Genomic DNA, 57,671 nt, shown 5'->3' on the forward strand with positions numbered 1-57,671 from the left:
TAACAGAGGCAGTTATTATACTCCCTCTATTATTATACAATAACCTTATTTTACTATTGTTTTTCAATGGTTTACAACCAAAATCAAAGGAAAAACCCTAATATGATACATTACCCAGTTATGGTAAACTTTCGGTGCTAATAACTCCATATTCTTGTTCACAATTAAAATCTTTTCTCAATTTAGGATTCTTATTAATTGTATAAAAAATTCTAATCATTCGAGAAATATAGTCTTGAGTTATAGTATAACAATAGTTTTGTTTTTCGCAAAAAATCATCAGATTAGAAATTGAACTTTCAAGTCCCTCTTTATTTGTTAAATCTAAAATTATAAATTTATTATCATCTACTATAACAAAATTACTTCTTGCTATTGTTCTCGGTATAAAAAAAGAATAGACTCCATTTATAAGTTTTCCTTTATTTACATTGTTGTAAACACCAATAACTTTAATTTTTTCTAAATCATTTTTAAATTCTTTAATTTCATTTTCTCTTATATCACCTTTTTCAATCAAGAAATCAACAAGATGTTCTTTAAGTGATTGAAAAGTCAAATCTGGATTTTGAGCAAAGGTTAAATTTGAAATCAAAATTAAAATAATAAACATTTTACTTTTCATAGTCATTGAGATTTATTGTGCTAAATCATTTAATATATCATTTTCAATTTGCAAAGGAGCAACTTCTGAATTAACACTTGGATGTAAATTTTCACCTTTTGACTCCATAACTTGGATTTTAATATTAGCAGTATCGGTTGCATGTTCTATTTCATGACCAAATATAGCAGTAGTAACATCATCAGAACTCAAATTATTATCTTTGATTGTATTAATATTATTGTTTTCAGTTTTATCAACTATAGAGTGTTCTTTACCCCTATCAGAAGTATTTAATTTTCCACTTTCAATATCACCCACAAATTCCTCTATCGCACCTTTAGAGACGTTTATGGTAGCTTTCTCGATTTGTACATTTCCATCGCTATCCACTTCATAATCTAATTCAGTTTGCCCTAAGTGATAATCTGTTAGTCCTCCATTATAATTATCATCAGTAAAATTAACTTCTACAGGGTGTGCTGAATTAACTATTTTATTAAATTGTCTTTGCCCTGTAGCCCCTGAATTTCTTAATTTGTCACCATACTTTTTATCGTCTGCCGTAGCATGTTTAGTGTAAGCTCCTTTACCTCCATTTGCTTTTGGATTATATACTAACTGCCCTTTTGCATTTCTCCAGTCATCAGCCTGCATCCCATCAGGGTCAATAAACCTAATCGGATTATCAAGAGCATAAGTATATGGCGAGAACCTCCTGCTTGTTTCTGCTAAAGGGTCAATATTAAACCATCTACCCAATGCAGGGTCATAGTTACGTGCTCCATAGTCGTACATGTTAAGCCCCAGCTCGTCTTGGAGCTCCTTGCCGTTATATTTAAAATCTTGAGCAACATCGTTACCAATAGGCTGTATAATAGCTGCCTCTATTATTATATAATAATCTTTTGCAGTATTGTTTTTCAATGATTTACAGTAAAAATAAGAACGAAGCCCTAATCTGATACATTACCCCTAATTCTCGAATTTAAAGAATATAGAATCTTGCTCAATTTGTTTTTGTATAAAACCCAATTCATGATCATATTCTATAATAGCAGTTTTTTGAGAAATTAATCTTTGCAGAATTAAACCCAATGAATCTTCTATATATAGATTGGAAGTCTCTAAATAATTTGAGTAATGAAATTTATTGATATTAAAAGTAGTTCCACTAAAATGTATTTTCTTTGATGATTTTTTCTCTATAGTCGCACTATTAAATTTGATGGAATCTTTGTATATCTCAAGTGTATCTATACCTCCATTGAAATAATTATATATAAATACTGTAGCAGTATTATAATTTCTTTTTTCAATTCTTAATGAATCTTTTCGTCCTTCTTTTACGTAATATGCTCCAGAGATATTAGTCTTATCTTCTTGATAATATAATATTGAAAATTTATTTATATAAGTTTTAGATAAAGGCTTTTCTTTAAATATTTTTGAAAGTTTTTCTTTTTTATTTATTAATTGCTTGTAATCAATAGATTCAGTTTTTTTTTCATTTTTATGACATGAGGAAAAAATGGCAATGAATATAATAAACAAAATAAATATTCTATTTTTCATAGATATTAAAATTTTAGGGATTAAAACTTTTTTGATAATTAGTCATAATTTCATACCACAGATATGTAAAATTTTCCATTACTTGATCTATATTATGTCTATAGTGTGCGCTTATAGATGGATTCATTCCACCAAGTTGATATGCATAATTAAAAGCATATACCTCATCAATATTAACAGCGTAGCCCCATCCAAAACTCTCAAAATTTCTATATCTAAAACCACTTAAGTAACTATCAACATGCCCAAATTCATGTAAAGTTAAATGTGCTAAATTTCGAAAACTTTCAAAACCATTTCGGTAAAATAATATATATGGTATACCATCACGAGTAATTTCACCGGTAAAATTATCAGTACCTTTTCCTCTTTCCCTATTATCAGTAATTGCTTCTATTGAGGTGCTATAGCTAGGAGAAAATTTGTCAAGCACTTCCATATAAAAATTACCTTTAGTTTTTAATTTCTTGTATGCTTTGCTTAAAATAGATAAATTATCTATCAGCCCATATATAATATCAATACTAATTTCTGTTGGAAAAATTTTCTCATCTGCTTTCTCGCCATATACATTATCAATTTCTTTATCTAATTTAGATTCTTGCATTTCGACATCTCTATTAGCTTTTCTATAAAATTTTGTGGCGATTTCACTATTATTACTATTCATTGATGGTCTAGAAGTTGATATCCATTGTTCTCCAGTTAGCCCGTCTGCCCCTACTGCAGCCATCCCGTCAGGGTCAATAAAAAACACAGGATTATCATAAGCATAATTATATGGAGACCATCGCCTGGATATCTCTGCCAGCGGGTCAATATTCATCCATCTACCCAATGCAGGGTCATAGTTACGTGCTCCATAGTCGTACATGTTAAGCCCCAGCTCGTCCTGCAGCTCTTTTCCGTTGTACTTATACTTCTGCGCAACATCATTACCTATGGGTTGTATAATTGATCCTTCTATTTTATGCTTCAACCCAAAAGGATAATAATGGTCTTCTTCAATAACTTCCAGCTTCTTTTTCTTATAACTGAAATGTTGCAGGCTAAAAGTGTTTTTAGAGCCCTAATATTTACAACCAAAATCAAAGTAAAACCCTAATCTGATACATTATCATTGTTTTTATACATAAAGTAATTTTCATCTCCTTGACATATATAATACTGGTCTTTAAAAAAAGAATAAAGTATAGAAACTCTTAAGTTCTCTTCTAAATTATTTTTAAGAATTAATGTATTTCCTTTGCTTTTGAAATATTTAACTCTTAAATCTTGTAAATTTGTTAGCGAATTTAAATTTACCTCATAGGATTTAAACCTATTTTCATACCTTTTTAAAAAGGATTTGTCTATTGTAATGTTGTTGTTATAAATTAAACACAAAAACTCTTCCAAACTAAACTCTTCTCTATAAAAAGTGTTGTAAAAATCGTGTAGTGCGATATTATTTAATTCTAACACTTGATTATTCTCAATTTCAATAAAGAAAATAAGAAAAGGATTTAATGGTGGGGAGTTATTATCTGTTCCTTTAGAAAATTCAGTAAGGTATTTTTTGCTGACAACGCACTCTTTTGTTTTAGATTGATTACAGCTAAAAATCATGATAATAAACAAATAAATTATTATTTTTTTCATTATTTATTCTCTTTTAACGTCTTTATCCTTTTTTTTATCTCTATTGATATTACCGTCATGTTGGTTAGTATCATATTTCTCATCAAATACATTCTCGTTATTTGGAGGGTTGTTTAGTATATGAGGGTCTATTTCTTCTGTTCCATACTTGGTCTGTAGTGGTAAATTCAACATTTTTCTTACCCTATTTTCAGTCCAAACAGCTCTTATCTCCGATGGATCTTTAGCACTATTTCCTACATGATCATCTCCCATATTCCCTGTGTCCCAGTCAAATTGATGGCGCATTTCGTGAACTACAGTCTCAAAGTCCTCATCAGGTGTACCATTGCGAAGATTCCAATTTGCTATTGTACCAACTGAGTCATCTTTGCCTATTGCAAAAGGGTATGCATCAACATTAGATGTACAATAACTACAACCAGCTCCTTCCTGCATATAATGAACTTTATCACTTTTTTCTAGGTGATTTAACATTCTTTTTAAAACTTTGTCATTAGAGGATTCTATTCTTCTATATACGCTTAACACTCTGTACATTGTTTTATTAAGAGACTCTTTACCAGGATTATACCTTTTTCCATTTGCATGCCAAAAGTTTCCATTTCGATAAGTTAAGTACTCTTTTGCATTTCCTTTTTTATCACGAATAACAAATACTAATCTCTTTCCATCTGGATCAATTGCAATTGTAGGCATATTACCTACATAAGTATAAGTTGATAATTGATAATATCTTTCCGCCAGTGGGTCAATATTAAACCACCTACCTATTGCAGGGTCATAATTTCGTGCATGATAGTCGTACCAATCCAATCCTAATTCATCCTGCAGTTCCTTGCCGTTGTATTTATAACTTTGTGCTACAACATTACCAATAGGCTGTATGATTGATCCTTCTATTTTATGCTTTAACCCAAAAGGGTAATAATGGTCTTCTTCAATAACCTCCAGCTTCTTTTTCTTATAACTGAGATGCTGTAGGCTAAAAGTGTTTTTAGAACCCTAATATTTAAAATCAAATCGAAACCCTAATCTGATACATTATCCTTTATTAATCCCAATTAATCTTTTCCCATACTTCTCCATTAAAGGTTATATATTTAATAATTCCATATTGTTTATCCCAATATAATGTTTCAGGGTCATCATCTTTACCGCCATGGAATTTTGGTCTTTTATAAACTAATTCATAAACATTATTGAAATTCTTCTGTGATAGTGTCAAAGTCACCAAATCTATAGTTTCTGTATAGCTGTTGAAATAGAAGCTTGACCTAAGGTAGGAACAAGCATATTTATACTCCTTATTACTATTTGGGTAGTGATTACTAAACATATTGCTCGAATTCTCATAATAAGTAGGGTTTTTAAAAATATTATTTGTATATCTCAAATCCATAATTTCTTGATTAACACTTCTAAACCAGTCTCTATCAGTATAAATTCTTTTTGAAATTATAATGCTTGTATCTTTTTTTTGAGTTGATAAACTTTGAAATACCAAACTGTCTTTTACTTTGTATACATTATACCATTCCAATTCTTCTTTAGTATATTTTATTTTTTTTATAAATAATGAACAAGAATTTAAAGTAAACATAGTTAATAAAATTATAAAGGAAATTATATAGTTTCTCATGATGTTAATTGTTAAGGAAGTCGTTGATTTGTTTTAAAATGTTATTCCAAGATTCTGCGTCATGACCGCCTTTATTGCCTTTATGCTCTGGTCTAATCATAAGAAAGTCAGAACCTTTTATTTCTTTTAATTCTGAGGAACCATTAAATAATTCCATTAAATGCCCTAGTACGCCAGCTCTTGAAGAAACCCTATCTGTCTTAGTTGAAAATTGTGCTCCAAAAACTCCATCAGGATGAGAAAATCCACCAGGTTGGTGTGGAGATAAATAAATACCTGCTTCTAATCTATCTGCATATTGGCTATCCAATAATTGTGTTAACATACCCGCAGCATGAGCTGCCCCTTGACTGTGACCAACAATTTTTATTGTCTCTTCATTTGTCAATTCTATCGTTCCATTTTGCAATTGTGCAATTAACTCGTTACCTGCTTTCCTTCCCATTTCAAAACGTTCAGAAGCCTGTGATCTGAAGTGATGACTGCCATTTACATATACATTATTGTAGTCATTAAACATATCGTTGATTTCGCCTCTCGTTGTGTATCCGTTTTCATTTGGAACATCCCAATAATTTATTGGTTTCCCATTAAATCGTAATCCATCTTGTTGTATTTGAGTCCCCCAACTTTCAGGTCTATAACTTTTAAAAGGATTAAGTTTCATTCCTAATGCTTGAGAAAACAACAAACCATTAACATAAACAATTAATCTACCATCAGGGTCAATGGCATTTACAGGATTGTTAGAAACGTAATTATACGGACTTAGTGTTTCGTATTTCTCTGCTAATGGGTCAGTACAGACCCATCTACCAATAGCGGGGTCATAATCCCTAAAACCATATGTGTACATATTGATTCCTAAAGACTCTGTAAGCTCCTTTCCGTTATATTTATAGTTTTGAGCTAAATCGTTACCAATAGGCTATATAATAGCGACCTCTATTTTTATATAACAATCTTATTTTATTATTGGCTTTCAATGATTTACAACTAAAATAAAAGCAAAACCCTAATCTGATACATTACCACCACCATTGCCTATTCGTTCAAAAGTCAGTATTTCATCTTTACCCCCTATAGTTTCAAGTTTAATACATTTAAAAATGGCATCTTGTCTATTTAAGCTAACATAGTCAAAATCATTGAAATCTTCAAAATATAAAAAATGGGAATGCCAAAACTCAATTGGAGGAGAAATTAATCTCCCATCTTTGACTAAGTAAAAGAGCAAACAACCTTGAATTCTATTTATATAATCTATTTCGGGTAGAAAAACTCCTTCTTTTAAAAAAATAATAGTCCTATTTGCTTTTGGACCTCCTACTATTATCATTTTATCCCAACTTTTACAATTAAATATTTGAGAGAAATCATATGTTTTATTTAAAACTAAGCTATTTTCTTTTTCAAAAACATCTTCAAAATCATATGTTAAACAATTCTGTTCAATATGTTTAACACTATTAAATTGAATAAACAGATACAGTATTACTATTAAAAGTAAACTAATAGTACCTAATAAAATTCTTTTTCTTGTCATAATAAATAATTAATTACCATTTAATAGAAGGCATCATTCGATGTCCATTAGCTCTCAGCCGCTCCTTTGTTTTTTCAAGGCTTTTAAACCTTTCCTTAAGAGTACTTTTAGGCACTGTCTTTGTGTCAATTATTTTTATTGTTCCATTTTGACTTTGAACAGCTCTATAGAACAACTCTTCAAATTCCACATCAGTTAAATTAGGATTCTCTCTGGCCATATTTATTCCCCACGCATTGTTAATCATATCCATTTTAGAATCCTCTGAATATATATTATTCATACCTTTATATTTTCCGCGGGTAATAATAAAATCTTCATGTAACAAACCAATCGTTTCAGCTCTTTCAGGACCTAAACTAATTGCTATTAAGTACATCCAGTAAGCATGTCTAATTGCCCCACTATAACCATCATTATCTCCTCCTATGTCACCTCCACCAACTGTGGTAGCTAACATACCTGCTTCATAGGCAGCTTCATTAACAACATTCTTTGTTCCTTTATTTGCTCTATAATAATCTGTTTCTTTTGGACTTTCTTTATGTCTATAGCTAGCTATAGACCCTCCACAACAATCCTCTTCTTCATTATCCTTTTCAGAATTAGAAGACATTGTTTTTTGTAATTGAGAAAACATGCTTTGCGCATCATTTCCTACATATACAGTACCCCAAGAAAAATCCAGGACTTCCATTCCATCTGGATCTATAAAGAAAATAGGATTGTTATATGCATAGTTATATGGAGACCATCGTCTGGATATCTCTGCTAATGGATCAATATTAAACCACCTTCCCAAAGAAGCGTCATAATTCCTCGCTCCGTAATCATAAAAGTTAAGTCCTAGTTCTTCTTGTAATTCCTTTCCGTTATATTTATAGTTTTGAGCTAGATCGTTACCGATGGGTTGAACAACTGCCCCTTGTATTTTGTGTTTTAAACCAAAAGGGTAATAATGGTCTTCTTCAATAACTTCCAGCTTCTTCTTTTTATAACTGAAATGTTGCAGGCTAAAAGTGTTTTTAGAGCCCTAATATTTACAACCAAAATCAAAGGAAAAACCCTAATCTGATACATTACCTTCATTTTCATCCCATATACTACTGGTCCAGAATCTTCTATCATTAAGATTATATTTTCCATCAATATAATGCATTTCTCTCAAATAAATTATTCTAAGCTTTTCAGAAGTATCATCATAATTTCTTGATGTTACTGTATACTTTAATTTTTTAAGAATATTAAAATTGTTAATTTCATTTTTATATCCTATGAAGCACTCACCTACAAATTGAATATTGTCTTTTCCACTTTTCATCTGTTCTAAGTAAGAATTACTATTTTTCTTGATAGCTAAAAAAGAAATTTTTCTATTTGAACTATAAAATATAGTGTCTATAGTGACTTCTATAATTTTACTCTGAGATTTAGGAACTCTTTTTTTGTTTAAAGAATCTGAATAAAATAAGACTAGTCTATTCAAAAATTCAACATCTTGTAAATATTGCTCCTTTGGAATGCTAATATCATTTAAATGCTCTTTCGGTGTACTGGTTTTATTAAAACAAGATGTAAGCATTAATAATATATATAAGAATGCTAATTTTAAATATTTCATATCAATCATTTTTACAAGTTGTACAGATCCATTGCTGTTCATCATCATTCCATTCATATTTACCTTCTTGCAGGTCATCAATATTTCCGAGAAAAGTTTCTATGAAATGAGACGTTTTATTTTCGTTATAATATACATCATCAGCTTCTTCTTCTTCTTCTTGATTAGCCAACCATCCTGCGTTAAAGATATCTGACCACCCTGCGTTTATAAATTGTTGAGTATAAATGTTTTTATCTGCTTTCCCTAGATTGCCACCAGCTTGGAAAGGATCAAAATCTGCAACTAAAGATATTAGTACCTTTCTAACTTGGGGGTCTTTACTAGTTCTTATGTAGTATTTTAATGCCGCAACAAAACCTTTTCCATAAACACCTCCCATACTATGGGTAATTATCTTGATTGACTCAGTTATGTTTCCTTGAGTATCTCTTGCTAAACTTCCAATAATTTCGGCAGCTTGTTCCTTCCCTTTTTGATATCCTTGCTCGAATCTTTGCCCAGAGGTGAAATTATTAAGTAAAGAACCTGGAGAACCATCAATATATCTAGCATTATAATCTCCAAAATGAGTCATTACACTACTATCAAAAGCTATCTTTTTCTTATAAGTTCCATATGTTTGCCATTTAAAACCAACAAAACTTTCCGTTCCCGTCATATATCGAATTGTTTCAGAACTTCTCCAATATGAAGCACCTCCACCACCTAAACCATTAATAAATATAACAAGATTTCCATCAGGGTCAACTGCTTGAAGTGGAGTATTTAGAGCATAAACATAAGGAGATGTAGCAAAATATAACTCAGCTTTGTTATCTATCCTTGACCACCTACCAATAGCAGGGTTATAATTCCTTGCTCCATAATCATACCAGTCAAGTCCCAGAGCTTCTGTAAATTCCTTTCCATTATATTTATAGTTTTGGGCTACAGCATTACCTATAGGCTGAACAATTGCTCCTTCTATTTTATGCTTCAATCCAAAAGGGTAATAATGGTCTTCTTCAATAACTTCCAGCTTCTTTTTATTATAACTGAAATGTTGCAGGCTAAAAGTGTTTTTAGAGCCCTAATATTTACAATCAAAGTAAAACCCTAATCTGATACATTACCAATTTCATATTCCTTTAATTCTTCTAGCTCACTTTTAATTTTTTTTCTCCATAAAGCCTGTCTTTCTTCATTAAAATATACTTCATTATCATATTTTTCATTATAATCTTCAACCTCATTTAGGTAAGTATCAAAAACTTTTTGGTATTTCGCAACGTCTATAATCCCTTGGGCATTTAATTTATCAAATTCCTTTCTAATTTTTCTTGTATAGATTTCTCCTATATCAAAATGAAGCTGTTCATGATCTAAAGTATAATCATCATCTACTTTAGTCCAAGATTTGTTTTTCACAAAAAAGCAACATACCTTAAATACAGGAATTCCATTTTTATGTGAGCTGTCTGTTATTTCAATTGAGGTTTGAGTACTTGCTACTAAAATACAGGAATCATCCATATTTGGTATTCCTTGAAAATCAGTCCATTTTAACTTTCTATTTTTATCCCATAAAAGTTTATCTTGTGTATTTCCTACATATGAATAAAAACCTGAAAGAATATAAAGGAAAGAAGGAAATAATATTATATATATCTTTTTGAAATTCATTTTTTATAATTTAATTTTTAACAGTAAATGTTGCTGAAGGTAAAGATCCATTAGTAGATATTTTACCTCTAGTAACCCTTATTCTAGAAGGATTAATCCCTTTTCTAATAAGATAAGCTTCTATAGCTCTCGCTCTCCCTAGTTGTAATTGGCCTATAGTTCCACGTTGTCCATCAACTTTTGCTCCTGTATTTGAATCGATTGATTCTGAAGTTATGAATGAAGCATTACCATGAATCAATATAGTTAATTGAGGATAATCCACTAATGTTTTAATCAAGTTTTTAAGTGTTTTATGTGCAGATGAATTATCTAATGAAGTAGAACTATTTGCAAATTTTATATCTGCGTCAAAGGTAGTTCTACCATCGGATTTAATTTCTCTGCCATTAACTATAGGATTAGGCATTCCTTTAATTGGTGGTGGATTATGGATTACTCCAACTATTGGGATTTTCATACTAAACGGATCTATTGGCAAAACTTGTAATGCTCTAACTGGTTTTCTATCATCATTCTCACCGTCATCTTCTGATTTAGATTTTGTACTACTCCTTTTTCTATCAAATAAATTCCTTAATTTTTCATTTATTTTTGGAAAATCCATTCTACTCCAAGAATCAGCATAAGATTCAGGGTGTTGATAACAACCACAATTATTTCCTGAAAATAATCTAGCTATACCATTACCTATACGACTAAAAAAATTACCAATAACATTAAGAATCCCTAAACCATATTCATCTCTGTAAAGAACAGGGTTGTTGTCACTGGCAACATACGGAGATTGATAATTAACGAAATCAGCCATCGGGTCAACCACTCCAAATCTTCCTATATCAGGCATATACATTCTAGCTCCTAAATCATACATATTAAGTCCTAATGCTTCTGTAAATTCCTTTCCATTATATTTATAGTTTTGGGCTACAGCATTACCTATAGGCTGAACAATTGCTCCTTCTATTTTATGCTTTAATCCAAAAGGGTAATAATGGTCTTCTTCAATAACTTCCAGTTTCTTTTTCTTATAGTTAAAATGTAATACACTAAAAGTAGTAGTAACCTGTGTAACTCCCGTTTTACGTATGTATAAAGATAAACCGAGGTTATCAGCCGATACTGTATGCTCAAAATGTAGTGTTTGCTGTCCCGGTGATAAATAGCCTACCGAAAATTCTTCCCATACCCCCTCACTTGGGTCACTCTCCCTTATAACCACACTCACTGAATTTGTTGTTCCTTTGTCTATAGTCAGTGTAAACTCATAACGTTCCCCTTTAGATACTGAAGTTGAAATTCCCTTCCGAACTCCGGCATAAGGTTCTGTCACATTTACAACGAGAGCCCCATTTTGCAACTGTGCCGCAGCATTTTCTTGTTCAGTAAAGCCTCCCAAATCTGTATCAAAAGGGATATCAACTTCCTCCTGAACAGCATCGGTATAGCTCAACCGTACATTACCCAAATGGTCTTTATACTGGTAAACATACGAAAAATTTTCATTATTTTCATTATAACTTGCATACCCTTCCGGGTGTGGTAAAAATTGTAGCACATCATTTTTATATACAAAACCATTGGTATATGTTGTTTTTGTAACAGTACTGTTTTCGGTTACTTTCTTTTCCAGCTTTGTTCCAGCAGCATCATATACATACTCTATTGCATTGTTATTCCCAAAATCAATATGTACAGGCAGGTTAAGGTGGTTGTAAGTAATTCCTTCTGTAACTATACCTTTATTCAAGTCCATGTTCATATTTCCATTGTCATCATACCTGTAGTCGTCTTCTCCCTGGTTTTCAGGACTGCCGGTATCTCCATCATTAAACCCTTCGGTATCGGCATAATCATCTACGCGTATCAATCGGTTACTATGCGGTTTATAGGTATAGCTTAAAACGTCTATCTTATCAAAATTGCCTGTACTGGTTATACCATACCTTTCAAGGTTTAATATATTCCCGTTCTTGTCATATACTATTCCTCCCTCTCTGTAATCACTAATTCCTGTAACGCCCGGCGCTCCAAAAAGGTTGGCTTCTGTAAGCCTGTTTAGTACATCATATTTATAGGCATAAACTTTTAAATCATCATCACTTTTACTTCTATAAAGGGTTTCAGCAATATTACCGTTATACAAAGGCTCTGCCTGCAAGCCTATGCTGGGGCTTGCTGTTACATTGGTATAATTGACACCAAAAGCAAACAGGTCGGATGTTGCAGATAAACCTTGTTCCACATTGTTTATACCTTTGAGCCAGCCCCTTATATTATAATTGTAGTTAACCGTTTGTAGCGGGGTTGTTGCAGTAGCTTTTCCGCCCACACCTTTACGGATTAATTGTCCTAAGTCATCATATATATTACTTGATATTAACTCTGTAGGATTATCGTTTATTTTTTGTTTATGTTCTAATAATCTTTCTGCATAATCATAAGTATAATAATCCTCAATATCTACAGAAACAGCGCCGTTTACAGTAAAATGGCTAAATTTATCTTTACTCTCTAATACCTGACCTGTAAAACTAAGATTATAATTAGTATCCCTTCCCGAATAGTTATATCCATCCTCTGTATGCGACCATACTACTCTTCCTTTATCATCATAAGCATTAAGCGCATTACTCCACCAGTCTGTTCCCAGTACTCTTATTTTACTGCCTGTTTGTAAACCTTTTGTTCGAGAACTTATACTTTTATTATACCAATTTGTTGAGGGGATATTGACACCCGTGTTGAAAGTATAATTGTCATAATAGTTTATAGTAAACAGGTTAAGGGCTGTTCCTCCGGTTTCCGGATTAGCTACCAAGTTTTGTGTAGGAAAAACAATGTTTGAGTAATAAACAGGGCTACCCCCACTGGTAAATGAGGATGTTGTTGTTTTAGCTTCATTAAAAACAGTATTATCGTTTACATCATTTTGTATTGTTTTTCTCTCTCTGTTATCGTAGTATTCTCCTGTATATGCCACTCTGTCAAAAGTGTCATATTTCGTAAACAGCCACCCGTTTTTTATTCGAAGGTTTTCATCCTGGATTAGGATGGGTCTGTCACGTTTATCATATACAATATGTGTCCAGCCATTATCAGGAATGTGTTTTGCTATTATACGATTACCGATATCATAATAATAGATATAACATAATCCTTGTAAAACTGCGTAATCTATAGAATAGTTAACTGTAGCAAAAAAATTAGTGTAGAATGGTAAATTATATAAATTACCATCACCTAAAATGTAAAGATTATTGCTTATAATACTGATATTATAATTATATCCCGGTCCGGATATGAAACCTATATTTTCCATATCAGGCAGTCTTCTCTGTATATCCAGCGGGATAACAGATCCTGTTTTCAACTTACAGGCAATATCCGAAGTAATATTAAATGTTAAAGTTACCTGATCGTCTTTATCTACCCTTATAGAAACCCCTCCCATAGCATTATATGCGTTAGGAATATAGGTAGTTAATATCTCATCGTTATCTAACCCCGACAGCGCAGTTTCATAATCTTTAACTGTCTGCGGATCTGCTTCGTAAATTTGTGTCCATGGATAATTTCTTTCATATTCCAGTTTCTTGTCTCCGGTAAAGCTTGTCATAATTGAGCCAACATTTCCCGAGCCATCTACATGAATAAAATTACTTTTTATCGAAAAATAATAAGTGTAACCTACTCCTTTTATTTCTCCTAATTCTTTATCCTGAAAAGTTCCGATATCTTTCAAATCGATTATATAACCTGTATTTAATGGCATGGCATTAGCAGTTGTAATATTCAAGTTCAGTGCTAAACTACCATCTTCTTCTGTCGTCAGAGAAAAGCCTCCCTGTCCGCCATATTTATCCATCAGGTCGATGTTTAAAATATCCTCGTTATTATACTCCATTAATTCTTTATCGTAATCATCTGCAAGTTTTTGATCTACTTTTACTAAAGAAGTCCATGGATAATTTTTGACTGTTGCCCGAACATATCTGATAGATACTTTTACAATATTATCAGCAGCAAGAGGGGGAATAACATAAGCCAAGTTACCATATTTGTCATATACATACTGTGTATCATGAGGCTGACTTTCATTATATGCCCGTTTTAAGACTACCCTGCCGTTTTTATCTTTAAATTCCTCAACTGTATTGTTCTTCCCGTCCGAAGAAACCCAATTTTCATCTTTTACAACTGTTTTGTATAAACTTCCAGGAGGATAGTATTGAGGATTATTACCATTAATGGTATTAGTACCATGAAAATATAAGGATGATACCTCTGTATCATTCGGATCAGGATATCTTACCTCAAAAAATCGTACTTCTTCTGATATATTTGTACTATATATATATTTAATAGTGTGATTATTGTTCTTTTTCCATGCTTCTCCCGGAGCCGCTTGTTCCATAACCCGGTTTAAAGGAGAAGTCTCATAAATAGTTTCTGAATAAGGATTAGGATTTGTAATCGAGAGATCTTCCGGGTATTTGTTTGAATAATAAGAAGTAAGAGTAGGTATCAAAGTGTTATTATTCCTATAATTTGGAGAAGAATTATTTCCAATAGTGGAAGGAACTGGAAGATATTGCTTTACTTGTCTTCCAAAATCATCATATGTTACAGGAGTTACGATATCCTGCCCCTGACCTCCTGCCTTCACATTCACTATTTGTTTGACACGTCCCAACCCATCAAAATAATTAATGCTTACAATAGTATCATTAGTAGAGACACCATTGGTGGAGGGATTTTTATAGTGAATTTTTTTAATATAATTCTCAGAGGGATTTTGACTGTATGCTACCGTAGTAAATGCAAGCAGTACAACTAATATAGTGGTTATTTGTATCGGTTTCATGTAAGGATTTCTTAGTTGTCGGATTTAAAGTTATATTCATTTTCCTCAAGGATATTTCCATCTTCATCTTTTATGTATTTCAGCCTGTTTTGGCTGTCATATCCATAATAAGAGGTATAGCCCTTAGGGTCTGTCATACTGGTTATACCAATTAAAGGATCGTAGGTATAAGTGGTAACCATTGCCTGCGGAAAAGCTGACCTCAAATTATTTAGTGCTGTTCTTAGTGCTTGTTCAGTACAACTAACTTGCCTGCAATTATCAATATCAGAATTAGATAAAGTTTGTAGGTTATTCACATAAGATGATACGACAGAACCATAGGCAACATTCTCTATCGTTGCTATAGGGAGGGTTTTGTTGTATCCCCAAATTACACAGGTAGAATTTCCATCTTCTACGTGATATTCTATTATATTCCCTTTATCGTCATACTGATCATAATATATTTCTCTCTCATAATTCGGATTTTGAGTACCTCTTGGTCGTACTTTAACTCTACTAACAAGGTTGGAAGGGTCGTTATAGAAATAATAGCGTTCTTCTTTCAATTCTTGGTTGCCATATAAATTACCTTGATAAGTACGAGTCCTTTGAGGTAACATTAATTGGTTTTTATATGAGGTTTGGTATGACGTATAGTAATCTATAGTTTGTTTTTCAATTCCTCGATTAGGGTCTGCCACTGTTATTGATTTTTTTCTGTAAAAATTGTCGTATTCATAACTTGTAGTTGCAATAACATTTCCTGCATCAAAGTATTCTGTAACAGTTTGATTTTTAAGAAGATTTTTAGTTTTTCTTAACGGATAATAAAAGAAGAGATACTCATGAAAAACTTCTTGTATTGGAGGTACAGCATAGGTATGATTACCAGAACCTGTTCTGGGATATCCATAATTTCCGGGTACCTTAACAACTTTAACGTTATAAGAAGCAGTTGTACTGGTATATATTGTAGGTAGAATTGATTGATATGTATATTCCTTTTTAAATTTCGGAGTATTATAGATATCGTAAACTATTTCTTGCGTCAATAAACCATTATCTAAATCCGTGGGACGAATCGAAAAACCAAACATGTCGAATAAAGACTTTGGCACTCCAAAACCAAACTTATCTCTGGCACTTACATCAGGAACGTTTGTATAAAAATGTTCAGTTTTACCATTTGTTGTTACCGTATTTGATGATACCTTTTCAACTGTTACTGTATCATAACCAACCCCATCGCCATTACCCAAAATATTAGTTTGATATAATGAGTTATTATAACTCATTATTTTATTACCTGATGTTACTGTGTAGTAAGTACATTGAGTGCCACCACATACTTGGTTATCATTATAGGTTGTATAATGACTTTCGCTGTCATTGTAAGCTACATATGGAGGTATATGTTTACCTCCAGAATACGTATATTTAGTTTTATAAGATGTACCATCTCCCGGCCTGTCAATAGTTTCTTTTATCCTAAGACCGAAACCTCTACTTATAGTCTGAGGATAATCATTTACAAAATTATCATTGGCATCTAGTACTGTTTTATTGTTATAATCTGGAAAAAAGTAATTATCAAACTCGTTGAGTTCATAAATGAATTCTGTAGTTCCTCCTGTAGGATATTCTATTTCCTCTAATATTCCTATTTTGCAATACTCAGAGTGTGCTGATCGGTTAGCTATACCTTCTATTGAAGGCATTAAATCATGAGCCCACTGGGGTATTAAGGAAGAATCTTCATATAATCTAAACGGATTACTTGAAGCAGTTGTATTAGGAGCCCCATTATAAAAGCCCCAATAATCAAAAGAGTTTGAGTTTTTATTAGGAAAAGGAGTGTTGTTATATTTAAATTTATAGCTATTGTCACCATCTTGAACACTCAATAATTTTAATCGTTTCTGCGTGTTATTACTGGAATAAGCGGAATTAAAATAATCATACTCTAAATTGATATTTTTGACTATATTATTTTTATAAAGAACTGATATACCAGATAATTTCTTATCATAAGGAATATCAATGCGATCTGTATTATTAAATATAAGTTCTGAATCACCAAACTCAATACTACTTAAACATGATTTGTCCTGACGAAGTGTTGCATTAGTATTTCTATAGTAATGGATATGTTTCCCAGTCGGTGGTTGATATGAACCAAATTCAGGCCCTATTAGTGGCCACCACTGATCTATCAAACCCAAACCTAGAGACTGTTCAGTATGTCTGTATGTTACATTTAAAAACTCAGTTCTACTGGATTTTGAAGTTGTAGATGTTATTTTGGGTAAATCTGTATAATTGAATGTTGCTATATTGCCTTTAGTATCCTCAATTTTAGTAATTTTCCAAATTCTGGAATATGATGTATATATATCAAGTCCCTCATCTTGAGGAGTTACAACACTAGTAAACGTTTGATAACCTGTTCCTGACGTATCATTTAAGTTAGTAGTATATCCTGAACTAGTTAGAGAGGGTGTGTTATAATTAACTAATTCTTCTTCAAAAAAATAAGATGTACCATCCGGGGCAGTAATTTTAAAACTGTATGTATTCGAACCATTGTTAATAAGTTTAACTGCATATTTATCACCGCTTAAAACAGAAACAGAACCAAGAGTGCCAGAAGTATTGTTGATAGGACTGTAATAAAATATAATTTCATGACCAAAAAAATTAGCCTTAAATAAGTCTATTTCCATGTCATCTCCAAAATAGGGGTTATTATACCAATCTAAAACTGGTTTATAGTCGTAAAGTTGTCCATTCCTAGGATAAGGAACGAAATTACTGAAACTTCCATCTGTTCTCACTCTTCCCATAAAATATTTATCCCGGCTGATAGGATCTGCTGGGTCTAAAAGTAACCTGTCAGGAGTCATGGGATCTATATTACCAATTGGGTATGCGTCAAAATACCTTCTTGGATAGTTATCTAAAACATACTGGGGATAGGGTTGATAAAAAAAATCCGGTAGTAGCACATCTATATTATCTCTTAAATCATCTTTACCATTAACTATTTGAGAAATCATTCCTGTACCGAAATACCATCCAAGTCCCACTTGTGAAGCTTCTTCATCTACTCTTATACCGTTTGAAGTATAGGACAATGATAAAGGAATATTTATATCACCATAATTAATTGTATATAACGGAATATTAACATTAGGTTTACCCGAATAATTTGCAATTGGCATACTGCCATATTTTTCAAACAAATAGGCTTCGGGAGATTTGGGTTGTTGAAATTGGATATTTAACTGGCTAAAAATTTTTTGAGAAAGAATAGAAAGCAAAAGTAGAAATAGCAATTTCTTAGTGGTTGCACTTTTCATAAATTTTATAATTATATATAATTATATTTTTTTAACAGCTAAAATAGATTTTAGTATTTATTTAACAAGTAAAAAAATGTAAAATAACAATTTTATAATATAAAAACGTAAGAACTTTATTTAAAATATTACTTGATAGAATACAAAATATATAATTAAAATACTGATACTCTAAAAAATTTACACAATATTATCTATACAAAGTATAATATTATGTAATTATGTCAATTTTTAGGCTTGAAAACCGTTGTAAGCAAATAATCGATGGCATCTTGTTTTGTAAATTTACTTTTCTGTCTTCTAAGTTTAAAGGAAGTTTTTATTTCTTGTTCTTTTACTAATACAATGAATTTTTCCCTTTCCTCCGGAGGGAGGGCAAGAAAAACATCATATACTGTATTAGCATTCATTTTTAAAGATTAATTTCCTCTATCAAAATAGCCACTCCAATAGTATCTATCTTTTTCAACAAATCAATTTGTTGATTGTATTCCAAATACGGAATTTGAATCAGGAGTTAATTAGTTCCTAAGTTCTTGTTTGAAATGATAGGGATGGTCATTCACACTACTCGGATTTTTCCATAAATCTATTGTAGTATGCATTGAAGCGTTAATCTTATTGTTTGAAAGTGATTAAATTACAGTACTTTACAAAAGTTTAAAATGATATAATTCCTGTGTTTTTATAACTGTAAAAAATTTTAGACATAAAAAAACGGTTTAGCGTACACTAAACCGTTGATTTCCTGTTTTTTCAATTTTGTAGCGAAGACGGGAGTTGAACCCGTGACCTCAGGGTTATGAATCCTGCGCTCTAACCGACTGAGCTACCTCGCCATTTTTCGGTTTGCATTATTATTCCTTCAATGCGGGTGCAAATATATAATTTTATTTAATGCATCCAAACATATTTTTTTGAAAAAAATATTTTATCAAAATGTTTTTTTTTAACTGTTTATTATTCTATATTTCGCGAAAATTTTACAGACCGATGGACGAAAAAACAAAATATGAACTCGAATTCCCGATAACCTCATCACCACAGCTTTTATATCAATATATATCAACGCCATCAGGATTGTCAGAATGGTTTGCAGATAATGTTAACTCCAGAGGAGAGTTTTTTACCTTTATTTGGGATGACTCTGAAGAAAAAGCCAGGATGTCTTCTAAGAAAAGCGGAGAGAGAATTAAATTCAGATGGGTAGATGACGAAAATAAAGATGGAGAGTACTATTTTGAGTTAAGAATCTTAGTTGATGAGATAACTAAAGACGTATCACTTATGGTGGTAGATTTTGCCTATGAAGATGATGTGGAAGAAGCAAAACAGTTATGGGAAAACCAAATATCCGACCTAAAACATGTTTTAGGCTCTGTTTAGGATATCATTGCTATTAAAGTTATATTTGCCCTATCCAAAATAGGGCATTTTTTATGATAAGTTATAACGGCAACTTAACACCACAATCAGATATATCCATACACCAAAACCGGGCATTTTTATATGGAGATGCTATTTTTGAAACGCTGAAAGTACTCGACGGCAAAGTTTTGTTTATAGAAGACCACTATTTTAGATTAATGGCTTCTATGCGTATAATAAGAATGGAAATTCCTATGTATTTTACCATGGAGTATATGGAGGAAAAAGTACTGGAACTGGTAAATAATTTACAACTAAGCGCATCTGCCAGAGCACGACTTACATTTTTCAGAAAGCCCGGAGGTTATTACCTTCCTACCGATAATAATACTGAATTTATTATAACTGCTGATAAAATGGAGAATTCAATATATCAATTTTCAGATGCAGTATATGAGGTAGATCTTTTTAAAGATTTTTATGTAACCAAGCAATTACTGTCTTCATTAAAGACTGTTAACAAAATGGTACACATTACAGGTAGTGTTTATGCATATGAAAACGGGCTTAATAATTGCCTGCTGCTGAATGACGATAAAAACGTGGTAGAAGCGCTGCAAGGCAATTTATTTATGCTTATGGGCAATAAATTAATTACTCCGCCTGTGGCAGATGGCTGCCTTAATGGCATCATGAGAAAACAAGTTTTAGCAGCTGCAAAAAAGCATAAAGATATTATCGTTGAAGAAGCATCAATATCCCCGTTTGACCTTCAAAAAGCGGATGAATTATTTATTACTAATGTGATTGCAGGGATACAACCCATCACTAAATACAGAAAAAAAGAGTACGGGAATGATTTGGCATCTGATTTATTGAAAAAACTGAATGCTCAAATAAGACTGGGATTAGTTTAAGGCAGGATTTTCGGGAGCGTTAGACCATATTAAATATTCACCACCTAATTCCATTATTTTTTCTTTCCAGAAAGAGGCACTGGATTTTCCTATAATTTTATTTTGATAGCTGTTTTCAGATACTATCCAAGAATCTTCTTCAAGTTCATCTTCAAGCTGGTGGGCATCCCAGCCGGTATAGCCTAAAAAGAAGCGAATATTGTTCTTTTTAATCTTTCCTGTATTGATAAGATCTTTAGTAGATTCGAAGTCGCCTCCCCAATAAATACCATTAGATATTTCGATACTATTAGGAATGAGTTCGGGAATATTGTGTATAAAATATAGATTATCCTGCTCTACCGGTCCCCCATTATAAATTTTAAATTCCCCTTTTATTTCAGGAATAAGATCTTGTATGGTAAATCCAAGGGGCTTGTTTAAGATGAAACCCACAGAACCCTCTGCATTATGATCGGCTAATAAAACCACAGATCTGTTAAATGACAGATCTCCTATGGTCGAAGGCTCTGCAATAAGCAGGTGCCCTTTTTTTGGCTTTAGTGAAATCATAGTCCTTCAATTTGAAATAAATTTAATTAAAAAAAACAGACATCCAAAATAAATTCAGAAAGTTTTATAAAAAAAGCCTCTCGTTAAGGAGAGGCTTAATATACTTGGTTAATTTATGTTATTATTTATTAACAGCACCGTCAAGCTCAGCTCCTGGCTTAAATTTAACAACATTTTTAGCAGCAATCTTAATAGTAGCTCCTGTTTGCGGATTTCTTCCTTCTCTCGCAGCCCTGTTAGTTACAGACCATGAACCGAAACCTACCAGAGATACTCTATTACCTTTGTTTAATGCATCACCTACATTGCTGATGAATGACTCTAATGCTTTTTTTGCTGCACCTTTTGATATTCCTGCATCTGCAGCCATTGCGTCGATTAATTCTGATTTGTTCATAATAATTGTTATTAATTGTTTGGTTTAAAATTAATGTTTTTATATATCCTGTCCTACAAATTTAGCAGGAAATCCATACCACACAAGTGTTTTATAATTATTTCAATTTAATTGTTAATAACTTTTATTAAAATGTTAACAAAGGGGCTTGGAATTTATAATTTTTTGTTAACACTTGTGTTTACTGGCTATTTTGCCATAGCATTTGCCGTAAATTTCATACCGTTAAGCAACTCGCCTGCTGTCATTTTTTTCTTACCGGGAAATTGTAAATCAAGTAATATAATATATCCGTTGGCAACACTTATCTTGATTTCTTTTTTATCAACAATAAGTTTACCAACTTCACAATCATGATCTTCTTCTTTAAACAGAGCATTATATACCTTTACATTCCATTCCTGCCCATTATCGTTAATAAAAGTCCATGCCGCAGGATACGGACTAAGCCCTCTTATCAGGTTATAAATAGCCTGTCCCGGCATAGTCCAGTCTATCTTACAGTTTTCTTTATTTAGCTTATAGGCTGTTTTTATATTCGCATCTGTAGGTTGTATAGTTGTTTCGGCTTGTCCGTTGCCAATAAGCGACAGCGTTTTCAGCACGGCATCAACACCAAGCAGCATAAGCCTGTCGTGCAGTTCGCCTGCCGTCTCTTTGTCACCTATAGCTATTTCCTCCTTTAATATAATAGCACCTGTGTCAATTTTATCATCAATAAAAAAAGTTGTTACACCTGTTGTTTTCTCTCCATTAATAATAGCCCAATTTATAGGTGCTGCACCACGATATTGCGGCAATAATGATGCATGCAGGTTAAATGTGCCCAACTTTGGCATTTTCCATACCTGAGCGGGCAACATACGAAAAGCTACAACTACTTGTAAATTTGCCTGTAAACCCTCAAGCTCTTGTAAAAAAACCTCATCTTTTAAATTAACCGGTTGCAACAGCTTTAGGTTTTTTTCCAGTGCATATTCTTTTACTGCTGAGTATTTTACTTTTTGTCCTCTGCCCGCAGGTCTGTCAGGAGCAGTTATAACCCCAACAATATCATAGTTATTTTGATATATAGCATCCAGAATCCCTACTGCAAATTCGGGTGTTCCCATAAAAACAATTCGTAAACGTTCCATTACTTTATAGTGTATTGGTTATTCATATTTATTTTAATCTTTCCATTTTCCAACAAAACCTGTAATACATATACTGTTTCTTTGGGAGTAAGCTCAAGTTTTTGTTCAATCTCGCGCGAATTGTATGAGTCATTTTCCAGTAATTGCAATACTGCCTCAGCGAGATAGGTTATACTTCTAGACTCTTTATGTTTATTTATACAATAGGAGCAAATCCCGCAATCTGCACTTTCTTTCTCTTCAAAGTAATCAAGTAACAGGCGGCTCTTGCATCTGTTGTTATTTGTTGCATAATGCACTATAGCTTCAAACTGCTTTACTTTTATTTTATTCTGTTGTTCTAAAAAGGCAGTTACCCGATTGATCGTAAGGTCATCTTCCCGAACCTCGTTAAAAGTAAGGCTGCTGTCAGCCCCTTTACTGGTATATGTTATAACTCCTTTTTGCTGCAACCGTTGCATTAGTGTCAAAAGTTCCTGTTCTGTTGATTTTGCTTTTTTATTTATAAAGTTAGCATTTATAGCTGTTTCCATATCAAATACTCCTGCATAATTCCTTAAAATAGTCAAAATCATCGTTTCATCTGCAGGATTAAGGCTGATGTAGCGCAATACTTCTTTACTGGGCACAAGAAACTGTAAGGTTATACTCTCTGAAAATTCTTTAGACAATGTAACGATACCCTGCCTATCTAAAAACTGTAACGCGTTATATGTTTTTACAACAGGAAAATCATAATGCCTGCAAAACTCGTTAAGATTGAACGGAAAAGTTTGCCCTATACCTTCGCCATAGGCTATCTGCAAATAATTATTTAATCGGGAATATACATTTTTTAAAAACTTTTTGTCAGGGAGAACTTCTATAAACTGGTTTTGAGTTGCCGCTATGTCAGATTTGTTTATTAACAACACTGCAAACGACTTTTTACCAATTCGCCCTGCCCTCCCCGCTTCCTGGTAATAGTTTTCAAGATTTTCGGGTAACTGTATGTGAATAACTGTTTTTACATTAGCCTTATCTATACCCATGCCAAAAGCATTGGTAGCTACTATTACCTGTACCTTTTCCTGCATCCAAGCCTGCATATTAGCTTCTTTCTCCTTCTCTTTAAGCCCGCCATGATAATGGGTAGCTTTAAAGCCGAGCGATTGTAATTGTTGTGAAACATCATGACATGACTTTCGGTTGCGAACATATATAATGGATGGTTCAGGATTTTTAGTGAGTATTTGTTGCAGACGATGAAGTTTATCTTCGGTTTCGAGAACCATATAGGCTATATTCTCTCTAAAAAATGACTTTTTATATACTACAGGGTTCTCTAACCCCAAATGTGTGGCGATGTCTTCCTGCACCCTTTTTGTAGCAGAGGCTGTTAATGCTAAAAATGGTACATTGGGCAACTGTTTTTTTAATGCTGAAATTTTTAAATAAGCTGGTCGAAAATCATGTCCCCATTGCGATACGCAATGCGCTTCGTCTATAGCTACAAGATTTATAGGGAGTTCCTTTATACGCTCTATAATCCACTCAGCTTGTAACCTTTCGGGAGAAACATATAAAAATTTATAATCGCCAAACTTACAGTTATCCAACTGGTCGCTTATAGCATCGGGAGATAATCCTCCTGTGAGCGCAATAGCTTTAATACCTCGTGCCGACAAATTGGCAACCTGGTCTTTCATTAAGGCTATTAGCGGAGAGATTACCAAACAAAGACCGGGTTTTATTAGTGCCGGTACTTGAAAACATATTGATTTACCACCTCCTGTGGGCATTAAGGCAAAGGCATCTTTACCTTCAAGTACTGATTGGATTATTTTATCCTGTGGTTCGCGAAAGCTGTCATATTGCCAGTACTTTTTTAGAATTTCGAGGGGATGTTGCATATAGGTTAAGAAAGATGCCCCAATATATAAAGAATTCTGTTATCAAGTGTATCCTTTGGTACTTCTATCAATTTATACCCGAAATTTTTATATGTTTCCTGTAAATGAGCAGCAATTAGTTCTGCCTGCTCATAACTTTCATAGCGGGCATCGTCAGCAACATATATTTCGCGCCAGGACGGTAAAAAAAATATTTTGGTATATCGGTATTCTTTACATGCATCATCAAAAAAAGAGGGGTAGGCATCGCCTATGTAGTGCATATATGCAAGTACATCGGGCAGCCCCCTGTCTATAAATACAATATTGCTTGTATCGTTAACCGCAGCCGCATATTGCTTTTTTCTTCCTTCAAGAAGAAGCTCGCTAAACAGCAATGGCTTTTCCAGAAAAAGTTGTTCTATACCTTGTTTACGTGCTTCAAGAGTCACCTCTCGCGATATTTCCGGATAACAGGTATATCCTTTCTGCTCAAGGTGCTTTATAAGGGTTGTTTTTCCGGAGCCCGGTCCGCCAATTATTACTACTATTTCTTTAGCCACAATTTCTTTATAAAGCAACAAATTTACTTAAACGTATATTATAATAAAAATGTCTGGTATAATTAGGCAAACAGAAAATAAAACCATTTTAAAAGATATTACGTAGTATATACATTATGAATAAAAATTCGACATTAAAAGCAGATATCATTCATTTACCTACCTTATGAGTAGTCAACCACTTAGAGTAAAGCACTTAGGGATAAAGTGAATAATAATGTATTTGTTAATTATTAACCTAAAGAAAATGTTCAAATGTTTTGTTGTTTTAAAAATATATATATTTTTGCTGCAGAATTAAATCCCAAAAGTATGAGAAAGTTATTTTTAAATTTGTATGTTTTTGTTTTCCTTTTAGCCAGTGATTATGCATTGTTTGCTCAACCTGGAACTGGAGGTGGCGGTACCGGATCTGACACAGATGATGGAAATGCGGAAGGTGATAATGACCCTGTGGCTCCTATAAACACGAAACTTATATTATTGGCTATTGTTGCTATAGGTTTTGCATATTACTATTTCTCAAAAAGAAAGCAAGAGAAACTTACTTCAAACTAATTGCCGAATTGTAATTAATGATATAAAAAAGAGGGATATTTAAATATCCCTCTTTTCCCGTTGATGTTAACTCAATATTATGGTTTAATCAACAAATCGCTCAAGTATGCTATATTCATTACTCAATTCTATATAATAGCAACCTTGAGGTATCTCAATATCCATTTCAGATATTTCATATTCTGAATAACCTCTCTGCATCAACTCTTTAGTGGTATTCATAATTACAGGTTCATCACCTACATAATACAAATTCTCATCAGAGCGAATAATCTCAGATATAGTACCTGAAATTCCATAGTCCATAGAATTATAGCGTAACTCTTTTTCAAGCTCGTCATTAGACAGCTTGTTTAACCAAGATTTAAGATCTTTTAATTTCATTAGCCGTAAAGTTAATTTTTAGGGGAGCGGGGGCTCGTTTAAAATAATGCGATAAATATATATAATATAATAATAACTTAATAGCATATTGAAAAAAATTTGTAACATATTAGTGAGCAACATTCAGATAATGAGTATATAATGAATTTTTAAATTCAAATACAATTTTATAGTTGGCTTTTGTGTTATAAACACAAAACTAAATCGATTTGTTACGGCATTAATTTTGTAAGCAAATTAGATAATTATGAATAAAATTGATTACAAACATATTGCCTTTCATACCATAGTAGCATTCTACTTTATTTGGTTTATTGTGTTTACCATATTAAACATTATGGCATTGGTAAATTTTTTTGGAGAAATGAACAATGTGCTAAATGATATGCTGATGACACTTATATTACTGAACTTCTTTATGGGTACTGCCCTATTGTTAGTCTTTAAGCTATTCCGAAACAAATCAATATTAGATAAAATTATAAAATACAGTTTCGGGGCTATGTCAGTACTCTCGGTAACTACAGTTTTGGTAATAAAACTTAAACTTTGAAAATTGTCCTTTAACAAAAACATAACACATAATAATTCGGTTCATATATTGCGGTATAGTCTCACAAAGTAGCCGTATAGCATATTTTAAAACAAAAGTAGTATGCATGCCGGTTTTTTAGGGAAGTTACACCGTAAAGCGTATATTTGCCTATAATTTACTTAGTACATGGATAAAAAAAGTGAAGAATTTTACAAAAGGTTAAAACAAGAATTATCAGATTCAACCATTTGGCCCTCAGAATATTTATTTAAATTTATAGTCCCAACCGATACTGAAAAGATATTACAAATAGAAAATGCTTTTAACGGAATAGGGGCTGTTATAAAAACCACTAAGTCTAAAAACGGTAACTATACAAGTGTCTCTGTAGATGTAAAAATGCAAAGCTCGCAATCTGTAATAGACAAGTATATAGAACTTTCCTATATTGAGGGGATAATTTCACTATAACATTTTCAAAACAAAATATGCAATATACACCGGAAGAAGCAGTAACGTATTTAGAATATAACTCCGAAAGGGTACACCTCATAATCCCTGAATATGGCAGGCATTTACAAAAACTGATTGATCAAGCCTCAGCCATAGAAGACAGAGAAGAACGTAATAAAGCTGCTAAATATATAATATCAGTAATGGGCAGCCTTAACCCACACTTGCGCGATGTACCCGATTTTCAGCACAAGCTTTGGGATCAGATATTTATAATGTCTGACTTTAATTTGGATGTAGATTCTCCCTACCCTATCCCCTCTAAAGAAATGCTGACACAAAAGCCCGAAAGACTTGAATATCCTCAAAACTTTCCTAAATATCGCTTTTATGGCAACAACATTAAATATATGATAGATGTAGCCAACAAATGGGAAGAGGGAGAACTTAAAAATGCACTTATTATGGTTATAGCCAACCATATGAAAAAATCATATTTAAGCTGGAATAAGGATACTGTGAAAGATGAAGTCATTTTTGAGCATCTGCTGGAACTGTCCGGAGGAACAATAAACCTGCTGAAAACTGAAGAAGAGCTTTCTAACTCTTCCGATTTAATGAAAGTAAACAAAAAGCTGAGTAATAAAACACAGTTTATCAGCAACAGTGCAAAACAAAAATCACATCGGTCTAACGCCGGCGGAAAAAACAACCAAAATAATAAAAACAGAAAATCCTAATTCTTTAAAGCAGCATGGGAACATTTAAAATTGAAGGAGGAGTACAATTACATGGTGAAATTACCCCACAGGGAGCAAAAAACGAAGCATTACAGGTATTATGTACTGTATTGCTAACGTCTGAAAAAGTAACCATTACTAATATACCCGATATAATTGATGTAAACAAACTCATAAATTTACTTCGAAACCTTGGCGTAAAAGTAGAAAAACTGGCACACGGTTCTTATACTTTTCAGGCAGATGAAGTAGATGTTGACTATTTAAAGTCAGAAGCGTTTAAAGAAGAAGGAAAAGCATTAAGAGGCTCTATAATGCTGGTAGGACCGCTACTGGCACGTTTTGGCAAAGGCTACATCCCTAAGCCGGGAGGCGATAAAATAGGCAGACGAAGACTTGATACCCATTTTGAAGGCTTCATTAATCTTGGTGCAAAATTCCGCTATAATAAAGAAGACTCATTTTATGGTGTAGAAGCCGATAGGCTTAAAGGTACCTATATGCTGCTTGACGAAGCATCAGTAACCGGAACGGCTAATATTGTTATGGCTGCCGTGCTTGCCGAAGGCAAAACCACCATATACAACGCAGCCTGCGAACCTTACCTGCAACAGCTATGCAAAATGCTGAACAGCATGGGTGCAAAAATTACAGGTATAGGCTCTAACCTATTGGAAATAGAAGGTGTAGAAAAACTGGGCGGATGCGAACACAGGATACTGCCTGATATGATTGAAATAGGTAGCTGGATAGGTCTTGCTGCAATGACACAAAGCGAAATAACTATTAAAAATGTAAGCTGGGATAACCTTGGTGTGATACCCAATACTTTCAGAAAACTGGGTATAACACTGGAGCGCAGAGGTGATGATATTTATATACCAAAACATCCTGACGGTTACGAAATACAAAATTATATAGACGGTTCCATACTCACCATAGCCGATGCGCCCTGGCCGGGCTTTACTCCCGACCTGTTAAGTATTATATTAGTAATAGCTACACAAGCGAGAGGCAGCGTATTGATCCATCAAAAAATGTTTGAAAGTCGTCTTTTCTTTACGGATAGACTAATTGATATGGGTGCAAAAATTATATTGTGTGATCCGCACAGAGCTACTGTTATAGGACTTGATTTTAAATCGCAGTTAAAAGGAATACAAATGTCTTCTCCTGATATCCGTGCGGGAGTATCGCTGCTTATAGCGGCACTTTCGGCTAAGGGTACAAGCATCATTCAAAATAGCGAACAAATAGACCGAGGGTATGAAAGAATTGATGAAAGGCTAAGAGCGCTTGGGGCTAAAATTGAGAGGATAGACTAACGTTATTTTTCACATATATAAAAAGGAGCTGTCTCAAAAGTGCCATTCTGAACGTAATGAAATGGAGTGAAGAATCTTAATTATTTGTATAAGAGATTCTTCCTTCGTCAGAATGACAAAAATGCTTATTTAAGCACTTTTGAGACAGCCCCTTTTTTTATTTGTTAGCTACTATCAATCCAGTATATCTAAAAATTTAAGACCGAAAATAATCCCATCAGTCTGGAAACCATTTTGGTACGAACGAACATAGTCAACACGCAGCATTTTAAACTTGCCTAAACCTATATTATCAAACCCTGCGGTAAATTCGCTATAAGGTTTATAATCAGGCGTTGAGATTTGGTGATATCCCACTACAAGATTCCATTGCAGTAAATTCAGTAAAGGGAGTTTATTCATAATATAACCTTTAAAGTTATGCTCTGCATGCAATTCCAAATACTGGTCGTTAGTACTATGGCTATAGTAAGGCAGTAGGTTAAAAACATTCAGGTAGCTCTGCCCGTTACCTACATGGGTTTGATTACCATTAAAGTGTTTATAATCTATAAACGCTATATTATCGGCATTAAAAAACTTACCTCCTTTTACGTTTATACCAAAATTACCTTTGTTACCCAATGTAGTATTATAAGTAACACGTCCTGCAAGGAAATCATACTCATAATTACTTTCGCTCGCTGCAAACCCTTTTTGGTACATTACCAAAATTGTAGGATAATTACGGCTGCTTACAGGAATTTTACCATCAGGGCGGGTTATGTATTTCTGCCCAAATCTCATGCTGGCTACGATACTTGCTTTCATTAAGTGGTGTTTTTCAAAAGCAGGAGCATCTGCACCGGGAGCTAAAGGATTGTTAGATGTATAACTATCACTGTCTTTTATTAAAACATAATCGGTATTATTCGTTAAAGGTCGTCTTCGGGTATATTCCACACTTGCCAAAGCATTAAGCCCTGTAATTACCTCCTGCCCATACTGTGCTTTGGCAAAAGTATTATCATACAGCTTCATGTAATTATCTTTAAAGAAAAGCGTCCTAACAGTATTCATCAATTTACTTATAGGCTCGGCAGCATTATATTGCTCAGCAGCATTACCTCCCGAAAGGTATAATGCAGCATTGTTATCTCTGTTAAAAAGATGCGTAAAACGCCCCGAAACACGAAGCCTGTCTTCGGCTATACCATAATCAAAATTTGCACCCAAGTATGTTGACCTGCCTGTATCTTCATCATATTTTGAAAAAGAAAGATTCGTATTGAAATTCCACCCTTGTACGGTATTGAATCCAAAATTAGAAAGTCCTAATAAACCATCATAGCTGAAACGCCATTTTTTAAATGAATTGCGATAAGTATAACCCCCTATTACATCAAACACACCAAACTTATTGTTTTTCTTATCTATAGAGTCAAGATAGGTTTGCGAAGTATGCAGGGTTTGTATGCTGTCTTTCTTTACATAATCGGTAACCTCTTCTTCGGTAAGAGGTACAGGGCGCATTTTATTCCAGTACAAAGAGTCTTTTTTATTAGAATCCTCTTCTATATACACAACCTCCTTACCAAAAGTACCTTTATCAAAACTGTCATGAAATACATAATTAGTATATACATGGGTAAACTTACCGGTAAAGGTTATACCTAATAATCCTGCCTTGAAATCGAAGGTTTGCGAGTTTTTAGCCCATATCCTGTTATTGGTGTTATAGCTGAAATTTTGTTTTAAATTCAGGGTTTCCATTATAGGTTGCTGTACCCTGTATCCTTTTATATCAAAATCTACCGCCGAGATAGCCCAACTGTTTTCTACTATATATATATAACCTTCAACCACCGGCTCTTTGTCGCGTCGTGGTATTACTTTTATTTTATTTATCTGAGTTTCGTTTTCATCAAAAAAACTGCCTTCAAAAGAAAACTTATAATAATTAAAAGCATTATCTGCCAATGGCGAAACCAAATTAATTCCAAATTTCACATAATTATCATAAAAGCTGTATGAAGTACCTAAAGCCGTGTTGTAGCTAAACCCATTATCGTTACCACTTATTTTGGAAGCTATTATACGCTCTTTAAGATTATTCGGTTGCTCAAATGTGATTTTAGATACGGTTTCCGAGAGGTATATAATACCACTTCCTGTACTGTCCAGTATGCTCTCCTCCTCATCTTCTACCTTTATACCCATTATTTTTTTGGGAACATCTTTTACCCTGAAAAGACCTTTTGAGTAAAAATCGGCTTCAAACTTTCCTGTTTTTGCCGAGTTTTCTTTTTTACTGGCTATAGCACTGCGGATTATGGCATTTGCCGGGTTTTCTTTATTTGAAATTACCACTTCATCCAACTGATAGGTTTCATCCTGCAAAGTAACATTTAGCACATACGGAAAAGCTGTGATAGTAACACTCGCTTTCTTTGTTTTATACCCTATAGACTGAAAAAGCAATGTATAACTACCTGTTTTCCTGATATTCAGTTCATACTCCCCATTTTCGTTGGCAGTAGTGCCGGTATAAGTATTCTCTACCGTTATATTTACAAAAGGTATGGGTTGCCCGTCAGAGGAGATTACTTTTCCTTTAATTTGCGAGTGGGCTGTAACGCTAAGTAACAGTAAGAATATGGTGATAAATTTGTTCATGGTGTGTTTATATTGGTTGTTGTATGGATAGACGAAGTAATTTTACAAAAGGTTGCATTGCCCGTAAACTAAGTTACGCTTTATTCTATAATGCTGTATTTAAAGTTTAAGCCCAAGCATTACACCATCGGTAACAAAGCCGCCTTGGTAAGCACGTACATAATCTATCCTCAGCATTCTGAATTTACCAAAGCCAAAACTATCGAATCCTGCAGTAAATTCATGATACGGTTTATTATCGGGGGTGGCTATGGCGTGGTAGCCCAATACTAAGTTCCATTGCAGCAAGTCCAGTAACGGTATCTTGTTCATTACATAGCCTTTAAAGTTATGCTCTGCATGTACCTCTAAAAAAGAATCGTTGGTGCTGTGGGTATAATAAGGCAACAGGTTAAAAGCATTAAGGTAGCGTTCGCCATCATTAATATGGGTTTGATTTCCATTAAAATGCTTATAATCAACAAAAGCAATATTTTCGGCATTAAAAAATTTACCTGTTTTAACACTAATACCAAAATCGCCTTTATTGGCAAACTTATCCGTATAAGTAGCACGCAAGCCGATAAAATCGTACTCATAGTTTTTTTCACTCGATGCAAATGCTTTTTCATACATAAAGTAGATACCCGGTTCATTACCCTCTGTAGCAGCAGTCCATGTGTTTGGATTAGAGTAATAATAGCTTTGTTTACTAAATAATCGTATCCCTCCTCCTAGGTTTGCCTTTACCAGTGTATGCTTCATAAAAGGGGCAGTAGTATTATCAAAAGGGGTTAACGGATTGTTTGATGTAAAGCTGTCACTATCCTTTATCAATACATAATCAGTATTGTTAAATAAAGGTCTGCGTCTCAGGTACTCCATGCTCCCCGTAAGTTTCAGCTTTTTAAAAATATAGCGGGTATGATGTACCTTTGCAAAAGTTTTATCATACAGTTTCATATAATTATTTTTAAAAAACAAGGTACTCACACTATTTATAATAGGCGAAATGGGTTCGGATTCGTTAAACTGTTCCGCCTTATTACCTCCTGAAAAATAAAAGGTACGCTTACCAATACGTAAAGGAAACTCACCCCACACCCTCAGGCGATCCTCAGCTATGCCATAATTAAAATAAGCAGATGCCGAATAGCTGCGCTTTTTTTCTTTTTGATACAGGCTAAAGGATAACCCTGTATTAAAGTTCCAGCCCTGTACGGTATTATAATTGGGTATATCCAGCATACCATCATAAGTAAAGTTAAAACCTGTTTCGGTATTACGGTAACTGTACCCCGTTAATACATCGAATACTTTAAATCTATGCTCATTAGTTATTACCGAATTATTGACAGTTTTAGCTTTATGTGACGCTATGCTGTCTTTCTTGGCATAATCTTCTTTTTCATCTTCAGATAGCGGTACGGGTCTGGTTGTTGCCCAGTATAAAGAGTCTTTTGTAGTAGCATCTTTCTCAAAAATAAGTGTTCCTTTTGCAAAAACTTCTTTGTCAAAAGCATTATGAAAAACATAATTGTTGTACACATGGGTATATCGCCCGGACACACCCATGCCGAGCATACCTGCGCTAATATCAAATGTTTGCAGGTTTTTTGCCCAAATGTCGTTATCAGCATTATAACTAAAAGTTTGCTGAACCCTCAGCGTTTCGAGTACCGGTTCTCTAAGCCTGTATCCTTTTAAAGAAAGGTCAACGGCATATATTGTCCAACTATCATCTGCAATATAGATGTAACCTTCAAAAACAGGCTCTTTATCCCTGCGGGGTATTACTTTAATTTTGCTTATATTATGTCCGTGTTCATCAGTAAAGCTGCCTTCATATTTATAACGGTAATAGTTTAACGCTACTTTTGCAATAGGCGAAATCATAGGTACATCATAGTCAAAATCCATATAATCTTCATAAAAATTATATTGGGCTTCGCGGGCACTGTTATAGCTATACCCATTATTGTTGCCACTTACTTTAGAGGCTATGATATTTTCTTTAAGCTTATCCGGATACTGAACGGTAATGTGCGATACCGTTTCGGAGAGTGCTATAATACCGCTGCCTGTAGAGTCGAGGCTGGCTTCTTCGGGCATTTCTACTTTAATTCCCATTATTTTTTTGGGGATATTCTTCGCCCTGAAAATACCTTTCGAATAAAAATCAGCCTCATAATGTCCCGTTTTCTCAGCATTTTCTTTTCGGTGTGCTATTGCTTGCCTAATAATAGCATAGGCAGGGTCTTCTCCTTGTACTATAACAACTTCGTTTAACTGATATGCCTCATCTTCCAGCGTTACATTCAACACATACGGAAATGTGTTAACATCTATAGGTATTTGCTTAGTACGAAAACCTATAGACTGAAATTTGAGCATGTATTTAGCGGGGGTTTTTATATTGAGTTCATACACACCCTGGTCGTTAGATGAAGTGCTGTTATACGTGTTTTCAATTAAAATGCTTACCGCAGGAATCGGCTGCCCGTCTGATGATGTTATTTTACCTGTTATTTGCGAATAACACAGAACGTGGCATAGCAGCAATAAAGTGGTAACAATTTTGTGCATAATTAGTTATTAGTGGTCGGTTAAATTACCTAACGAACAAAACTAACTTTTCTTACAAGTTTTACAACAAGTTTTTCAGTATTGTTATATACCAATATTTAATATTCATCAGTAAATTATAATTAACATAATACGACAGCCATTTGTTTTGCCTTATCTTTGGGTAAATAATTTACAATGAATACAATACAGAATCTGAAACTTGCGGTGCTTATAGATGCCGAAAACGTACCTCATGCTAACATCAAAGGCATGCTGGAAGAAATTACAAAATATGGTACTCCTACTACCAAGCGTATATATACTGACTGGACAAGCCCGAGGATGTCGAACTGGAAAAAAGTACTGCTTGAAAACGCCATTACACCCATACAACAATACAGCTATACCAAAGGAAAAAATGCTACCGACAGTGCCATGATAATTGATGCTATGGATATATTGTATTCCGGTAGAGTAGATGGTTTTTGCATCGTATCGAGCGATAGCGATTTTACGCGGCTTGCCACTCGCCTGAGAGAAGCGGGTATGAAAGTAATAGGTATAGGCGAGAAAAAAACACCTACTCCTTTTATAACTGCCTGTGATAAGTTTATATATCTCGAAATTATTGAAGCAGAAGACACTGCCACAAATACTACGATAAATAAAAAGGCTGTTAGCGACAATAATGAAGAGAAAATAACAGCTAAACCAAAAGAAACGCTTAGTAAAATTGACAGACGATTAATCAACCTTATACGAAACAGTGTTAACGATCTTGGGGACGAGGACGGCTGGGCATTTCTGGGCGACTTGGGTAATATAATCCTGAAAAAACAGCCTGATTTTGACCCACGTAATTACGGGTTCTCTAAAATGCTGCCACTTATAAAAAGCATAAACAGCTTTATAGTAGATGAACGAGAAACGGGAAAAGCGAATATAAAGCACGTTTATGTAAAGAACAGGTAATAAAAAAGTGAAAAAGATTAAAGAAGCACTGCTGCGCAAAGAAAGCAGCATAAACAAAGTGCAGTATGATAAAGAATGGTTTTATTCCATAAAAGATATGGCAGATTACCTGAACGAAGACCTCACGGGAGTAGAGTACATACACCTGCCAATGGTTAGAGACGGAGTAACCTTTACCGTTAAATGTGCCACTTGGGAAGATATACAGCGCATTTTACAAAAAGAACCTTTACAAGAATTTAAAGGCAGTATACTTAAAAATAAAACAGTACCAAAGGGCAACAAATAGTGCAATATTTTTGTTGGAATACTATTTGATAATTACATGATATGGATTTCAATAAAATAATACACAAAGTTACTCCTGCTTACCATGATGTTAGGCAGAATGTAAATAAACTTCGGTTTTCGCATCCCGGTATGCCCGCAAGCGAAATGTCGCGACTTTATATTAAAAAAATCAGGAATAAATACACATCGGTAGGTGCCGTTACAGCATTACCGGGCATTATCCCCGGGCTGGGTACTGCAACACAAATTGCGGTAGAGGCAGGCTCTATATCTGCCGATTTAGTATTGATGCTACGCTGGATGGCGAGCATTTGCTATGGCACATCATTAATTTACGGCAGGGATATAGAAAAAGAATTTGAAACTGAATTTACCATTGTGTTAGGTATATGGTCGGGTGTTATTAAAACTGGCGATACAACAGCCATCAGAAGTACTGCTATTACTACCGCCCATTTTGATAAACATTTTAATGACAGGCTTGGCAATAGAGTAAATCAAAAAATAGGTCAAAAACTGGTAGCCACATATGGCAGCAAGCGAGGTGGCGCAGCTTTGGGTAAGCTAATTCCTTTTGGTATAGGTGCTGCTGTTGGCGGTACTTTCAATTATGTAACTATGAAAAGTTTCGGGAAAGTTGCTGATGATTATTTCAAGTCACATCAGATTATAATGTAATAATGCAGTCAATATATCATTTGCCTCACTTTATTTCGTATATTTACCGTAAACAGTTACAAATGATAAAGTTCAATATAAATGATGAGGTATATATAGCAGGCAAATTTGGCTTAAAAACGCCTATATATGTTTGGAAAATAAACCATGAAACTAATGGCGATATAACCTATACATGCTCTGCAAGTAAGGGTAAAGATGAAAAATCGTACACAATCAATCAAATATATTACCTCTCGGAACTGTATTAAATAAAGTAGTTATTCCTCTTTCTTTCTTTCCTTTTCCGGATCATGCTCATTCATACGCTTCCATGCTTTCATTGTCATTACGAAAAGTTCACTTTTTTCGCAATCCCAAATTGAAATATTTTCTTTTGAAATCACATAATGCTGATTCCAGTTTGTATGGGGGCAATACAACATCAGTGTACAAATATCGGTCGCAGTAATAAGATCGCCTGTTTCCTCCAGATGATTATGCATTGTTGTGGTTTCATCAGGGTTATCACTATATTCAATGGGTATTATATTTTTATGTAATGCTTTCTTTTCTTTAACCCTGTTCTTTTTATCAAATGTAATCAGGTAATCATTCCCAAAAACTACTACTCCATTAACTACAGGTCCTGTCAATATATATACTTTTTTCTCCTTACCTGTTATTAGCGGTATGTAATTATAGTTTGTATTATTATAATGCTTAAATGTAATAGTATCGGTAAGTGATTCTTCAACAGCCTTTTGCCTGATTATATAGAGATCGTTTTCATGAGGAGTCATCTTCCTGTATGTAGTATCAATTTTGGCTGCCTCCGGTATAAAAGTATCATCAAAACTTATGCTTATTGCAACACCGGGAGTAGATTTTTTATCAAAAAACAGGCAGGTATGCATTTTATTTTCAGTATAAGAAATGTAGCCCCCTACTGAATTCAGTTTTTCAGGATAATATTGCATTACCATATCCGTACCGCTCCAAGAAGCCTTTTCCGAATTATACATCAGCCAAGCTTCCGCTAGTACTTCATCTTTATTTTGGGCATTCAAATTAATTGCAAAAAATAATACAGTAAAAAATGACACTATTCTAATCATAATATAATTAATTAAGAGCAAGCAATATATGAATTGTTTATAAATAAAAATCAAAAAAATAACCCTTGCTTACAGCGGCGAGGGTTATTTTTATTTTGTAAAGTATTGCTATTAGTACAAAGTATCAGTAAGGCTTCTTTTTTTATAGGCAGCATTATCTTTCTTATCGGCAACGTCGTCTTTTTGGTCATGACCTTCTACTTTCACAATTTTATTATATATACCCAATAATAAAAAAGGTGCTGCCCATTGCCCTACAAAAAGAGCTGTTTTTTCTTTTCCTGCTACTTTTAATGTTGCCGAAGCTGCCATTGAACCTAATGCAGCCCATAAAAATAAATCGGAAGGAAGCTTTGATGTCTGGTTTTCAATAGCTTTTGCTACTTTACCTTCGGTGTGGTCTTTTTGGATTGTCATAATTCAATGTTTTTATTTATTTAGTATATAATTCTGAACAACTATTTGAACAATGTAAAGTTAGCCATCTTTAAAAGGAGTAAATCACAGCAATATGTTAATTAGTGGTAAGGTTACGTTAAACATCAGGCAATTAGTTTTTTGTATATTTACGGTAATAAAACTGTAACTATGAAATTTACTCTTATACTTCTGCTATGCCTGATAACAGTAACAGGATGCAAAACAAAAACTGCCGATGCAGTCCCCGAAACATTTAGTACCACATCAGAAAAAGGGTTGGCAATAGGAACTATAACCTTTGAAGGCGAAAAGCCTGTTAATGACATATACCGCTTTTTTTATGAGCCGACATCCGGCGATAAAAAATTTATGCGTCAAAACGACGGTAAAATAGAAATTAAAGCCCGAGTTAATAATGAACCTGCCTATAACGGCGATTTTGATAACAAGAAAACGTATCTTTTTGTTATAGAGTGCGAACCCGGCAATTATGCATTTACACAATATAACTATCTGGATCATATAGGTTATACAGGCACGGTAAGCAACAGTAAAAAATTTGCTATACCTTTTGATATTAAAAAAGGTGAAATAACTTATATTGGCGAGCTTACCTATATTGAAAATGCGCAGCCGGGAAGCCCAAGAATTGTTATATGGGATAAATTTGACCGGGATAAAAAAGAGTTTAAGAAAAAGTATCCTGCTATCAACTGGGATGCTGCCCATAATAATACTGTGAAAAAGGGCGATACAGGCGAGGGAATAATTGACTTTATGGAGCAATAAAAAGCAATTATTAATAATTCATTTTTTTAGTTTATTTTATAAACTATTCATCAATAAAATAAGGCTTAGTAGTTAAAGCAGCAAACTTTAACACACAACATAATATTTTATTCAATCATCTTTCCTAACTTTATAAGAACTAAACTTATAAACGCTTATGGAAAAAATTACTTATGACGGAATGTGCAACTTCATTATCGAAAATGAACTTACGGATAGCGTAGCCATCACACTACATCCCGACAATTTTGACGCTCTTGTTATGGATTACCTTGACATTAACGGTAATCAAATAGAGCGTCCGTTCGAAATTTTGGGAATTGAAATTATGCAGGATAACACCGGAAGTGTGTCTAAAAGCAAAATTAATTTATTGAATGTAGTATGATTAAGTCCGTTAAATCAAGCTTACATCTAACAAATCCCGTCTTATAGACGGGATTTGTGTTTTATAGAAACAATAAAATAACATACATATCTAATAAAAATATTTATTTTTGCGCCCATAAAACATGAAGAGGCATGAAAAGGATGAATGTAAGTGTTGAGAGTGTGATGCGTTTTATAATTGACAACGAGTTGACAGATAGTGTAGCGATAGTGCTGCATCCTAATAGTTTTGACGCGCTGGCTATAGACTATATTGCCATTAATGGCAATATAGAAAGACCATTTGAGGTTTTAGGTATTAAAATACTGGAAGATACTTCCGGTGAGGTATCCAGAAACCAAATTCATACTATCAAAATTTAAAACGTAAAAAATCCCGTCATAATGACGGGATTTTTCTTATTTATTCAATTGCGCTATCAGTTCATCGAGCGATACTGCTGTCTGCTCTCCCGTAGCGAGGTTTTTTAAGGTAAACTTATTACCACTCATTTCCTCAGCTCCTGTAAGCACAGCATACGGTATGCCCCGTTTATCGGCGTGCTGAAACTGTTTGCCTATTTTTACAGTATCAGGATACAACTCTACCTTGCAGCCCGCGTTGCGCAGCTTCTGTATCGCCTTCATGCTGTATAACGCCTCGGCATCGCCAAAATTAATAAACAATGCTTTGGTAGCCTCAGTAACCGTATCCGGGAAAAGCCCCAAGTCTTCAAGCACAAGGTAAATCCTGTCAAGACCAAAGGATATACCCACCCCACTCATATTTTTAAGTCCGAAAATACCCGTAAGGTCGTCATACCTGCCACCACCACCTATAGAGCCCGTAGCCACTCCTTCGGGAGCAGTAACTTCGAATATCGCTCCGGTATAATAATTAAGTCCGCGCGCTAAAGTAACATCAAGGTCAAGTACTGATTGGTTAAGCCCTACTTCCTGAACCGTATCACAGATGAAACGCAGTTCCTCAACTCCTTTCATTCCTTCTTCAGACGATGCAAGTAGTTGCGACAATTTATCCAGCTTTTCGTTTATACTGCCCGTAAAGTTGAAAAGCGGTTGTACTTTTGTTATTGCCTCATCGGTAATGCCCTTTTCCAGCATTTCTTTCTTTACACCGTCCTCGCCTATTTTGTCGAGTTTATCCAACGCTACCGTAAAATCAATCAATTTATCTTTTGCCCCGATGACCTCGGCAATGCCCGAAAGTACTTTACGGTTATTAATTTTAATCGTAACACCTGCCAATCCGAGTGTAGCGAAAACACTGTCGTATAACTGTACTAACTCTACCTCTTGCCACAGCGAGGTACTGCCCACTACATCGGCATCGCACTGGTAAAACTCTCTGAAACGTCCTTTTTGCGGACGGTCAGCCCTCCATACGGGCTGTATTTGGTACCGCCTGAATGGGAACTCAATATCATTTTGATGTTGCACTACATAGCGGGCAAAGGGTACGGTAAGATCATACCGTAATGCTTTTTCAGATATTTGCGAAGTCAGTTTAACACTGTCTTTGTTTGCTAAAAATGTTTCATTGGCTTTCGCCAGATAATCACCACTGTTTAATATCTTAAAAATAAGCCTGTCACCCTCTTCGCCATATTTCCCCATAAGGGTTTCCGAGTTTTCAAAAGATGGGGTTTCAATAGGCTGAAAACCAAAAGTTTCAAAATGATGTTTTATTGTCGATATGATATATTGACGCTTAGCCACCTCTGTGGGCGAAAAATCTCTTGTACCTTTTGGAATTCCGGGTTTTTGTGCCATCTTTTTAAATCTTAATTTTTGTTAAGCAAATATACGCATTGAGGCTCTAAGATTATGCCTTTACAATTCAAGATTATACATTCTCCTGAAATTTTACCCCCGAAACCTAAAACAATTTGTGTAATTTAGTGGCATTAAAAAAGCAGCTTATGTTTAACCTGTTCAGGGAAAATACCAAAATAGCACTGGGTTCTATCCGCAGCCAGCTATTACGAACTATATTAACGGTAGCCATCATAGGCATCGGTATTTTTGCACTGGTGGGCATTCTTTCGGGGGTAGCCGTTTTAAAGAGTACCATAACCGGAAATTTTGCCAGTATGGGTACTAACACTTTCTCTATAAGCCGTTATGATTTTTCTGAACAGATAGGGCGCAATAATGGGCAGGAAAAGGTAAATGCCATTATTTCGTACCCACAGGCGAAAGAATTTCAGGAACGGTATAACTTCCCTACTGCTGCTGTTTCATTATCTTTTACAGCAGCAAGCAGTGCTGAAGTAAAACATTTGAGTGAGAAAACAGACCCCGAAATAACCATATTGGGTGTTGATGAATACTTTATGCCCAACTCCGGACTGGAAACTACCAAAGGCAGGAACTTTAATACATTCGATATTCAAAACAATAATAATGTTTGTATAGTGGGTTCTGATTTTGAGAAAGGACTACTTAAAGATATGAACCCTATAGATAAAACCATATCCATAAGAGGAGCTCGTTTTAAGGTTATAGGTGTGCTTAAGGAGCAGGGCTCTACTTTTGGCAACCGTAAAGATTTAAGGGTACTGATACCTATACAGCTGGCACGTTCGCTTTTTACAGCGCCTAATATTGATTATGAGATAAAAACAATGGTGGGCAATAATGATATGCTGGATGCTGCGGTAGATGAAGCCATTATTACCATGCGGCAGGTGCGCAGGTTAAATCCTGTGGAAGATGACAATTTTGGTATAGAGCGTAGCGATGAGCTGTTGGAAACATTGATTTCGCAAACCGACACGCTTAGTATAGCCGCTTGGGTTATCGGTATTATTACCGTATTTGGTTCCTCTATAGCATTAATGAACATCATGCTGGTATCGGTAACCGAGCGTACCCGCGAAATTGGCGTACGAAAATCGCTTGGCGCGAAAAAAACCACCATTGCCATGCAGTTTTTTACCGAAACACTTATTATCAGCCTTATAGGCGGTGCAGTAGGTATTTTCCTTGGAGTTCTTACAGGCGGTGTGGGTTTATCGCTTGCTATGGGAGTATCATTCCCTATACCGTGGGGAGCTATTTTTGCTGCGCTTGCTACTATTTTAATAGTAACAATATTCTCAGGCTCATACCCTGCTGTTAAGGCTGCTGCACTGGATCCTATAGAGGCACTTCGTCACGAATAATTAAAAGTAACTTATAAAACAGCTCCTATCATCCTGTTGTTACCATACAGGTCTTTTCTTATCTCAACATTTTTATAATGGTACTCCTCCAACATATGGGCGGTTTCCTTACCTAAATATTGATTGATTTCAAAGTATAATTTTCCGTTTGTTGTAAGGCTTTTTTTTGCTAATACTGCTATTTTTTTGTAAAACAATAATGGGTCATTATCTTCTACAAAAAGCGCAAGGTGCGGTTCGTAGTCCAGCACATTACTTTTTATTTCCTGCTTTTCCAGATGGCGCACATACGGCGGATTGGAAACTATAACATCAAATTGTTGAGGCAATTCCTCAGTAGTTAGAATATCTTTTTGCCAAAATGTAACATTGGTATTATTGGCTTTGGCATTTTCCTGTGCTACCTTCAACGCTTCCGCAGAAACATCTATGGCATATACCGTTGCATTGGGCAGGTTTTTAGCCAGTGCTATAGCAATGCAACCACTACCTGTACCAATATCCAGTATGTTTATTTTGCCTTTATCGGTATTCTCTTTTATTATCCACTCTACCAGTTCTTCGGTTTCAGGTCGGGGTATAAGCGTGCTTTCATTTACCTTTAGTTCCAGTCCGTAAAAATGAGCTGTACCAAAAATATACTGTATGGGCTTTTGCTTTTTTAGTGCATGTAAAACAACATCCCATTTTGCAACCTCATCGGCGGTCAACTCAGCATCAGGATTCAGGGCAAGGTCAACACGTTGCCAACCTTTCAGGTTTTCGAGGGTAATGGTAAAAAAACGCTCTGCCTCCATACTGTCAAATAGTGGAGTAAGTTGCTCTAAAAAATTAGCTCTATATGCTTTTAGTTTCATTTTTTAATCGTTTGCTAATTTTTTCAACATCCACACCGGGCAGGAGCTATGCCCTGTGTTACCCATAGGAGCATCAAGGTACTCAAAACCATATTTTTTATACAGCTTTTGCGCAGCCAGCATATAGGGCATCGTTTCGAGGTAGCAGTTTGCAAAACCAAAATTACGTGCGCTTTCCAGGCAACGCTCCATCATCTTGGCTCCAATACCAAATCCTCTTGCTTCTTCCAAAAAGTACATTTTTTGTAACTCACAGGTATCAACAGCCCCGTTTTCCAGCGGTGCAATACCGGCTCCGCCAATAATAGTTCCCTCCTGCTCTACCACAAAATATACGGAGCTTTTTTGATTGTAGGTTTTATACATACAGTCCAACGAAGCATCGGCATAGGCTGTGCCTACTTTGGGCACATTATGTTCAATAAGCACCTGACGTATTACCTTTGCTATGGCAGTATCATCGGCAGGCTCAATTTTTCTTATTAATGTATTCATAGAACAAAACTACTACTATTTGCGGATTTTGTAACTTTACACTTTTGTAAATATCAATGACTCACGAACTATACATGCGACGTTGCCTGGAACTTGCTGCTAACGGGCTAAGGGCAGCCATGCCCAACCCTTCGGTTGGTGCGGTACTGGTACACAATAACCGTATTATTGGCGAAGGCTATACTTCGCCATACGGCGGAGCGCATGGCGAGGTAAACTGCATTAACTCGTTAAAGCCCCAAGACAGGCATCTCATACGTGAGGCTACGTTATATGTAAGCCTCGAGCCATGCAGCCATTATGGTAAAACACCGCCATGCTGCGACTTGATTATACAACAGCAGATACCTGACATTGTTATTGGTACGACAGACCCACACGAGAAGGTAGCGGGCAACGGAATACGCAAACTGCGCGAAGCGGGTAAAAATGTTACCGTAGGTGTTTTAGAAAAAGAATGCCGGGAATTTAACCGACGTTTTTTTACTTTTCATGAAAAGAAGCGACCTTACATTATATTGAAATGGGCAGAAAGTGCCGACGGTTATTTAAGCCCAAAAACGAAAGACAGTAAAAAGCCGGTGTGGATAACCAACCCCTATTCGCGACAACTGGTGCATAAATGGCGTAGTGAGGAAATGGCAATACTGGTAGGTACACAAACGGTTATTGACGATAACCCGCAACTGGATGTACGCGACTGGGCAGGTATAAGACCTGTAAGGATAATATTGGACAGAACTAACCGAATAGGCAGTGACTATGCCGTTAAAAACGGTAAAGTAAAATCTGTATTTTTAACAGAGCAAACCGATTTAGCAAGTAGTGAAAATTTACTATACGAAACTATTTCTTTTGATGATAATCTTGCTCAAACTATAAGCGATATACTCTACAAGCATAATCTGCAATCGGTTATTATTGAGGGAGGGCAAAAGACCCTTCAAACTTTTATAACTGCCAACCTGTGGGATGAAGCTCGCGTTTTTAAAGGTACTGCCTCTTTTGGAGAAGGTACTGAGGCCCCATCGATACAAGGTACAATCATCAAAAAGCAAATGATAGTAAATGATGAGTTGTTAATTTATAAAAACAGTTAAATTATTCAGTCTTTTCTTTTTTGCTCTTTATAGCTGCAACAAGTGTATTGTGGTCATCGGTATAAAACAATAATTTTCTCTCTTTAGGTAACCTGCCGTCAAAATCTTCTTTTAATAAAAAGCAGCTTATTTTTTCTACCTCCGCCTGGTCATCCGGTCCTATAACATACATAGCTATGGTGTTAGCATCTTTCATAATGTAAGAGAACTTAACGGCATCTTCCTTGCCCAACATTTTATTTACGGCATCCATCATATCGCCGGCAAGGGATTTATCTTCATCAGTATAGGTATAACCTTTATTACGAATGGTTTTTAAGTCCATAACTTCAAAACCTGTAATTTCTATACCGCAATATTTTTCTTTTGGCTCTTCTTGTTTCTTATTGCAATTGACAAGTGTAAAACAAGTTATTAGTACCAGTAAAGTTTTAATTGTTGTTTTCATGGTAATGTTTATATTCTTTAAATTATACAAATCCTGTTTAAATTTTATTTATTAAAAAAATAATCAATAAGTATTATACTCAACATAATTCCAGCTACAAAACAGCACGCCAATAAAAATATTTTTGTTGCTTTTCCATTTAAAGTAGTCGAGCTTCTCTGTATATTATTGTCCTGAACTATTTTACTTATCTGTTTACTGTTTGTTTTTAAAAACACATATTTCCTGATATACTCCTCGCTAAAAATCTCATTTTCATCAACTTTAAACCAAATATCATTTTTAATAAGTTCTGATTCGAAAACAATCATATCGCTAAATGAAACATCCAGCATAAAGCAGCTTTCAGTATTATTTACCTTTTCCATAAATCAGATCAAGATTTGAAGATATTAAATTTGAGATATAAAGATAAGGGTTTTGCATATAAGTATCCAAAAAAATACCTTTGCAGCACTCATGGAAAACGATACGTATAAAACTCTTGCCGCCACAGGCGAAGAAACGCTGTTTAAAGAAAAAAACAGTAAGTTTTTCGGCTATGCTTTTCCTGTTACTACCGAAGATGAGGTAAAAACAATACTGGAAGAGCTACGCAAAAAACACCACTCGGCGCGCCACTGGTGTTATGCCTACCAAATAGGGGTAGAAGATGTACACTACCGTGCAAATGACGATGGAGAACCCAACAATTCGGCAGGTATGCCCATTTACGGGCAAATACAGTCGTTTGAGGTGACTAATGTGCTTATAGTGGTAGTTCGTTACTTTGGCGGGGTAAAGCTCGGCGTAGGGGGTCTTATATCAGCTTATAAAACTTCGGCGCAAATGGCACTTGAAGCTTCTGATATTATTGAAAAAACAATTGATGTACATTACACGCTGAAATTTAGTTATCAAAACATGAATAAGGTAATGCGGGTTATTAAGGAAAAAAATCTGGATATTATAGCGCAAAAAATGGAAATGGATTGCGAAATAGTAGTGAGTACTCGAAAACAAAATGCCCCAATGGTACTTGAGGCATTTACTAATTTATATGAAATAGACATTAAATAAGTTTCCTTTTTTAGTGAATATTTAAAAAATAAGCTTCTCTTTTACATAATCCGGGGGTACTACAGGGCGTCCTGTTTTCATATCTACAAACACCAAAACTGAGTTGCCCGTTGTTAATAACTCATCACTTTCATTATAGATTTCGTAATCAAATTCTATCTTAACTGACTCTTGCTTTTTAAAGATGGTTTTTATTGTTAAGAGATCGTCATACCGTGCAGGTTTTTTAAAATTTAACGTTAAGCTAACAACCGGGAGCATAATTCCGGCTTCCTCCATAAAACGATAACTAAGTCCCAGATTTCTAAGCCATTCCACCCTTCCCATTTCAAAATATTGTGCATAATTACCATGATACACTACGCCCATTTGATCGGTTTCTGCATAGCGTACTCTTACTTGAATTTGAAAATTTTTCATATTTTTATAACGTTAATTTTATCTTAATTTTTCTTAAATAAGACTTACGATTTTTTTTTAAAAAAATCAATACACTAAAGTTTTTTTTTAAAAAATTTTGTTCACATATTTGTTCTCCCGAATTGGAACGGCTCTCTATCGTTCCTTTTGTAAGACATCTATTATAAAAAGTTTAATTATCAGGATTTATGACTAAAACTGCGCAATCGGTATGGGAAAACTGTCTTCTTTTCATAAAGGACAATATTCAGGAGCAAGCATACAAAACTTGGTTCGAACCGATACGTGCTGTTGAGCTTACTGACAACGCGTTGTATATACAAGTACCCAGCAAATTCTTTTATGAATGGCTGGAGGAGCATTACGTAAAACTTTTAAAAGTTGCACTAACAAAAGAACTTGGAACGAGCGCGAAGTTACTCTATAAAATTAAAATGGAAAACACTTACGGCAACAAACAGCCCTTTACGGAGCAATTGCCAAGTGCCCATCGTTCTCCCGTAAAACCACAGGAGGTAGATGTTCCGTTACAGAATAAAAATCCGGAACTGAAAAACCCTTTTATTATACCGGGTATAAGGAATCTTAAAATAGAATCGCAGCTTAATGCGAATTACAGTTTTGATAATTTTTTTGAAGGCGACTCTAACCGATTAGCCCGATCGGCAGGTATGGCTGTAGCCAACAAACCCGGCGGAACATCGTTCAACCCACTACTTATATTTGGAGGCGTAGGTTTGGGTAAAACCCACCTTGCCCATGCCATAGGGGTAGAGATAAAAGACAAGTACCCCGATAAAACGGTGCTTTACATTTCTGCTGAGATATTTACACAACAATATATCGACTCCGTTAAGCGTAATACCCGAAATGATTTTATTCATTTCTATCAGCTTATCGATGTGCTGATTATAGATGATGTACAATTTCTATCAGGTAAAACAGGCACACAGGATGTATTTTTCCACATCTTTAACCACCTGCACCAAAATGGCAAACAGGTAATACTTACGTCTGACAAAGCTCCTGTAGATATGCAGGATATAGAGCAACGACTGCTGTCTCGTTTTAAATGGGGGCTTTCAGCCGAATTGCATCAGCCTGATTATGAAACCAGAATATCGATACTAAATAACATACTGTTTAGAGATGGTGTAGAGATACCCGATGATATTGTAGAGTATGTGGCAAAGAATATAAAAAGTAACGTTCGCGAGCTGGAAGGGGCTATTATTTCGCTTATAGCGCAATCGTCTTTCAATCACCGCGAAGTAACTATAGACCTTGCCAAGCAGGTAGTAGAAAAATTTGTAAAAAACATAAAGCGTGAGATATCTATAGATTACATACAAAAAGTAGTTTCCGATTATTTCCAGCTTGATGTAGATACATTGCAATCTAAAACCCGAAAACGCCACGTGGTACAGGCAAGGCAGCTTGCCATGTTTTTTGCAAAAAAATATACCAAATCGTCACTGGCAAACATCGGTTCGCAAATAGGCGATCGTGACCATGCTACGGTACTCCATGCGTGTAAAACAGTAGATAACTTAGTATCAACCGATAAACAATTCAGAAAATTTGTTGATGACATCAACAAAAAACTATCTATATAATGCCCGTTAAGATTTTAATGGTATGCCTTGGCAACATTTGCCGATCTCCGTTGGCAGAAGGCATACTGCAATCCAAACTCCCTAAAGAAAAATTCATTGTCGATTCGGCAGGTACAGGCGATTGGCATGCAGGGCAACAACCCGACAAACGCTCTGTTGCTACTGCAAGAAATCGTGGATTAGACATTACACAGCAAAGGGCAAGACAAATTAAAACTTCAGACTTTGACAAGTTTGACTACATTTATGTAATGGATGCCTCCAACTATAATAATGTAGTAAAACTTGCTCCAAATACAACTGCCAAAGAAAAGGTAAGACTAATGATGGATGCCCTGTATCCTGGAGAAAACATAGAGGTACCCGACCCTTACTTCGGCGGAGATGATGGTTTTTATAACGTATATGATATGCTTGACGAAGCTTGTACTATTGTTGCCGATAACTTGTTAAAAACACACTCATGACAACCATAGGTAAACTATACTTATTACCCGTACCATTAGGACCGGATGCAGAACCGACAGCGGTATTGCCTGATACCGTGGCACGCTCCGTAGAATTTATAGATTATTATATTGTTGAGAATGAAAAAACAGCGCGTCGGTTTATAAAAGCGATACTCCCCACAAAAGAACAACCGAACCTGAAACTGTTTACCCTGAATAAGCGTACTGAACCATCGGAACATTACGATTTTATACAACCGTGTCTTGAAGGTAAAAATGTAGGGCTTATGAGCGAGGCAGGATGTCCCGGCGTTGCCGATCCCGGTGCTGCTATTGTAAAAATAGCGCACGAAAAAGGCATACAGGTTGTACCCTTAGTAGGACCATCGTCTATACTACTGGCTATAATGGCAAGCGGTATGAACGGGCAGAGCTTTGCTTTTAATGGTTACTTACCCATTGAGAAAGGCGAGAAGAAAAATGCGCTGAGAAATTTTGAACAACTTTCGCACAGCAAAAACCAGTCGCAACTGTTTATAGAAACGCCTTATCGTAATAACAAGCTGCTGGAAGATATTTTGAATGCGCTGCAACCATCTACACACCTGTGTATAGCTGCTGATATTACTTTGCCTACCGAGTATATTAAAACCAAAACCGTAGCGCAATGGAATAAAGAAAAAATAGACCTGCATAACAGGCCGTGTATTTTTATTATTCATAAATTTTAATAGAAGCCGAGATGCTTAGGCACTAAGATTCTTAGACTCTTCTTTACTGAAATATTTTCTCCTTATCCAAAAAGCTAAATTGACTAAAGCTATCAAAGCAGGCACTTCTACCAAAGGACCTATTACGCCCGCAAAAGCCTGTCCGCTGTTGATACCGAACACGCCAATAGCTACGGCGATTGCCAACTCAAAATTATTACCTGCTGCCGTAAATGATATGGCTGCCGACTGCGAATAGTCTGCCCCCATTCTTTTACCCATTATAAAACTGATAACAAACATCAGGGCAAAATATATGGCAAGTGGTATGGCTATACGCACTACATCCAGAGGAATTTCTACTATTAACTTACCTTTAAGGCTAAACATGAGTACTATGGTAAATAGCAAAGCTATTAGTGTAAACGGCGATATAAACGGAATGTACTTTTCATTATACCACTGCTCTCCTTTCAATTTAATTAACCCATAGCGCGATACAATCCCTGCAAAAAACGGAATGCCTAAATATATAAGGACACTCTCGGCAATTTGCCCCATAGTAATAGCAACGGTAAGCCCTTCAATACCAAAAAGCGGAGGCAATACGGTAATAAACACATAGGCATATACACTATAAAGCAACACCTGAAAAATACTGTTGAGTGCTACCAGCCCCGCAGCATATTCCCTGTTCCCTTCGGCAAGTTCATTCCAAACTATAACCATTGCAATACAACGGGCAATACCTATCAGTATCAGCCCCGACATATATTCAGGATTGTCTTTTAAAAATAATAGTGCCAAAGCAAACATCAGTATAGGTCCTATAACCCAATTGAGTAACAGCGATGCTCCGAGTACCTTGGTATTTTTAAATACTTTTCCGATAGTTTCATAACGCACTTTTGCCAATGGCGGATACATCATAATAATGAGTCCTGCTGCCAAAGGTATGTTGGTAGTGCCACTGGAAAAGGAATTGATAAAATTTCCTGCGTTATCGGAAAAATAGCCGCTACTGATACCTAATGCCATGGCAAGAAATATCCAGAGGGTAAGGTAACGGTCAAGAAAACTCAGTTTTTTACGTGCTGCTGCAGGAGTACAGTTAGTAATGCTCATATTATATTTTACATTAAAGTTAAAAAATAGCCTAAAATAGATCCGTACAGCACTATAAATGCCGTATTAAGTTTAGGATAGAAAATTAAAAAAATTAAACTCGACAAAGCTATAACAGCAGTTTGCCAGTTTATAATACTTTCCTGCCCCATAAACCAGCACACTGCAGCAATAACCGCTACAGAAGCCACGTTGACAGCATCGAGAAAAGAAGCAAATAATTCTGACCTTTTTAGTTTCCCCATAATACTGTTGAGCAATGCAACAAAAATAAATGAGGGTAAAAACACTCCTACAGTGGCGACTAACGCACCTGAAAAACCGTTTACCTGATAACCAATAAATGTTACTGATGAAAAAACAGGTCCTGGCGTAAACTGACCTACTGCTATAGCATCAATAAGTTGTTGGCGCGAAAGAATACCTGTAGCGACTAATTCCGTATCAATAAAAGCAAATAGCACATAACCACTGCCATATAAAACAGAGCCTATTTTTAAAAATATGAGGAACAAATCAGTATTTGTTACAGTATGATAGGAACCGGCAAAGAGTGCAGGAAAAAAACTATTTAAATTTTGCCTGTTACGCTTTGTATATACATATACCATATATACAAGCCCGGAGCCAAAAAGCAATATGATTTCATGATATCCTGATAAAGCCAGTATAACTACCGCTATAGCTAAAAAAGCAAGTACTTTATTTTTAAGAGCTGCCCTACCCATAGGAAATACAGCCATAAGTATTACTGCTATTACAGCAGGTTTTATGCCATAAATAAAAGGCTTTACATAAGGCAGGCTGCCATATTCTTTATAAAGCCATGCAAAAATACAGGTAATGAGTACCGCAGGAAAAATAAAAAAAAAGCCTGCTGTAATAAGTCCTTTCCATCCTGCTCTTTCTTTTCCTAAGTGTATTGCAAGCTCTGTGCTGTTAGGTCCGGGGATAAGATTAGTTGCCCCCATCAAGTCAAGAAAAGAGGCATCATCCATCCATTGGCGCTGTTTTACCACTTCGTGACGCATCATTGCAATATGCGCAGCCGAACCTCCAAAGGCAGTAACTCCAAGCCTGGTAAATAAAAAAAGTACCTCTTTAAGATTTGCCTCCATAAGCATCGGTTAAAGTGAATGCTCTGTCTGCCGACCATTTTCCTCCGCCTTTTATCGCTAAGAAAATGCTTCCTAACAGCATTGCCCAGTCTGTACGGCTGCCATGCAACAACTCCCAAAAGCCCTCATTAATATATACTTCTGTTTTGGTTACACTAATAGCAACTATCATAATTATAATCAGCGGTATGGCTGCAAAACGGGTAAGCAAACCTATTAGGAGTAAAAATCCACATACTATTTCAAAACCACCCACAAGGTTACCTAAAAATTCCGGATCAGGCAGTCCTATCTTTTCAAAACGCCCTGCTCCCCTGATATCCGGTAATACAAACTTTTGTATTCCTTCAGAAAGGAATACTAACCCTACAAGAAATCGGATTAATATTGTTGTGTGTGAACTGTCAGTTTTAAAAAAAGTTTTGAAATACATGAATTATACTTCTGAATTATTTAATATACTCTTTCACAAATTTATCTGCATAGCTTTTTATCATACCTCTCACTTTTCGGAACTCCTCCATTACCTCATCAGGAGTTCCCTGGGCTTTTGCCGGGTCAGGAAAGTTGTAGTGAAACTTCTCTGCCTGCGAGGGGAAGTAAGGGCAGTTTTCCTTAGCGTTATCGCATACAGTTATCACATAATCGAAGTCAATACCCTTATACTCATCAACGTTATTAGAAGTATGGTTCGAAATATCGATACCGTCTTCACTCATCACTGCAATAGCTTTAGGGTTTACCCCATGTGTTTCGATACCTGCACTGTACACTTCGGCTTTATCGCCTGCAAAATGTTTTAAATACCCTTCGGCAATTTGGCTACGGCAACTATTGCCTGTACACAACACTAAAATTTTTTTCATTACTGTATATTATTAATTATTGGTAAGTATTAACAACATCCGCCACCCGGAGTACATCCTGTTGTTTCTTCAGTTGTGCTTAAACTACCAAGTGTTACCTTTAGCTTTTCTTTTGGTATGCCACAACTGTCTGAAGCAAGACAAGCGGTTTGCATTGCCATAAGCAAAAAGTCTTTCCCGTCATAACCCAAACTGTATTTACCTATGGTATCGCCCTGATATTCTACTTCTATCTCATTATCTGCTATATTCAATACCCGTTCAGACAACTCAATTATGTTAAGCAATTTTGCCGGTTTTAAGCGGTGTTCAAAATCGTTTGCATCCCATAACTGGAAATTAACCACAGTTTCTTCGCGCACCGTACCGCCACAGTCGATAAACTTTTTGTTTACTTCCCCTACTTCGGTAACGTGAAAATGTTCCGGCACATAACTGCCGTCACTTAATTTGAAGTTTACTGCTTCGGCTGATTTCAAATACTCTTTTATTTCTGATAGTTTCATTTGTATATAGTTTTAAATTTAACAACATTTTTCTTTTTTTTCTGTCAATGTATTTTGCACGTAATCAAAAAACGATTTTATTTTACCAAAACCCTCTTCATCTATACAATAGCAAATAGCAGTACCCTCTATATTTCCTTTTATAAGCCCTGCATTTTTTAACTCTTTTAAATGCTGGGATACTGTGGGTTGCGCCAAGGGCAACTCTCCTACTATATCGCCACATATACAAGCATTTACCTTTAGCAGATATTCTATAATAGCTATACGTGCCGGATGACCTAATGCTTTTGCAAGCACAGCAAGTTCATTTTGGGCTTGCGTAAACATCTCTGATTTTGTAACTCCCATAATTTGTATTATTATATTGCAATATTACGATAAAAGAAAATACCAACAAAAAAAATTCAAAACTTTTTTATAATCATATTTGCCACTATAAAACTTATAGCTATTTTTGCGCCTTATGAAAAGTACCACTCATTTTATAAAGCTTACTCCGCCCTGATTTACAGCCTGTAAATCAAACTTTCTTTTTATTTAATTACATCATTATTTACATATCGTTATTTATATTTTAATAGATAGCATCCTATTTATACATATCCTATATGAAACAACTATTTAATTTATTTGACCTGAAACAAAAAGTAGATTATAAAACCGAAATACTATCAGGGCTTACAGTAGCTATTGCCTTAGTACCCGAAGCCATAGCATTTGCAATGATTGCGGGATTTTCGCCCTTAACGGGGCTTTATGCTGCTTTTGTAATGGGGCTGGTAACTGCTATACTTGGTGGGCGACCCGGCATGATATCGGGGGCTACAGGTGCTGTAGCGGTAATATTTTTAGGACTTATACTGGAATTGAGAACCGCTTTTCCGGGAATTGAAGACAGTACCATTTTACAATATGTATTTGCTACCGTCATTTTCGCTGGTACAATACAAATTCTTGCAGGAGTACTGCGCCTCGGTAAATTTATACGCCTTGTACCCCACCCTGTAATGTTTGGATTTGTAAATGGGCTTGCTCTGATAATATTTATGGCTCAGTTCCCTAATTTTTATGAAAGGGGTACGGGTATATTATTAGAATGGAATGAATTTACAAAAATGCTTGGGCTTGTAATTTTAACTATGGTAATTATATGGGGTTTACCTAAACTAACTAAAGCTGTACCTTCTTCCCTTGTAGCAATTTTAGTTGTTGCCGGAATTGTTATTGGTTTTGGAATTGATACAACAACAGTAGCAGACACACTAAATGAGGGAGAAAGCATTAAAGGGGGCTTCCCTCCGTTATCAATCCCTCAAATACCCTTTAATTGGCAAACAATTACAATAATACTTCCTTATGCTGCAATTATGGCTGGAGTAGGGTTAATAGAAAGCCTGTTGTCATTAAACCTGATTGATGAGATTACGGAAACACGTGGTCGTACTAATAAAGAATGTGTGGCGCAAGGTGCTGCAAATATAGCCTCCGGATTCTTATCGGGCATGGGGGGGTGTGCAATGCTTGGGCAAAGCCTTATTAATATTTCGGCAGGTGCAAGAGCACGCCTTTCAGGTATTGTGGCGGCAGTAGTATTGCTTATATTTATTATGTTCGGCTCAAGCCTCATAGAGATGTTACCTATGGCAGCACTTGTGGGGCTTATGTTTATGGTGGCTATAGGTACTTTTGAATGGGCGAGTCTACGCACTTTCAGGAAAATGCCGGTAACAGATGTTATAGTAATGGTGTTAGTAACACTTATAACTGTTGTTACCCATAACCTGGCAATTGCAGTATTAATAGGTGTCGTACTATCTGCCCTTGCCTATGCCTGGGAAAATGCAAAACGCATACGTGCCCGCAAGTATATAGATGAAAACGGTGTAAAGCATTATGAAATATTTGGTCCTTTATTTTTTGGTTCAATACAGGGTTTTGCAGAAAAATTTGATGTATTGGCAGACCCTGAGGTTATTGTAATTGATTTTAAAGAAAGTAGGGTTGCCGATATGTCTGCTATTGAAGCACTTAATGCAGTAACACACAGGTATGCAAAACAAGGTAAAACAGTCCATTTACAACATTTAAGCAAAGACTGTATTAACCTGTTAAAAAATGCTGAAGCAATAATTGATGTAAATATTATGGAAGATCCTACTTATAAAGTGGTAACTAATAAAGTTAAGCCGTAGCAGCCGATTTGGTTTCTACATTTATAATACGCTTTTCGATATACTTTGAGTTCATTATTCTTACAATACCCATGTAATCCATTGTAAACTCTATCAAATCGCCTACTTTATATTTATTTTTATTTTCGCCCAAGTCCAGCACCACCATATCTGATGTAGCACCTGAATATTTTATTTTTGTGTCAGTCGGGTCTAAATGCTTCATGTCTATATCCAGCAAACCTATATCAATAATGGCTCGTATGGTTGTTTTACCATAATCTTTCTCTTCAAAACTATAGGTTTCGCCTTCTAAGTTTGTACCCAGCTCCCCCATAGGTACTATGGGTTTTTCATAAAGCTCAATGATTTCGGCATACAGTTTAAAAATATCATTTTCCATGTTTTCAAACTTGTTGCTGTTATATACATCTGTACCCATAAACAACGTTTCGCCTACACGAAAATGATTTATTCCTTTTGGAATGAGCCCTTGAGATACCAAAGGTATTGTTACTGACGAACCTCCCGATATAAACGGAATTTTTACATTAAACTTAACCTCAACAAGTTGTTTGTATAAACTAAGCTGTATTAGCTTGTCATTATTAGGCAATATTCCGTACAGGCAGGAAAGATTGGTTCCCAAACCTATAATTTCGATATTTTTCATCTCGAAAACCCGCGAGTAAAAATCTACAAAGTCTTCGCGCATTACCCCTTCGCGCAGTTCGCCAAGGTCTATCATTATAATAATTTTGTGAGTTACGCCTTGTTTCTGCGCTTCTTCAGAAAGCATTTTTATAGTGCGGAAATCAGTATTCATACTAATATCGGCATATTCTATAACTTCCGGTATCACCCCCTTTGCGGGAGGTTTAATGTAAATAGTTTGTGCGTTTTTATCTATGGTTTTAATCACCTTAAGGTTACTTATCCGCGAGTCGGAGTACTGACTTATACCCATTTTTAAAAGCTCTGCCAAATACAGCCTGTTACCGCACAATATTTTTGTTACTACAGACCAATCAATATCGTGCTCTTTAAAAAAATTATTTAAATAGTCGAAATTGCTTTTTAGCTTAACTGCATTCAGTGTTATAAAAGCCATTATTTTGTTTGTTTAAATCTCATTTCGAGATATTTATTAGTAAAACCAAGACTTTCATATAGTTTTTTTGCGGGGTTTTCAGGTTCTACATGCAGGGCAATATCTCCGTTAACACTATCAATAGCTTCACGCATTAGTTTTTTACCTATCCCCTGCCCTCTGTAATTCGCATCAGTTGCTATATATACCAGTATATTTTCGGGTATATACCCGCCCATACCGGTATCATTTAGTATAACTGCGCCCACAATTTTTTCTTCAAGGGTTGCTACCAGTACCATCCCGCCCGTTTCTCTGTCATCGAGCTTGTTCATGGCATAGTTTACACACTTATTAATGTCGCTTTTAGGGTCTCCATATTCCTCAAGGCTTTTAAATAAAAAGTTAACAACATTTTCCTGCTCTTCAATAAGCATTGGCTCTTTTGGGGAATATTTTTGAATTTTTATCATTTTTAAGGTTTAATTTCACAAAAAATGCAAGTTAACCCTTTCAAAAGCTAATAAAAAAATATAACTGTTAAAATCTCCTTAAATGAGATTATACCTGTTAAAATTAAAGGCTGGAAATATTTGGATTTTGTATTTTTGTGCCATGGCAAAATTAATCAATCTCAAAACGTTTAAGGAATTTTTCAGTTCTTCATCGGCAGGGGGTATTATCCTCCTTATTTGTGTGGTAATTTCTCTTACTATCGCAAATACTAGCTTAGCAGACGATTTTACTAATTTTCTAAGCTCTCAGGTAGGTTACAGCAGCGCATCTATACAGTTGCGCTATCCGGTAATATTATGGATAAATGATGGGCTTATGGCTATCTTTTTCCTGTTGGTAGGACTGGAAATAAAAAGGGAAATAGTAGAAGGCGAGCTTTCCTCATTACGGCAAGCCTCATTGCCTGTACTTGCCGCTATAGGCGGTGTAGCAATACCGGCACTTATATATACTTCATTCAACTTTTCCGAACCTGATACCGTACATGGCTGGGGTATCCCTATGGCTACCGATATTGCCTTTGCATTGGGTATTCTTTCCCTGTTAGGTAATAGAGTACCAGCGGGTATAAAGATATTCCTCGCAGCACTTGCTATTGTAGATGACCTGATTGCTATACTGGTTATTGCTATATTTTACTCAAACCACTTGGATCTTACTTACCTTATGTATGCAGGAGGTATTTTCCTGTTACTTATTGTATTTAACCGCATGAAGGTAAAACATATTGCTTTTTATATTATTCCGGGTATGGTTATGTGGTATTTAATACACCACTCGGGCATACACGCTACCATTGCAGGGGTACTTAC

General features: G+C 35.1%; 62 protein-coding genes, 1 tRNA gene and 1 pseudogene (1 of these 64 running past the window's edge). 22 read left to right on the plus strand and 42 right to left on the minus strand.

The window, feature by feature from the left end; all coding sequences use genetic code 11:
- Window positions 1–118: 118 nt before the first annotated feature.
- The 18 genes and pseudogenes from E0W68_RS03015 to E0W68_RS03095 form a co-directional block, all read right to left on the minus strand.
- Entirely contained in the window at window positions 119–625 is a 507-nt protein-coding gene (locus tag E0W68_RS03015; RefSeq protein WP_135217938.1) for a hypothetical protein, read from the minus strand.
- Between the two features lie 12 nt (window positions 626–637).
- On the minus strand, window positions 638–1,531 hold the full coding sequence (locus tag E0W68_RS13925; protein WP_225990333.1) for an RHS repeat-associated core domain-containing protein: 894 nt from the start codon (window positions 1,529–1,531) through the stop codon (window positions 638–640).
- Between the two features lie 48 nt (window positions 1,532–1,579).
- Window positions 1,580–2,179: a hypothetical protein gene (locus tag E0W68_RS03025; protein WP_135217939.1), complete on the minus strand. Its 600-nt coding sequence runs from the start codon at window positions 2,177–2,179 to the stop codon at window positions 1,580–1,582.
- Window positions 2,180–2,192: 13 nt separating this feature from the next.
- Window positions 2,193–3,227 (minus strand): RHS repeat domain-containing protein, encoded by a 1,035-nt coding sequence (locus E0W68_RS03030; RefSeq protein WP_135217940.1) that lies wholly within the window; start codon window positions 3,225–3,227, stop codon window positions 2,193–2,195.
- Between the two features lie 53 nt (window positions 3,228–3,280).
- Window positions 3,281–3,820 (minus strand): hypothetical protein, encoded by a 540-nt coding sequence (locus E0W68_RS03035; protein WP_135217941.1) that lies wholly within the window; start codon window positions 3,818–3,820, stop codon window positions 3,281–3,283.
- A gap of 3 nt (window positions 3,821–3,823) precedes the next feature.
- Window positions 3,824–4,774 (minus strand): RHS repeat-associated core domain-containing protein, encoded by a 951-nt coding sequence (locus E0W68_RS03040; RefSeq protein ID WP_135217942.1) that lies wholly within the window; start codon window positions 4,772–4,774, stop codon window positions 3,824–3,826.
- Between the two features lie 100 nt (window positions 4,775–4,874).
- The gene (locus E0W68_RS03045) at window positions 4,875–5,462 is read right to left on the minus strand and encodes a hypothetical protein (RefSeq protein ID WP_135217943.1); all 588 of its coding nucleotides are present in this window, start codon (window positions 5,460–5,462) and stop codon (window positions 4,875–4,877) included.
- Window positions 5,463–5,466: 4 nt separating this feature from the next.
- Complete coding sequence (locus E0W68_RS03050) at window positions 5,467–6,387, minus strand: RHS repeat-associated core domain-containing protein (protein WP_135217944.1); 921 nt, start codon at window positions 6,385–6,387, stop codon at window positions 5,467–5,469.
- A gap of 90 nt (window positions 6,388–6,477) precedes the next feature.
- Entirely contained in the window at window positions 6,478–7,008 is a 531-nt protein-coding gene (locus E0W68_RS03055) for a hypothetical protein (protein ID WP_135217945.1), read from the minus strand.
- Window positions 7,009–7,021: 13 nt separating this feature from the next.
- Window positions 7,022–7,705, minus strand: a complete 684-nt coding sequence (locus tag E0W68_RS03060; protein ID WP_235831820.1) for a DUF6973 domain-containing protein — start codon at window positions 7,703–7,705, stop codon at window positions 7,022–7,024.
- Between the two features lie 57 nt (window positions 7,706–7,762).
- Window positions 7,763–8,020, minus strand: a pseudogene (locus E0W68_RS13985) (RHS repeat domain-containing protein); the annotation flags it as partial.
- A gap of 54 nt (window positions 8,021–8,074) precedes the next feature.
- Window positions 8,075–8,629 carry a hypothetical protein gene (locus E0W68_RS03065; RefSeq protein ID WP_162845792.1) on the minus strand — a complete coding sequence of 185 codons (555 nt, stop codon included), beginning with the start codon at window positions 8,627–8,629 and terminating at the stop codon, window positions 8,075–8,077.
- Between the two features lies 1 nt (window position 8,630).
- Window positions 8,631–9,680 carry an RHS repeat domain-containing protein gene (locus E0W68_RS03070; RefSeq protein WP_135217948.1) on the minus strand — a complete coding sequence of 350 codons (1,050 nt, stop codon included), beginning with the start codon at window positions 9,678–9,680 and terminating at the stop codon, window positions 8,631–8,633.
- A 47-nt stretch (window positions 9,681–9,727) separates the two neighbouring features.
- Complete coding sequence (locus E0W68_RS03075) at window positions 9,728–10,294, minus strand: hypothetical protein (RefSeq protein WP_135217949.1); 567 nt, start codon at window positions 10,292–10,294, stop codon at window positions 9,728–9,730.
- A gap of 10 nt (window positions 10,295–10,304) precedes the next feature.
- Entirely contained in the window at window positions 10,305–15,161 is a 4,857-nt protein-coding gene (locus tag E0W68_RS03080; protein ID WP_205435314.1) for a DUF6443 domain-containing protein, read from the minus strand.
- Between the two features lie 11 nt (window positions 15,162–15,172).
- Complete coding sequence (locus E0W68_RS03085; protein ID WP_135217950.1) at window positions 15,173–18,505, minus strand: RHS repeat domain-containing protein; 3,333 nt, start codon at window positions 18,503–18,505, stop codon at window positions 15,173–15,175.
- Between the two features lie 224 nt (window positions 18,506–18,729).
- Window positions 18,730–18,915, minus strand: coding sequence for a hypothetical protein (locus E0W68_RS03090; RefSeq protein WP_135217951.1), 186 nt, complete (start codon window positions 18,913–18,915; stop codon window positions 18,730–18,732).
- 355 nt (window positions 18,916–19,270) lie between these two features.
- Window positions 19,271–19,344: transfer RNA gene (locus E0W68_RS03095), tRNA-Met, on the minus strand.
- A gap of 154 nt (window positions 19,345–19,498) precedes the next feature.
- Between E0W68_RS03095 and E0W68_RS03100 the strand changes: the two genes are divergently transcribed.
- Entirely contained in the window at window positions 19,499–19,891 is a 393-nt protein-coding gene (locus tag E0W68_RS03100; RefSeq protein WP_135217952.1) for an START-like domain-containing protein, read from the plus strand.
- 53 nt (window positions 19,892–19,944) lie between these two features.
- Window positions 19,945–20,790 (plus strand): aminotransferase class IV, encoded by an 846-nt coding sequence (locus tag E0W68_RS03105; protein WP_135217953.1) that lies wholly within the window; start codon window positions 19,945–19,947, stop codon window positions 20,788–20,790.
- Here the strand turns inward: E0W68_RS03105 and E0W68_RS03110 are convergent.
- The 5 genes from E0W68_RS03110 to E0W68_RS03130 form a co-directional block, all read right to left on the minus strand.
- Entirely contained in the window at window positions 20,782–21,342 is a 561-nt protein-coding gene (locus E0W68_RS03110; RefSeq protein WP_135217954.1) for a YqgE/AlgH family protein, read from the minus strand. The genes E0W68_RS03105 and E0W68_RS03110 overlap by 9 nt on opposite strands.
- A 121-nt stretch (window positions 21,343–21,463) precedes the next feature.
- Entirely contained in the window at window positions 21,464–21,739 is a 276-nt protein-coding gene (locus E0W68_RS03115; protein ID WP_135217955.1) for an HU family DNA-binding protein, read from the minus strand.
- A 188-nt stretch (window positions 21,740–21,927) separates the two neighbouring features.
- Window positions 21,928–22,875, minus strand: coding sequence for a methionyl-tRNA formyltransferase (gene fmt / locus E0W68_RS03120; RefSeq protein WP_135217956.1), 948 nt, complete (start codon window positions 22,873–22,875; stop codon window positions 21,928–21,930).
- Entirely contained in the window at window positions 22,875–24,767 is a 1,893-nt protein-coding gene (locus E0W68_RS03125) for a RecQ family ATP-dependent DNA helicase (protein WP_135217957.1), read from the minus strand. Before E0W68_RS03125 ends, fmt begins: the two co-directional genes overlap by 1 nt.
- Window positions 24,768–24,772: 5 nt before the next feature.
- The gene (locus E0W68_RS03130) at window positions 24,773–25,309 is read right to left on the minus strand and encodes an AAA family ATPase (protein ID WP_135217958.1); all 537 of its coding nucleotides are present in this window, start codon (window positions 25,307–25,309) and stop codon (window positions 24,773–24,775) included.
- Between the two features lie 312 nt (window positions 25,310–25,621).
- On the opposite strand from E0W68_RS03130, the gene E0W68_RS03135 reads away from it, so the two are divergent.
- Complete coding sequence (locus E0W68_RS03135; RefSeq protein WP_135217959.1) at window positions 25,622–25,867, plus strand: hypothetical protein; 246 nt, start codon at window positions 25,622–25,624, stop codon at window positions 25,865–25,867.
- Window positions 25,868–25,951: 84 nt separating this feature from the next.
- Here E0W68_RS03135 and E0W68_RS03140 read toward each other — a convergent pair whose 3' ends face one another.
- Window positions 25,952–26,173, minus strand: a complete 222-nt coding sequence (locus E0W68_RS03140) for a hypothetical protein (protein ID WP_135217960.1) — start codon at window positions 26,171–26,173, stop codon at window positions 25,952–25,954.
- Window positions 26,174–26,498: 325 nt separating this feature from the next.
- Between E0W68_RS03140 and E0W68_RS03145 the strand changes: the two genes are divergently transcribed.
- From E0W68_RS03145 to murA, 4 genes are all read left to right on the plus strand, one after another.
- Window positions 26,499–26,804 (plus strand): hypothetical protein, encoded by a 306-nt coding sequence (locus E0W68_RS03145; RefSeq protein WP_135217961.1) that lies wholly within the window; start codon window positions 26,499–26,501, stop codon window positions 26,802–26,804.
- 168 nt (window positions 26,805–26,972) lie between these two features.
- Complete coding sequence (locus E0W68_RS03150) at window positions 26,973–27,257, plus strand: DUF493 family protein (protein ID WP_135217962.1); 285 nt, start codon at window positions 26,973–26,975, stop codon at window positions 27,255–27,257.
- 17 nt (window positions 27,258–27,274) lie between these two features.
- Window positions 27,275–27,979, plus strand: coding sequence for a DUF4290 domain-containing protein (locus tag E0W68_RS03155; protein ID WP_135217963.1), 705 nt, complete (start codon window positions 27,275–27,277; stop codon window positions 27,977–27,979).
- Between the two features lie 14 nt (window positions 27,980–27,993).
- A complete protein-coding gene (murA, locus tag E0W68_RS03160; RefSeq protein ID WP_135217964.1) occupies window positions 27,994–29,304 on the plus strand; it encodes a UDP-N-acetylglucosamine 1-carboxyvinyltransferase in 1,311 nt (436 codons plus the stop codon).
- Window positions 29,305–29,478: 174 nt separating this feature from the next.
- Here the strand turns inward: murA and E0W68_RS03165 are convergent, their stop codons facing one another.
- Together E0W68_RS03165 and E0W68_RS03170 are read right to left on the minus strand one after the other, a co-directional pair.
- Window positions 29,479–31,959, minus strand: a complete 2,481-nt coding sequence (locus tag E0W68_RS03165; protein WP_135217965.1) for a DUF5686 and carboxypeptidase regulatory-like domain-containing protein — start codon at window positions 31,957–31,959, stop codon at window positions 29,479–29,481.
- 99 nt (window positions 31,960–32,058) lie between these two features.
- Entirely contained in the window at window positions 32,059–34,524 is a 2,466-nt protein-coding gene (locus E0W68_RS03170) for a DUF5686 and carboxypeptidase regulatory-like domain-containing protein (RefSeq protein ID WP_135217966.1), read from the minus strand.
- A gap of 177 nt (window positions 34,525–34,701) precedes the next feature.
- Between E0W68_RS03170 and E0W68_RS03175 the strand changes: the two genes are divergently transcribed.
- The 4 genes from E0W68_RS03175 (at window position 34,702) to E0W68_RS03190 (ending at window position 36,698) form a co-directional block, all read left to right on the plus strand.
- Window positions 34,702–35,478, plus strand: coding sequence for an NYN domain-containing protein (locus E0W68_RS03175; protein WP_135217967.1), 777 nt, complete (start codon window positions 34,702–34,704; stop codon window positions 35,476–35,478).
- 7 nt (window positions 35,479–35,485) lie between these two features.
- Window positions 35,486–35,767, plus strand: coding sequence for a hypothetical protein (locus tag E0W68_RS03180; protein WP_135217968.1), 282 nt, complete (start codon window positions 35,486–35,488; stop codon window positions 35,765–35,767).
- Between the two features lie 41 nt (window positions 35,768–35,808).
- A complete protein-coding gene (locus E0W68_RS03185; protein WP_135217969.1) occupies window positions 35,809–36,447 on the plus strand; it encodes an EcsC family protein in 639 nt (212 codons plus the stop codon).
- A 62-nt stretch (window positions 36,448–36,509) separates the two neighbouring features.
- On the plus strand, window positions 36,510–36,698 hold the full coding sequence (locus E0W68_RS03190; RefSeq protein WP_135217970.1) for a hypothetical protein: 189 nt from the start codon (window positions 36,510–36,512) through the stop codon (window positions 36,696–36,698).
- A gap of 9 nt (window positions 36,699–36,707) precedes the next feature.
- Here E0W68_RS03190 and E0W68_RS03195 read toward each other — a convergent pair whose 3' ends face one another.
- Window positions 36,708–37,544 (minus strand): hypothetical protein, encoded by an 837-nt coding sequence (locus E0W68_RS03195; RefSeq protein WP_225990329.1) that lies wholly within the window; start codon window positions 37,542–37,544, stop codon window positions 36,708–36,710.
- A gap of 111 nt (window positions 37,545–37,655) precedes the next feature.
- Entirely contained in the window at window positions 37,656–37,961 is a 306-nt protein-coding gene (locus tag E0W68_RS03200) for a hypothetical protein (protein WP_202922656.1), read from the minus strand.
- A 171-nt stretch (window positions 37,962–38,132) separates the two neighbouring features.
- Here E0W68_RS03200 and E0W68_RS03205 point away from each other — a divergent pair, with 171 nt between their 5' ends.
- The 3 genes from E0W68_RS03205 to E0W68_RS03215 all read left to right on the plus strand — a co-directional run bounded on the left by E0W68_RS03205 (window position 38,133) and on the right by E0W68_RS03215 (window position 39,506).
- Entirely contained in the window at window positions 38,133–38,753 is a 621-nt protein-coding gene (locus tag E0W68_RS03205; RefSeq protein ID WP_135217972.1) for a hypothetical protein, read from the plus strand.
- 157 nt (window positions 38,754–38,910) lie between these two features.
- On the plus strand, window positions 38,911–39,141 hold the full coding sequence (locus E0W68_RS03210) for a hypothetical protein (RefSeq protein WP_135217973.1): 231 nt from the start codon (window positions 38,911–38,913) through the stop codon (window positions 39,139–39,141).
- 134 nt (window positions 39,142–39,275) lie between these two features.
- Complete coding sequence (locus E0W68_RS03215) at window positions 39,276–39,506, plus strand: hypothetical protein (RefSeq protein WP_135217974.1); 231 nt, start codon at window positions 39,276–39,278, stop codon at window positions 39,504–39,506.
- Window positions 39,507–39,542: 36 nt separating this feature from the next.
- Here the strand turns inward: E0W68_RS03215 and hisS are convergent, their stop codons facing one another.
- Window positions 39,543–40,916, minus strand: coding sequence for a histidine--tRNA ligase (gene hisS, locus E0W68_RS03220; protein ID WP_135217975.1), 1,374 nt, complete (start codon window positions 40,914–40,916; stop codon window positions 39,543–39,545).
- Window positions 40,917–41,065: 149 nt separating this feature from the next.
- On the opposite strand from hisS, the gene E0W68_RS03225 reads away from it, so the two are divergent.
- Window positions 41,066–42,310, plus strand: a complete 1,245-nt coding sequence (locus tag E0W68_RS03225) for an ABC transporter permease (RefSeq protein WP_135217976.1) — start codon at window positions 41,066–41,068, stop codon at window positions 42,308–42,310.
- Window positions 42,311–42,321: 11 nt separating this feature from the next.
- On the opposite strand, the gene prmC is transcribed toward E0W68_RS03225, so the two are convergent.
- Window positions 42,322–43,167, minus strand: coding sequence for a peptide chain release factor N(5)-glutamine methyltransferase (prmC, locus tag E0W68_RS03230; RefSeq protein ID WP_135217977.1), 846 nt, complete (start codon window positions 43,165–43,167; stop codon window positions 42,322–42,324).
- 3 nt (window positions 43,168–43,170) lie between these two features.
- Entirely contained in the window at window positions 43,171–43,662 is a 492-nt protein-coding gene (locus E0W68_RS03235; protein WP_135217978.1) for a GNAT family N-acetyltransferase, read from the minus strand.
- A gap of 56 nt (window positions 43,663–43,718) precedes the next feature.
- Between E0W68_RS03235 and ribD the strand changes: the two genes are divergently transcribed.
- Complete coding sequence (gene ribD, locus E0W68_RS03240) at window positions 43,719–44,762, plus strand: bifunctional diaminohydroxyphosphoribosylaminopyrimidine deaminase/5-amino-6-(5-phosphoribosylamino)uracil reductase RibD (RefSeq protein WP_135217979.1); 1,044 nt, start codon at window positions 43,719–43,721, stop codon at window positions 44,760–44,762.
- 1 nt (window position 44,763) lies between these two features.
- Here the strand turns inward: ribD and E0W68_RS03245 are convergent, their stop codons facing one another.
- Both E0W68_RS03245 and E0W68_RS03250 read right to left on the minus strand, forming a co-directional pair.
- Window positions 44,764–45,210: a hypothetical protein gene (locus E0W68_RS03245; RefSeq protein ID WP_135217980.1), complete on the minus strand. Its 447-nt coding sequence runs from the start codon at window positions 45,208–45,210 to the stop codon at window positions 44,764–44,766.
- A gap of 44 nt (window positions 45,211–45,254) precedes the next feature.
- Window positions 45,255–45,578, minus strand: a complete 324-nt coding sequence (locus E0W68_RS03250; RefSeq protein WP_135217981.1) for a hypothetical protein — start codon at window positions 45,576–45,578, stop codon at window positions 45,255–45,257.
- 91 nt (window positions 45,579–45,669) lie between these two features.
- On the opposite strand from E0W68_RS03250, the gene E0W68_RS03255 reads away from it, so the two are divergent.
- Window positions 45,670–46,269 (plus strand): IMPACT family protein, encoded by a 600-nt coding sequence (locus E0W68_RS03255; protein WP_135217982.1) that lies wholly within the window; start codon window positions 45,670–45,672, stop codon window positions 46,267–46,269.
- A gap of 21 nt (window positions 46,270–46,290) precedes the next feature.
- On the opposite strand, the gene E0W68_RS03260 is transcribed toward E0W68_RS03255, so the two are convergent.
- Window positions 46,291–46,689 (minus strand): acyl-CoA thioesterase, encoded by a 399-nt coding sequence (locus E0W68_RS03260; RefSeq protein ID WP_135217983.1) that lies wholly within the window; start codon window positions 46,687–46,689, stop codon window positions 46,291–46,293.
- Window positions 46,690–46,877: 188 nt separating this feature from the next.
- Here E0W68_RS03260 and dnaA point away from each other — a divergent pair, with 188 nt between their 5' ends.
- The 3 genes from dnaA to E0W68_RS03275 are packed head-to-tail and all read left to right on the plus strand — an operon-like array spanning window position 46,878 to window position 49,485.
- Window positions 46,878–48,305, plus strand: coding sequence for a chromosomal replication initiator protein DnaA (dnaA, locus tag E0W68_RS03265; RefSeq protein WP_135217984.1), 1,428 nt, complete (start codon window positions 46,878–46,880; stop codon window positions 48,303–48,305).
- Complete coding sequence (locus tag E0W68_RS03270) at window positions 48,305–48,772, plus strand: low molecular weight protein-tyrosine-phosphatase (protein ID WP_135217985.1); 468 nt, start codon at window positions 48,305–48,307, stop codon at window positions 48,770–48,772. The genes dnaA and E0W68_RS03270 overlap by 1 nt, the downstream gene beginning before the upstream one ends.
- Complete coding sequence (locus E0W68_RS03275; RefSeq protein ID WP_135217986.1) at window positions 48,769–49,485, plus strand: SAM-dependent methyltransferase; 717 nt, start codon at window positions 48,769–48,771, stop codon at window positions 49,483–49,485. The genes E0W68_RS03270 and E0W68_RS03275 overlap by 4 nt, the downstream gene beginning before the upstream one ends.
- Window positions 49,486–49,500: 15 nt before the next feature.
- Here E0W68_RS03275 and arsB read toward each other — a convergent pair whose 3' ends face one another.
- From arsB to E0W68_RS03305, 6 genes are read right to left on the minus strand one after another with little or no spacing between them, the layout of a single operon-like run.
- On the minus strand, window positions 49,501–50,589 hold the full coding sequence (arsB, locus tag E0W68_RS03280) for an ACR3 family arsenite efflux transporter (protein WP_135217987.1): 1,089 nt from the start codon (window positions 50,587–50,589) through the stop codon (window positions 49,501–49,503).
- Between the two features lie 8 nt (window positions 50,590–50,597).
- Window positions 50,598–51,713 carry a chromate efflux transporter gene (gene chrA, locus E0W68_RS03285; RefSeq protein WP_135217988.1) on the minus strand — a complete coding sequence of 372 codons (1,116 nt, stop codon included), beginning with the start codon at window positions 51,711–51,713 and terminating at the stop codon, window positions 50,598–50,600.
- Window positions 51,691–52,140: a DoxX family protein gene (locus E0W68_RS03290; protein WP_135217989.1), complete on the minus strand. Its 450-nt coding sequence runs from the start codon at window positions 52,138–52,140 to the stop codon at window positions 51,691–51,693. The genes chrA and E0W68_RS03290 overlap by 23 nt, the downstream gene beginning before the upstream one ends.
- A 16-nt stretch (window positions 52,141–52,156) precedes the next feature.
- Entirely contained in the window at window positions 52,157–52,573 is a 417-nt protein-coding gene (locus E0W68_RS03295; RefSeq protein WP_135217990.1) for an arsenate reductase ArsC, read from the minus strand.
- A gap of 29 nt (window positions 52,574–52,602) precedes the next feature.
- Window positions 52,603–53,079 (minus strand): DUF6428 family protein, encoded by a 477-nt coding sequence (locus E0W68_RS03300; RefSeq protein ID WP_135217991.1) that lies wholly within the window; start codon window positions 53,077–53,079, stop codon window positions 52,603–52,605.
- 18 nt (window positions 53,080–53,097) lie between these two features.
- Entirely contained in the window at window positions 53,098–53,430 is a 333-nt protein-coding gene (locus tag E0W68_RS03305; RefSeq protein WP_135217992.1) for an ArsR/SmtB family transcription factor, read from the minus strand.
- Window positions 53,431–53,690: 260 nt separating this feature from the next.
- Between E0W68_RS03305 and E0W68_RS03310 the strand changes: the two genes are divergently transcribed.
- Window positions 53,691–55,274 carry a SulP family inorganic anion transporter gene (locus tag E0W68_RS03310; protein ID WP_135217993.1) on the plus strand — a complete coding sequence of 528 codons (1,584 nt, stop codon included), beginning with the start codon at window positions 53,691–53,693 and terminating at the stop codon, window positions 55,272–55,274.
- Here the strand turns inward: E0W68_RS03310 and E0W68_RS03315 are convergent.
- Window positions 55,264–56,364, minus strand: coding sequence for an alanine racemase (locus tag E0W68_RS03315; protein WP_135217994.1), 1,101 nt, complete (start codon window positions 56,362–56,364; stop codon window positions 55,264–55,266). The two genes, E0W68_RS03310 and E0W68_RS03315, sit on opposite strands and share 11 nt — an antisense overlap.
- Window positions 56,364–56,816: a GNAT family N-acetyltransferase gene (locus E0W68_RS03320; protein WP_135217995.1), complete on the minus strand. Its 453-nt coding sequence runs from the start codon at window positions 56,814–56,816 to the stop codon at window positions 56,364–56,366. Before E0W68_RS03320 ends, E0W68_RS03315 begins: the two co-directional genes overlap by 1 nt.
- Before the next feature lie 142 nt (window positions 56,817–56,958).
- Here E0W68_RS03320 and nhaA point away from each other — a divergent pair, with 142 nt between their 5' ends.
- Window positions 56,959–57,671, plus strand: partial view of a Na+/H+ antiporter NhaA gene (nhaA, locus tag E0W68_RS03325; protein WP_135217996.1) — the 5' portion only. It continues 487 nt past the right edge of the window; 713 of the gene's 1,200 nt are visible here — the first part of the coding sequence; its start codon is at window positions 56,959–56,961; its stop codon lies off the right edge, out of view.

This window comes from Flavobacterium salilacus subsp. salilacus, assembly GCF_004634195.1.
GTDB classification, from domain to species: domain Bacteria; phylum Bacteroidota; class Bacteroidia; order Flavobacteriales; family Flavobacteriaceae; genus Flavobacterium; species Flavobacterium salilacus.

What these genes read in the sequence shown, in the direction of transcription:
- fmt (WP_135217956.1), bottom strand. Translation starts at nt 22,875, where the DNA reads ATGGAACGTTTACGAATTGTTTTTATGGGAACACCCGAATTTGCAGTA.
- E0W68_RS03315 (WP_135217994.1), bottom strand. Translation starts at nt 56,364, where the DNA reads ATGGCTTTTATAACACTGAATGCAGTTAAGCTAAAAAGCAATTTCGAC.
- E0W68_RS03215 (WP_135217974.1), top strand. Translation starts at nt 39,276, where the DNA reads ATGAAAAGGATGAATGTAAGTGTTGAGAGTGTGATGCGTTTTATAATT.
- E0W68_RS03275 (WP_135217986.1), top strand. Translation starts at nt 48,769, where the DNA reads ATGACAACCATAGGTAAACTATACTTATTACCCGTACCATTAGGACCG.
- E0W68_RS03300 (WP_135217991.1), bottom strand. Translation starts at nt 53,079, where the DNA reads ATGAAACTATCAGAAATAAAAGAGTATTTGAAATCAGCCGAAGCAGTA.
- E0W68_RS03255 (WP_135217982.1), top strand. Translation starts at nt 45,670, where the DNA reads ATGGAAAACGATACGTATAAAACTCTTGCCGCCACAGGCGAAGAAACG.
- dnaA (WP_135217984.1), top strand. Translation starts at nt 46,878, where the DNA reads ATGACTAAAACTGCGCAATCGGTATGGGAAAACTGTCTTCTTTTCATA.
- E0W68_RS03245 (WP_135217980.1), bottom strand. Translation starts at nt 45,210, where the DNA reads ATGAAAACAACAATTAAAACTTTACTGGTACTAATAACTTGTTTTACA.
- E0W68_RS03065 (WP_162845792.1), bottom strand. Translation starts at nt 8,629, where the DNA reads ATGAAATATTTAAAATTAGCATTCTTATATATATTATTAATGCTTACA.
- E0W68_RS03115 (WP_135217955.1), bottom strand. Translation starts at nt 21,739, where the DNA reads ATGAACAAATCAGAATTAATCGACGCAATGGCTGCAGATGCAGGAATA.
- E0W68_RS03205 (WP_135217972.1), top strand. Translation starts at nt 38,133, where the DNA reads ATGAAATTTACTCTTATACTTCTGCTATGCCTGATAACAGTAACAGGA.
- E0W68_RS03210 (WP_135217973.1), top strand. Translation starts at nt 38,911, where the DNA reads ATGGAAAAAATTACTTATGACGGAATGTGCAACTTCATTATCGAAAAT.
- E0W68_RS03235 (WP_135217978.1), bottom strand. Translation starts at nt 43,662, where the DNA reads ATGAATACATTAATAAGAAAAATTGAGCCTGCCGATGATACTGCCATA.
- E0W68_RS03200 (WP_202922656.1), bottom strand. Translation starts at nt 37,961, where the DNA reads ATGACAATCCAAAAAGACCACACCGAAGGTAAAGTAGCAAAAGCTATT.
- E0W68_RS03055 (WP_135217945.1), bottom strand. Translation starts at nt 7,008, where the DNA reads ATGACAAGAAAAAGAATTTTATTAGGTACTATTAGTTTACTTTTAATA.
- E0W68_RS03090 (WP_135217951.1), bottom strand. Translation starts at nt 18,915, where the DNA reads ATGAATGCTAATACAGTATATGATGTTTTTCTTGCCCTCCCTCCGGAG.
- E0W68_RS03270 (WP_135217985.1), top strand. Translation starts at nt 48,305, where the DNA reads ATGCCCGTTAAGATTTTAATGGTATGCCTTGGCAACATTTGCCGATCT.
- E0W68_RS03250 (WP_135217981.1), bottom strand. Translation starts at nt 45,578, where the DNA reads ATGGAAAAGGTAAATAATACTGAAAGCTGCTTTATGCTGGATGTTTCA.
- E0W68_RS03060 (WP_235831820.1), bottom strand. Translation starts at nt 7,705, where the DNA reads ATGGAAGTCCTGGATTTTTCTTGGGGTACTGTATATGTAGGAAATGAT.
- E0W68_RS03170 (WP_135217966.1), bottom strand. Translation starts at nt 34,524, where the DNA reads ATGCACAAAATTGTTACCACTTTATTGCTGCTATGCCACGTTCTGTGT.
- E0W68_RS03100 (WP_135217952.1), top strand. Translation starts at nt 19,499, where the DNA reads ATGGACGAAAAAACAAAATATGAACTCGAATTCCCGATAACCTCATCA.
- E0W68_RS03190 (WP_135217970.1), top strand. Translation starts at nt 36,510, where the DNA reads ATGATAAAGTTCAATATAAATGATGAGGTATATATAGCAGGCAAATTT.
- chrA (WP_135217988.1), bottom strand. Translation starts at nt 51,713, where the DNA reads ATGCTTATGGAGGCAAATCTTAAAGAGGTACTTTTTTTATTTACCAGG.
- E0W68_RS03105 (WP_135217953.1), top strand. Translation starts at nt 19,945, where the DNA reads ATGATAAGTTATAACGGCAACTTAACACCACAATCAGATATATCCATA.
- E0W68_RS03290 (WP_135217989.1), bottom strand. Translation starts at nt 52,140, where the DNA reads ATGTATTTCAAAACTTTTTTTAAAACTGACAGTTCACACACAACAATA.
- E0W68_RS03155 (WP_135217963.1), top strand. Translation starts at nt 27,275, where the DNA reads ATGCAATATACACCGGAAGAAGCAGTAACGTATTTAGAATATAACTCC.
- E0W68_RS03015 (WP_135217938.1), bottom strand. Translation starts at nt 625, where the DNA reads ATGAAAAGTAAAATGTTTATTATTTTAATTTTGATTTCAAATTTAACC.
- hisS (WP_135217975.1), bottom strand. Translation starts at nt 40,916, where the DNA reads ATGGCACAAAAACCCGGAATTCCAAAAGGTACAAGAGATTTTTCGCCC.
- E0W68_RS03145 (WP_135217961.1), top strand. Translation starts at nt 26,499, where the DNA reads ATGAATAAAATTGATTACAAACATATTGCCTTTCATACCATAGTAGCA.
- E0W68_RS03080 (WP_205435314.1), bottom strand. Translation starts at nt 15,161, where the DNA reads ATGAAACCGATACAAATAACCACTATATTAGTTGTACTGCTTGCATTT.
- E0W68_RS03310 (WP_135217993.1), top strand. Translation starts at nt 53,691, where the DNA reads ATGAAACAACTATTTAATTTATTTGACCTGAAACAAAAAGTAGATTAT.
- arsB (WP_135217987.1), bottom strand. Translation starts at nt 50,589, where the DNA reads ATGAGCATTACTAACTGTACTCCTGCAGCAGCACGTAAAAAACTGAGT.
- E0W68_RS03195 (WP_225990329.1), bottom strand. Translation starts at nt 37,544, where the DNA reads ATGATTAGAATAGTGTCATTTTTTACTGTATTATTTTTTGCAATTAAT.
- E0W68_RS03185 (WP_135217969.1), top strand. Translation starts at nt 35,809, where the DNA reads ATGGATTTCAATAAAATAATACACAAAGTTACTCCTGCTTACCATGAT.
- E0W68_RS03085 (WP_135217950.1), bottom strand. Translation starts at nt 18,505, where the DNA reads ATGAAAAGTGCAACCACTAAGAAATTGCTATTTCTACTTTTGCTTTCT.
- E0W68_RS03165 (WP_135217965.1), bottom strand. Translation starts at nt 31,959, where the DNA reads ATGAACAAATTTATCACCATATTCTTACTGTTACTTAGCGTTACAGCC.
- prmC (WP_135217977.1), bottom strand. Translation starts at nt 43,167, where the DNA reads ATGAAACTAAAAGCATATAGAGCTAATTTTTTAGAGCAACTTACTCCA.
- murA (WP_135217964.1), top strand. Translation starts at nt 27,994, where the DNA reads ATGGGAACATTTAAAATTGAAGGAGGAGTACAATTACATGGTGAAATT.
- E0W68_RS03175 (WP_135217967.1), top strand. Translation starts at nt 34,702, where the DNA reads ATGAATACAATACAGAATCTGAAACTTGCGGTGCTTATAGATGCCGAA.
- E0W68_RS03225 (WP_135217976.1), top strand. Translation starts at nt 41,066, where the DNA reads ATGTTTAACCTGTTCAGGGAAAATACCAAAATAGCACTGGGTTCTATC.
- E0W68_RS03305 (WP_135217992.1), bottom strand. Translation starts at nt 53,430, where the DNA reads ATGGGAGTTACAAAATCAGAGATGTTTACGCAAGCCCAAAATGAACTT.
- E0W68_RS03150 (WP_135217962.1), top strand. Translation starts at nt 26,973, where the DNA reads ATGGATAAAAAAAGTGAAGAATTTTACAAAAGGTTAAAACAAGAATTA.
- E0W68_RS03320 (WP_135217995.1), bottom strand. Translation starts at nt 56,816, where the DNA reads ATGATAAAAATTCAAAAATATTCCCCAAAAGAGCCAATGCTTATTGAA.
- E0W68_RS03125 (WP_135217957.1), bottom strand. Translation starts at nt 24,767, where the DNA reads ATGCAACATCCCCTCGAAATTCTAAAAAAGTACTGGCAATATGACAGC.
- E0W68_RS03110 (WP_135217954.1), bottom strand. Translation starts at nt 21,342, where the DNA reads ATGATTTCACTAAAGCCAAAAAAAGGGCACCTGCTTATTGCAGAGCCT.
- E0W68_RS03045 (WP_135217943.1), bottom strand. Translation starts at nt 5,462, where the DNA reads ATGAGAAACTATATAATTTCCTTTATAATTTTATTAACTATGTTTACT.
- E0W68_RS03075 (WP_135217949.1), bottom strand. Translation starts at nt 10,294, where the DNA reads ATGAATTTCAAAAAGATATATATAATATTATTTCCTTCTTTCCTTTAT.
- E0W68_RS03025 (WP_135217939.1), bottom strand. Translation starts at nt 2,179, where the DNA reads ATGAAAAATAGAATATTTATTTTGTTTATTATATTCATTGCCATTTTT.
- E0W68_RS03035 (WP_135217941.1), bottom strand. Translation starts at nt 3,820, where the DNA reads ATGAAAAAAATAATAATTTATTTGTTTATTATCATGATTTTTAGCTGT.
- E0W68_RS03140 (WP_135217960.1), bottom strand. Translation starts at nt 26,173, where the DNA reads ATGGACTATGGAATTTCAGGTACTATATCTGAGATTATTCGCTCTGAT.
- ribD (WP_135217979.1), top strand. Translation starts at nt 43,719, where the DNA reads ATGACTCACGAACTATACATGCGACGTTGCCTGGAACTTGCTGCTAAC.
- E0W68_RS03135 (WP_135217959.1), top strand. Translation starts at nt 25,622, where the DNA reads ATGAGAAAGTTATTTTTAAATTTGTATGTTTTTGTTTTCCTTTTAGCC.
- E0W68_RS03295 (WP_135217990.1), bottom strand. Translation starts at nt 52,573, where the DNA reads ATGAAAAAAATTTTAGTGTTGTGTACAGGCAATAGTTGCCGTAGCCAA.
- E0W68_RS03260 (WP_135217983.1), bottom strand. Translation starts at nt 46,689, where the DNA reads ATGAAAAATTTTCAAATTCAAGTAAGAGTACGCTATGCAGAAACCGAT.